53 protein-coding genes (2 of these 53 only partly in view) are annotated in these 57,671 nt (G+C 46.5%); 28 read left to right on the top strand and 25 right to left on the bottom strand.

The genetic code is table 11. The annotated features are described in order from the left end of the window. From carB to GO493_RS03425, 3 genes are all read right to left on the bottom strand, one after another. On the bottom strand, window positions 1-1,932 hold the 5' portion of the coding sequence (gene carB, locus GO493_RS03435) for a carbamoyl-phosphate synthase large subunit (RefSeq protein WP_157304703.1). The gene continues 888 nt to the left of window position 1, outside the view; the window shows 1,932 of its 2,820 coding nt (coding positions 1-1,932); it begins with the start codon at window positions 1,930-1,932; its stop codon lies off the left edge, out of view. Window positions 1,933-2,170: 238 nt separating this feature from the next. Further along, window positions 2,171-3,334, bottom strand: a complete 1,164-nt coding sequence (locus GO493_RS03430) for an MFS transporter (protein WP_157304702.1) — start codon at window positions 3,332-3,334, stop codon at window positions 2,171-2,173. 36 nt (window positions 3,335-3,370) lie between these two features. Next, on the bottom strand, window positions 3,371-4,117 hold the full coding sequence (locus GO493_RS03425) for a DeoR/GlpR family DNA-binding transcription regulator (protein WP_157304701.1): 747 nt from the start codon (window positions 4,115-4,117) through the stop codon (window positions 3,371-3,373). Between the two features lie 94 nt (window positions 4,118-4,211). On the opposite strand from GO493_RS03425, the gene GO493_RS03420 reads away from it, so the two are divergent. Then, the gene (locus GO493_RS03420) at window positions 4,212-4,733 is read left to right on the top strand and encodes a 5' nucleotidase, NT5C type (RefSeq protein WP_157304700.1); all 522 of its coding nucleotides are present in this window, start codon (window positions 4,212-4,214) and stop codon (window positions 4,731-4,733) included. 1 nt (window position 4,734) lies between these two features. On the opposite strand, the gene GO493_RS03415 is transcribed toward GO493_RS03420, so the two are convergent. Continuing rightward, the gene (locus GO493_RS03415) at window positions 4,735-5,166 is read right to left on the bottom strand and encodes a hypothetical protein (RefSeq protein WP_157304699.1); all 432 of its coding nucleotides are present in this window, start codon (window positions 5,164-5,166) and stop codon (window positions 4,735-4,737) included. 186 nt (window positions 5,167-5,352) lie between these two features. Further along, a complete protein-coding gene (locus GO493_RS03410) occupies window positions 5,353-5,976 on the bottom strand; it encodes a helix-turn-helix domain-containing protein (RefSeq protein WP_157304698.1) in 624 nt (207 codons plus the stop codon). A gap of 395 nt (window positions 5,977-6,371) precedes the next feature. Between GO493_RS03410 and GO493_RS03405 the strand changes: the two genes are divergently transcribed. The 4 genes from GO493_RS03405 to GO493_RS03390 all read left to right on the top strand — a co-directional run bounded on the left by GO493_RS03405 (window position 6,372) and on the right by GO493_RS03390 (window position 11,972). Continuing rightward, entirely contained in the window at window positions 6,372-6,677 is a 306-nt protein-coding gene (locus GO493_RS03405; RefSeq protein WP_157304697.1) for a hypothetical protein, read from the top strand. 165 nt (window positions 6,678-6,842) lie between these two features. Then, window positions 6,843-8,756 carry an acetate--CoA ligase gene (gene acs, locus GO493_RS03400; protein WP_157304696.1) on the top strand — a complete coding sequence of 638 codons (1,914 nt, stop codon included), beginning with the start codon at window positions 6,843-6,845 and terminating at the stop codon, window positions 8,754-8,756. Window positions 8,757-8,915: 159 nt separating this feature from the next. Next, the gene (locus GO493_RS03395) at window positions 8,916-10,925 is read left to right on the top strand and encodes a RagB/SusD family nutrient uptake outer membrane protein (protein WP_157304695.1); all 2,010 of its coding nucleotides are present in this window, start codon (window positions 8,916-8,918) and stop codon (window positions 10,923-10,925) included. Between the two features lie 108 nt (window positions 10,926-11,033). After that, window positions 11,034-11,972, top strand: coding sequence for an alpha/beta hydrolase (locus GO493_RS03390; protein WP_157304694.1), 939 nt, complete (start codon window positions 11,034-11,036; stop codon window positions 11,970-11,972). Between the two features lie 164 nt (window positions 11,973-12,136). On the opposite strand, the gene GO493_RS03385 is transcribed toward GO493_RS03390, so the two are convergent. The 6 genes from GO493_RS03385 to GO493_RS03360 all read right to left on the bottom strand — a co-directional run bounded on the left by GO493_RS03385 (window position 12,137) and on the right by GO493_RS03360 (window position 18,814). After that, entirely contained in the window at window positions 12,137-12,703 is a 567-nt protein-coding gene (locus GO493_RS03385; protein ID WP_157304693.1) for a L,D-transpeptidase family protein, read from the bottom strand. A 164-nt stretch (window positions 12,704-12,867) separates the two neighbouring features. Then, window positions 12,868-15,813 (bottom strand): M16 family metallopeptidase, encoded by a 2,946-nt coding sequence (locus GO493_RS03380; protein ID WP_157304692.1) that lies wholly within the window; start codon window positions 15,811-15,813, stop codon window positions 12,868-12,870. Window positions 15,814-15,917: 104 nt separating this feature from the next. After that, window positions 15,918-16,157, bottom strand: coding sequence for a hypothetical protein (locus GO493_RS03375; RefSeq protein ID WP_157304691.1), 240 nt, complete (start codon window positions 16,155-16,157; stop codon window positions 15,918-15,920). Between the two features lie 42 nt (window positions 16,158-16,199). Further along, window positions 16,200-17,117, bottom strand: a complete 918-nt coding sequence (locus GO493_RS03370) for an outer membrane beta-barrel protein (RefSeq protein WP_157304690.1) — start codon at window positions 17,115-17,117, stop codon at window positions 16,200-16,202. A gap of 21 nt (window positions 17,118-17,138) precedes the next feature. Further along, complete coding sequence (locus GO493_RS03365; protein WP_157304689.1) at window positions 17,139-18,272, bottom strand: anti-sigma factor family protein; 1,134 nt, start codon at window positions 18,270-18,272, stop codon at window positions 17,139-17,141. A 56-nt stretch (window positions 18,273-18,328) separates the two neighbouring features. Continuing rightward, complete coding sequence (locus GO493_RS03360) at window positions 18,329-18,814, bottom strand: RNA polymerase sigma factor (protein WP_157304688.1); 486 nt, start codon at window positions 18,812-18,814, stop codon at window positions 18,329-18,331. 265 nt (window positions 18,815-19,079) lie between these two features. On the opposite strand from GO493_RS03360, the gene kbl reads away from it, so the two are divergent. The 7 genes from kbl to GO493_RS03325 all read left to right on the top strand — a co-directional run bounded on the left by kbl (window position 19,080) and on the right by GO493_RS03325 (window position 27,223). Beyond that, entirely contained in the window at window positions 19,080-20,267 is a 1,188-nt protein-coding gene (gene kbl / locus GO493_RS03355) for a glycine C-acetyltransferase (protein WP_157304687.1), read from the top strand. Window positions 20,268-20,415: 148 nt separating this feature from the next. Next, complete coding sequence (blaOXA, locus tag GO493_RS03350) at window positions 20,416-21,219, top strand: class D beta-lactamase (RefSeq protein WP_157304686.1); 804 nt, start codon at window positions 20,416-20,418, stop codon at window positions 21,217-21,219. Window positions 21,220-21,564: 345 nt separating this feature from the next. Further along, window positions 21,565-22,599, top strand: a complete 1,035-nt coding sequence (locus GO493_RS03345; protein ID WP_157304685.1) for a VWA domain-containing protein — start codon at window positions 21,565-21,567, stop codon at window positions 22,597-22,599. Beyond that, a complete protein-coding gene (locus GO493_RS03340) occupies window positions 22,596-23,360 on the top strand; it encodes a tetratricopeptide repeat protein (protein ID WP_157304684.1) in 765 nt (254 codons plus the stop codon). Before GO493_RS03345 ends, GO493_RS03340 begins: the two co-directional genes overlap by 4 nt. Before the next feature lie 189 nt (window positions 23,361-23,549). Further along, window positions 23,550-25,496 carry a (E)-4-hydroxy-3-methylbut-2-enyl-diphosphate synthase gene (gene ispG / locus GO493_RS03335; RefSeq protein WP_157304683.1) on the top strand — a complete coding sequence of 649 codons (1,947 nt, stop codon included), beginning with the start codon at window positions 23,550-23,552 and terminating at the stop codon, window positions 25,494-25,496. Window positions 25,497-25,876: 380 nt separating this feature from the next. Further along, on the top strand, window positions 25,877-26,251 hold the full coding sequence (locus tag GO493_RS03330; protein WP_198315462.1) for a hypothetical protein: 375 nt from the start codon (window positions 25,877-25,879) through the stop codon (window positions 26,249-26,251). Between the two features lie 66 nt (window positions 26,252-26,317). Beyond that, the gene (locus GO493_RS03325; protein WP_157304682.1) at window positions 26,318-27,223 is read left to right on the top strand and encodes a LysR substrate-binding domain-containing protein; all 906 of its coding nucleotides are present in this window, start codon (window positions 26,318-26,320) and stop codon (window positions 27,221-27,223) included. Between the two features lie 50 nt (window positions 27,224-27,273). On the opposite strand, the gene GO493_RS03320 is transcribed toward GO493_RS03325, so the two are convergent. From GO493_RS03320 to GO493_RS03305, 4 genes are all read right to left on the bottom strand, one after another. Further along, window positions 27,274-27,768, bottom strand: coding sequence for a lipocalin family protein (locus GO493_RS03320; RefSeq protein WP_157304681.1), 495 nt, complete (start codon window positions 27,766-27,768; stop codon window positions 27,274-27,276). Between the two features lie 85 nt (window positions 27,769-27,853). Further along, window positions 27,854-28,330 (bottom strand): hypothetical protein, encoded by a 477-nt coding sequence (locus GO493_RS03315; protein ID WP_157304680.1) that lies wholly within the window; start codon window positions 28,328-28,330, stop codon window positions 27,854-27,856. A 204-nt stretch (window positions 28,331-28,534) separates the two neighbouring features. Continuing rightward, window positions 28,535-29,008, bottom strand: a complete 474-nt coding sequence (locus tag GO493_RS03310; RefSeq protein ID WP_157304679.1) for a hypothetical protein — start codon at window positions 29,006-29,008, stop codon at window positions 28,535-28,537. Beyond that, window positions 29,009-29,509, bottom strand: a complete 501-nt coding sequence (locus GO493_RS03305; protein ID WP_157304678.1) for an RNA polymerase sigma factor — start codon at window positions 29,507-29,509, stop codon at window positions 29,009-29,011. 190 nt (window positions 29,510-29,699) lie between these two features. Here GO493_RS03305 and GO493_RS03300 point away from each other — a divergent pair, with 190 nt between their 5' ends. The 3 genes from GO493_RS03300 to recR all read left to right on the top strand — a co-directional run bounded on the left by GO493_RS03300 (window position 29,700) and on the right by recR (window position 35,085). Further along, entirely contained in the window at window positions 29,700-32,846 is a 3,147-nt protein-coding gene (locus GO493_RS03300; protein ID WP_157304677.1) for an ATP-dependent helicase, read from the top strand. 85 nt (window positions 32,847-32,931) lie between these two features. Next, window positions 32,932-34,419, top strand: coding sequence for an Ig-like domain-containing protein (locus GO493_RS03295; RefSeq protein ID WP_157304676.1), 1,488 nt, complete (start codon window positions 32,932-32,934; stop codon window positions 34,417-34,419). A 48-nt stretch (window positions 34,420-34,467) separates the two neighbouring features. Continuing rightward, window positions 34,468-35,085, top strand: a complete 618-nt coding sequence (recR, locus tag GO493_RS03290; protein ID WP_157304675.1) for a recombination mediator RecR — start codon at window positions 34,468-34,470, stop codon at window positions 35,083-35,085. A gap of 167 nt (window positions 35,086-35,252) precedes the next feature. On the opposite strand, the gene GO493_RS03285 is transcribed toward recR, so the two are convergent. Beyond that, window positions 35,253-35,456, bottom strand: coding sequence for a hypothetical protein (locus tag GO493_RS03285; RefSeq protein ID WP_157304674.1), 204 nt, complete (start codon window positions 35,454-35,456; stop codon window positions 35,253-35,255). A gap of 259 nt (window positions 35,457-35,715) precedes the next feature. Here GO493_RS03285 and GO493_RS03280 point away from each other — a divergent pair, with 259 nt between their 5' ends. The 6 genes from GO493_RS03280 (at window position 35,716) to GO493_RS31390 (ending at window position 41,411) form a co-directional block, all read left to right on the top strand. Next, window positions 35,716-36,732, top strand: a complete 1,017-nt coding sequence (locus GO493_RS03280) for a homocysteine S-methyltransferase family protein (RefSeq protein WP_157304673.1) — start codon at window positions 35,716-35,718, stop codon at window positions 36,730-36,732. A gap of 20 nt (window positions 36,733-36,752) precedes the next feature. Then, a complete protein-coding gene (gene metH / locus GO493_RS03275; RefSeq protein WP_157304672.1) occupies window positions 36,753-39,506 on the top strand; it encodes a methionine synthase in 2,754 nt (917 codons plus the stop codon). A gap of 5 nt (window positions 39,507-39,511) precedes the next feature. After that, entirely contained in the window at window positions 39,512-40,276 is a 765-nt protein-coding gene (locus GO493_RS03270; RefSeq protein ID WP_157304671.1) for an exodeoxyribonuclease III, read from the top strand. 16 nt (window positions 40,277-40,292) lie between these two features. Beyond that, complete coding sequence (locus GO493_RS03265) at window positions 40,293-40,595, top strand: DUF4286 family protein (RefSeq protein WP_157304670.1); 303 nt, start codon at window positions 40,293-40,295, stop codon at window positions 40,593-40,595. Between the two features lie 306 nt (window positions 40,596-40,901). Next, on the top strand, window positions 40,902-41,171 hold the full coding sequence (locus GO493_RS03260; protein WP_012788562.1) for an HU family DNA-binding protein: 270 nt from the start codon (window positions 40,902-40,904) through the stop codon (window positions 41,169-41,171). A 123-nt stretch (window positions 41,172-41,294) separates the two neighbouring features. Then, the gene (locus tag GO493_RS31390) at window positions 41,295-41,411 is read left to right on the top strand and encodes a 30S ribosomal protein THX (RefSeq protein WP_089829760.1); all 117 of its coding nucleotides are present in this window, start codon (window positions 41,295-41,297) and stop codon (window positions 41,409-41,411) included. Between the two features lie 82 nt (window positions 41,412-41,493). Here GO493_RS31390 and pdxH read toward each other — a convergent pair whose 3' ends face one another. Beyond that, a complete protein-coding gene (gene pdxH / locus GO493_RS03250) occupies window positions 41,494-42,138 on the bottom strand; it encodes a pyridoxamine 5'-phosphate oxidase (protein WP_157304669.1) in 645 nt (214 codons plus the stop codon). 120 nt (window positions 42,139-42,258) lie between these two features. On the opposite strand from pdxH, the gene GO493_RS03245 reads away from it, so the two are divergent. After that, window positions 42,259-43,350 carry a DUF3298 and DUF4163 domain-containing protein gene (locus tag GO493_RS03245; RefSeq protein ID WP_157304668.1) on the top strand — a complete coding sequence of 364 codons (1,092 nt, stop codon included), beginning with the start codon at window positions 42,259-42,261 and terminating at the stop codon, window positions 43,348-43,350. Window positions 43,351-43,405: 55 nt separating this feature from the next. Here GO493_RS03245 and pyrH read toward each other — a convergent pair whose 3' ends face one another. From pyrH to GO493_RS03215, 6 genes are all read right to left on the bottom strand, one after another. Beyond that, a complete protein-coding gene (pyrH, locus tag GO493_RS03240) occupies window positions 43,406-44,119 on the bottom strand; it encodes a UMP kinase (protein ID WP_157304667.1) in 714 nt (237 codons plus the stop codon). A 190-nt stretch (window positions 44,120-44,309) separates the two neighbouring features. Beyond that, the gene (tsf, locus tag GO493_RS03235) at window positions 44,310-45,137 is read right to left on the bottom strand and encodes a translation elongation factor Ts (protein WP_157304666.1); all 828 of its coding nucleotides are present in this window, start codon (window positions 45,135-45,137) and stop codon (window positions 44,310-44,312) included. A 124-nt stretch (window positions 45,138-45,261) separates the two neighbouring features. After that, window positions 45,262-46,290 (bottom strand): 30S ribosomal protein S2, encoded by a 1,029-nt coding sequence (gene rpsB, locus GO493_RS03230; protein WP_157304665.1) that lies wholly within the window; start codon window positions 46,288-46,290, stop codon window positions 45,262-45,264. Window positions 46,291-46,364: 74 nt separating this feature from the next. After that, on the bottom strand, window positions 46,365-46,754 hold the full coding sequence (gene rpsI / locus GO493_RS03225) for a 30S ribosomal protein S9 (RefSeq protein ID WP_157304664.1): 390 nt from the start codon (window positions 46,752-46,754) through the stop codon (window positions 46,365-46,367). A gap of 14 nt (window positions 46,755-46,768) precedes the next feature. Next, window positions 46,769-47,212, bottom strand: coding sequence for a 50S ribosomal protein L13 (rplM, locus tag GO493_RS03220; RefSeq protein ID WP_157304663.1), 444 nt, complete (start codon window positions 47,210-47,212; stop codon window positions 46,769-46,771). Between the two features lie 262 nt (window positions 47,213-47,474). Then, window positions 47,475-48,164, bottom strand: coding sequence for a zinc metallopeptidase (locus tag GO493_RS03215; protein ID WP_157304662.1), 690 nt, complete (start codon window positions 48,162-48,164; stop codon window positions 47,475-47,477). A 587-nt stretch (window positions 48,165-48,751) separates the two neighbouring features. On the opposite strand from GO493_RS03215, the gene radA reads away from it, so the two are divergent. The 5 genes from radA (at window position 48,752) to GO493_RS03190 (ending at window position 54,179) form a co-directional block, all read left to right on the top strand. Next, complete coding sequence (gene radA / locus GO493_RS03210) at window positions 48,752-50,122, top strand: DNA repair protein RadA (protein WP_157304661.1); 1,371 nt, start codon at window positions 48,752-48,754, stop codon at window positions 50,120-50,122. A 39-nt stretch (window positions 50,123-50,161) separates the two neighbouring features. Beyond that, entirely contained in the window at window positions 50,162-50,851 is a 690-nt protein-coding gene (locus GO493_RS03205; RefSeq protein WP_157304660.1) for a ComF family protein, read from the top strand. Between the two features lie 84 nt (window positions 50,852-50,935). Then, window positions 50,936-51,463, top strand: coding sequence for a glutathione peroxidase (locus tag GO493_RS03200; RefSeq protein WP_157304659.1), 528 nt, complete (start codon window positions 50,936-50,938; stop codon window positions 51,461-51,463). Between the two features lie 9 nt (window positions 51,464-51,472). After that, a complete protein-coding gene (locus GO493_RS03195; RefSeq protein ID WP_157304658.1) occupies window positions 51,473-52,612 on the top strand; it encodes a DNA polymerase III subunit in 1,140 nt (379 codons plus the stop codon). 157 nt (window positions 52,613-52,769) lie between these two features. Beyond that, complete coding sequence (locus GO493_RS03190) at window positions 52,770-54,179, top strand: PSP1 domain-containing protein (protein ID WP_157304657.1); 1,410 nt, start codon at window positions 52,770-52,772, stop codon at window positions 54,177-54,179. A 230-nt stretch (window positions 54,180-54,409) separates the two neighbouring features. Here GO493_RS03190 and GO493_RS03185 read toward each other — a convergent pair whose 3' ends face one another. Together GO493_RS03185 and GO493_RS03180 are read right to left on the bottom strand one after the other, a co-directional pair. Next, window positions 54,410-55,462 carry a nucleoid-associated protein gene (locus tag GO493_RS03185; protein ID WP_157304656.1) on the bottom strand — a complete coding sequence of 351 codons (1,053 nt, stop codon included), beginning with the start codon at window positions 55,460-55,462 and terminating at the stop codon, window positions 54,410-54,412. 23 nt (window positions 55,463-55,485) lie between these two features. Further along, on the bottom strand, window positions 55,486-56,937 hold the full coding sequence (locus tag GO493_RS03180) for a hypothetical protein (protein WP_157304655.1): 1,452 nt from the start codon (window positions 56,935-56,937) through the stop codon (window positions 55,486-55,488). Between the two features lie 285 nt (window positions 56,938-57,222). Between GO493_RS03180 and GO493_RS03175 the strand changes: the two genes are divergently transcribed. After that, window positions 57,223-57,671 carry the 5' portion of an SMP-30/gluconolactonase/LRE family protein gene (locus GO493_RS03175; RefSeq protein WP_157304654.1) on the top strand. Its footprint extends 442 nt past the window's final position, so 449 of the gene's 891 nt are visible here — the first part of the coding sequence; it begins with the start codon at window positions 57,223-57,225; its stop codon lies off the right edge, out of view.

Here is a 57,671-nt window from a genome sequence, read left to right as displayed (position 1 = left end):
TGCGGTCTGTCCACCCAGCTGAACGATCACGCCTTCCGGTTTTTCCAGTTCTATGATCTCCCAGAGGTGTTCCCAGAATACAGGTTCGAAGTACAGCTTGTTGGCCATATCGAAGTCTGTAGATACCGTTTCAGGGTTACAGTTCACCATGATAGCGTCATAGCCGCAATCCTGGATGGCCTGTAAGCCGTGGGTACAGCAGTAGTCGAACTCGATACCCTGACCTATACGGTTAGGACCGGAGCCCAGTACTATCACTTTCTTCCTGTCAGAAGGTTTGCTTTCGTTCTGTGTGTCGAATGTAGAGTAGAAGTAAGGAGTAACCGCTTCAAACTCAGCACTGCAGGTATCTACCATTTTGTAGGTACGGGTAATGCCAAGCTGTTTACGTTTTTCGTATACCTCATCTTCTTCACAGTTGCCAAACAGGTATTCCAGCTGTTTATCAGAGAAGCCCATTCTCTTGGCGTCGCTCAGCAGCTGTACCGGCACTGTTTCCAGGTCATATTCCCGGAGCTGTTTTTCCATGTTCACGATATCGTTGATCTGGTTCAGGAACCATTTATCGATATAGGTGAGCTGGTGTATATGTTTTACGGAAACGCCTTCCATGAGGGCGTCTTTGATACGGAAGATACGGTCCCAGGTAGGGGTCTTCAGTCTTTCAAGCAGCTGTTCGCTCTTCATGGCTGATTTACCATAGTAACCCAGTCCCAGCGCATCGTTCTCCAGGCTCTGGCAGGCTTTCTGCAGGGCTTCGGGGAAGGTGCGGCCAATAGACATTACCTCACCTACAGATTTCATCTGCAGGCCCAGGGTCTGGTCGGCGCCTTTAAATTTATCGAAGTTCCAGCGGGGCATTTTTACGATCACGTAATCCAGCGCTGGCTCAAAGAATGCGGAAGTAGTTTTGGTGATCTGGTTTTCCAGCTCATCCAGTGTGTAACCGATAGCCAGTTTCGCAGCGATCTTGGCAATAGGATAACCGGTTGCTTTGGATGCCAGGGCAGAAGAGCGGCTTACACGTGGGTTGATCTCGATAGCTATCAGTTCTTCATTCTCAGGATTGAGAGAGAACTGTACGTTACAGCCACCGGCAAAGTTACCCAGGTCACGCATCATCATCATGGCTTTGTTACGCATTTCCTGGAAAGCGGTATCGCTCAGGGTCATAGCGGGAGCCACGGTGATAGAGTCGCCTGTGTGGATGCCCATCGGGTCAAGGTTCTCTACTGTACAGATGATAACTACGTTGTCTTTAGCGTCTCTCAGCAGTTCCAGCTCATATTCCTTCCATCCCAGTACAGCTTTTTCAACCAGTACCTCATGAATGGGAGAAGCCTGTAAACCGCGTTGCAGCGCTTCGTCCAGCTCGTCTTTGCTGTGTACGAAACCACCACCTGTACCACCCAGGGTAAAGGACGGACGGATCACGAGAGGGAAACCTATCTCCTGTGCAAATTCCTTTCCTTCCAGGAAGGAGTTGGCAGTTCTTGCAGGAGCAACGGGCACGCCCAGTTGTATCATCCACTGGCGGAACTGTTCACGGTCCTCTGCTTTGTCGATCGCTTTAATGTCCACTCCGATCAGGCGTACATTGTACTTTTCCCAGATACCCAGTTCATCCACCTCTTTACAGAGGTTCAGCGCGGTCTGTCCACCCATGGTAGGGAGTACCGCGTCTATCTGCTGCTCTTCCAGTATCTGTTCTATACTTTCTACAGTAAGCGGCAACAGGTATACCTTGTCAGCCATCATAGGGTCTGTCATGATAGTAGCCGGGTTGGAATTGATCAGTACTACCCTGATACCTTCCTCGCGCAGCGAACGGGCCGCCTGGGAACCGGAATAGTCAAATTCACAAGCCTGACCGATAATAATAGGACCAGAACCAATAATAAGAACAGATTTGATAGAAGAGTCTTTCGGCATTTGCGTATTCTATTGAAAAATTGAAAACCTTACTGATTTTAATACCATTCACCAGACAAAAAAATCGTGCAAAATTACGGGTTTCAAACTTTATTGTGGTAATAAATTTCTGTCTGTTTTTGAGGAAGGAACGCTAAAGTCAATAGAATAAGGCTATTGGGGCTACAAATAATATAAATACATATATTATTTATCTCCGGCCGGCCTGTAACCAACCGGAGATAAATAATCAAAACAATTATTCTTTTACCTTATTACTCATAATGGCAATACAGGTACCCATCAGGGCAATAACGAAAAATGATATCCGGAGGCTGGTAGCTTCTGCGATGAACCCGATAAGCGGAGGGCCGGCCAGGAAGCCCAGGTAACCGATAGTAGACACTGAGGCCAGCGCCATTCCGGGAGATAATACCTTGCTTCTTCCCGCTGCGCTATATACCAGCGGCACCACAGCAGATACCCCGGCGCCTACCAGCAGGAAACCGATGATAGCTATATTATAATAAGGCATGAGCACAGCTATTAACAGACCTCCTGCAGTGAGCAGGCCGCTCAGCTGCAGCATGCGCGTGGCGCCAAGACGGATGGTCAGTTTATCAGAAAGGAAGCGGAACAGCGCCATTGTACTCATAAATGCCGTGAGACTCTGAACAGCCTGCGCCTCATTTACCCCGATCACCTTCCTGAAGTATACGCTGCTCCATTCAAACATGGTCCCTTCACAGATCATGGAACAGAAGGCAATGATACCCAGCATAAGTAATATGCCTTTGGGAAATACGAAGAGCGGCTGGTCCTCATGTTTTTCTCCGGCCGACATATCCTGCGGGATCACATAGCGGATGCTGATCCCTACTATAATGATCATGATCACCATGATACAGAGGAAATGCTGATAAGGCACTATACCGTTTGCCGCCATCCTGGATCCTATAAAGCCGCCGGTTAAGCCGGCTGTGCTCCACAGACCATGGAAAGACGCCATGATAGGCCGGCCATACATGGCCTCCACCTGTACTGCCTGCGTATTTACCGCAATATTGGCAACGTTCCCGCAAAAGCCGAAAAGTATAAGACAGCTGAATAACTGCCAGAGTGAATCTACCAGGCCTAAGGTAGGCAGGATGCCGCCGTAAAGCAGGCCGGCTACCATCAGTACCTGCCGGCTGCCATATTTATTGACCAGGCGGCCAGCCACGAACATAGAGATCATAGAGCCGATAGGCGGAGCTATCAGCACAAATCCCAGTAATCCTTCGCTCAGGTGCAGCTTCTGCTGAATGGCAGAAACACGCGATGCCCAGCTGGCAAAACAAAAACCGGTAAGAAAGAACAATGCGCTTACCGCAATGCGAATAGTCCGTTTGTGAGAATGTCCGATACTCAATTCCTGTAACATCTTGTTTAAAAGTTGATAGGTATGACAGATAAATAATCAGATCACTTTAATGCCCAGCTGCCGGTAAGGTACGGCCAGCTCCAGTCCTGCTTCGTCCGTGATAATAGTATCCAGTTCTGTAATGTCGCAAACCTTGTACGGCTCTGCCGTTCCCATCTTATCGCTCGTAGCCAGGGCTATTATCCTGTTGGCCGATTGGACCATTACATTTTTAACCGCTGCCTCTTCCATATGCGGGCCGGTTACACCTACTTCCGTGTGCAGGCTGCATACTCCCATAAAGCAGATATCTGCCCGCAGTTTTTCCAGCATACGTATAGTGTCCATTCCGGAAGTTACCTGCGAGCTTTTGAAGATGCGCCCGCCCGTCAGCACCACATCCACACCGGGATGTTCCATCAGCTGCATGGCTATGGGAATGCTGGGCGTTACAACGGTCAGCTGCAGGGAAGGAGGGAAAAGCTTTACCAGCGCATAAGTGGAGGTACCACCATCTATTATAATGGTTTGCCCGTTATGCAGGAAAGAAAGCGCCTTGGCAGCAATGGCCTTTTTATCGTCTTCATGGATATTGATCCGTTCATTGAACGCAAACGGGTTGGGAGAATGCGGAATAGCCCCGCCTCTTACCTTGATCAGTAAACCGTTCTGCGCCAGCGCTTCCAGGTCCCTGCGCACAGTATCTTCCGATACCTGCAGATCATTACTCAGCTCTGTATGCAGCACCTTATGGTCTGCCTGCAGCTTTTTGAGTATATAATCGAAGCGCTCTTCTTTTAGCATGTTCTTGCAATTTCCTGCAATATTATGAAATTATTTGCAAACAACCGCAGTATCATGCGACAATATTTCCTAACTTTGCAAAAAACAGCAAAATATGGCAAGAATAGCAATAGACATGGACGGCGTTATGGCAGATACTACAGCACAGTATATCAGGTGGTATGCAGAACGCTATGGCGTACAGGTAGACAGGGAGACATTGAACGGCCGGCCGGAAACGGATGGTTTCCCGCATGGTAAGGAAATTATCCGCGGATTCCTGTACGAACCGGGATTCTTCAGGACCAAACCGGTTATCAGGGACAGCCAGGAAGTGATAAAGGCCCTGTATGACAAACACGAGGTGTTCATCGTTTCTGCGGCCATGGAATTCCCGGATTCCTTACCGGAAAAACTGGAGTGGCTGGGAGAACATTACCCGTTCATAGGCTGGCAGAATATAGTTTTCTGCGGATCAAAAACCATTGTGCAGGCAGACTATATGATAGACGATCACATAAAGAACCTGCAGCCCTTCAAAGGAGAAGCACTGATGTTCACTGCACCGCATAACATTCATGTAACTGACTTCAAACGCGTAAACAGCTGGGAAGAAGTAGGCGCCCTGTTACTATAAATTACAGATCGATCTTTGCCCGGTTATTAACACTATTATAGGCATAACCATTAGGATCTGAAGCCAGACCCTTCCATACAGGCAGGTACAGCATTTCAAATGCCCTGTGTTCAAAGGCAGCCGCATCAGAGATCCGTTCATACGTACAATTGCCCCAGGCAGCGCCTTCCGGCAAATGCTTCAGTATGGCATCTTTAAACGGCTCCCACCACATTTCAAGCTGCAAGGCCCCTTCACGGATGATCAGGTGGATTGCATCAGGCATAAAGGTATATTCTTCCACCTTTATCATTGCATTCCGCTGATCATCATTCAGTCTTGCCGCCAGTATGCTGGCATATCTTTTCTCTGTAAAAAGTTTTCCTTCTCCGCTTAACGGCATAAAAAGATACCATACCGGAGTATCAAACGCATTCGGAAAATGGCTGCTCATGTAGATCTGTTGATAGTTTTTTTACGTGGCGCATGGGGTTCAAACATGCGGCATAAAACTATTACAAATTCTTGATCCGGAGCTGTTCATTTTGAAATTATGTTGTGCGAGCAACAGGTCATAGGAATGGTTTGATGAGGGTGGTATAAGTTATGGTTAAATGAAAATGATAGTCGCTGGATAGGTTCAGCCTTTTTTAGATCTGGCCTGTTTGCGCAACTGAAAGATATCTTTCTTGGCCTGTTCCAGTCCTTCTTTAAGGGATGCGAAGTTTTTCAACAACAGGTTATGCTCCTCCAGAAGTTTATAATATTTTTCCCGCAACACCATCATTTCATCGTTATCCGCCAGCCTGGCCTCTTCCAGGGCGCCCGGGTTCAGGAATCCCGTTATGGTCATCTCAAGCGCCCTCACTACCCTGTCCAGCTCTTCTGCGTTAAACGCTTCTTTCTCAAACAGGTTGTACATTGTTCTGCGACTCATTCCCAGGCGTTTGGCCAACCTCGTTTTGTTCAGGCCCCGCTCTCCCACCAGTTCCATTAATCTGCCTCCATGATGTATAACAATGGGCTCTCCCGGCTTCTCGCCATTCAGTGAGGGCACATTGTTCCACTCATAAAATTCATCTGGTGTAATACTAATGATCTCACAAAATTTCTCTAACGTGCTACGTTTCATGTCACTTTTGCGCAAATGGTAGTGGGCTATCTGGTTGGTAAAACCTGCCATATCCGCAAAGTCAACGATCTTTATCTTCTTCTGTTTTAAAATTTGTTTTAGGCGCTGGCCCATGTGGATTAACCTGGACATGTATACTTTATTTAACTGACAATGACTGCTTTTGCATGCAACCTATACAATATAATAATAATTTCCATTTCATTCTTATAAATGAAGTTTTCATATAGACAACCAGGTTATTAAATAAACCCTCATTTAGTCATACACATATTAGTGGCAAATCCGTCTTTCTTCAGCGCTTCAAAAAGTTGACATTTTCATTTCCATTCTCAAATTGATATCTCATTAATCAATTTAATATCAATATCTTATGAGCAAACTTCGTGTTTAAAAAAATAGTTGTGCAAAAATTGGAGGAATAAAAAAATTAGAAATACTTTCGTTTAGTTGTCAATTTTTAATGATAATTAAATCAAAGCTTATATATCCGGATCACACATAAAAAATCTTAAACCAACAGACCGATGAAAAGAACCAAACCATCGTCGTCGACACCCATCAATGTCTTACATGACATCCATTCCCGTATGATCAATCTCCCGATCTACTTCCGTGAGAGGATCTGCGAAGAATGCGCCTGGAGTGTCCCTACATTCTACCGCAAAATGCGAAATGTGAGTAAAACCATCCCTGGCACAACAGAGAAGGAACAGATCACGCCAGTAATCAGTAATGCGGAAAAAGAAAAGATCGTTGCAGTAATGGATGAAGTCTACCAGGGCTTCCATGCTTACTGTGACAGGTATCGCAAAAAAGGTGGCGGTAAATAATCTGCCTCTCACCTGAAACCAACCTGTGCCAACTATTTTTCCCCAATGTTATAATTTCCCCGCCCCTGAAGAGTTTCCTATTGACTATTGACCAATTTTATTAAATTTAGCTGCAGATTTACATCACGTTATCACAATTGAACCAACAAAAACACTGATGCAGCCATGGCATATCCGTACCAGATCAAAAGCATAGAGGAGTACCAACAGAATTATCAGCAGAGCGTAATAGACCCGGAAGGCTTCTGGGCAAATGTAGCCGACCATTTCTACTGGCGCCGTAAATGGGATAAGGTACTGGAATGGAACTTTAAAGAACCAGACATTAAATGGTTCGTTGGAGGAAAACTCAATATTACTGAGAATTGCCTTGACCGCCACCTGGGAACCCTGGGCAATACGCCCGCTATTATCTGGGAACCAAATGACCCCGAAGAACGTCACCGCGTTATCACCTATCGCGATCTCTATAACAAAGTATGCCAGTTCGCCAATGTGCTGAAAAATAACGGCGTTAAAAAAGGAGACCGCATCTGTATATACATGGGCATGATACCCGAACTGGCCATCGCCGTACTGGCATGCGCACGTATCGGCGCCATCCATTCCGTTGTATTCGGCGGCTTCAGCGCTCAATCTATTGCAGACAGGATACAGGATGCACAATGCAGCCTCGTTATCACCTGCGACGGCGCCTTCCGCGGCAACAAAGACATTCCGCTGAAATCCGTAATTGACGATGCCCTGATAGGATGCCCATCTGTAAAGAAAGTGATCGTATGCACCCGTACCCGCACTCCCGTAAGCATGATCAAAGGACGCGACCTCTGGTGGGAAGATGAGATCAAACAGGTAGAGACCATGGGAAATCCTCCCTGCCCCGCAGAAGAAATGGATGCTGAAGACATGCTCTTCATTCTCTACACCTCCGGCTCTACCGGCAAACCCAAAGGTGTAGTGCACACCTGCGGCGGCTATATGGTATACGCCAACTATACCTTTGTCAATACATTCAACTACCAGCCCGGTGAAGTATATTTCTGCACCGCAGATATAGGCTGGATAACAGGACATAGCTATATCATCTACGGCCCTCTCAGCGCAGGCGCCACCACACTGATGTTTGAAGGCGTACCTACCTACCCCGATGCAGGCCGCCTCTGGTCTATCACAGACAAATTCCGTGTAAACATATTATATACCGCTCCCACCGCTATCCGCAGCCTGATGGGCTATGGCCTCGGACCGGTTAATCATAAAGAGCTCAGCTCCCTCAAAAAACTGGGCAGCGTAGGCGAACCCATTAACGAGGAAGCATGGCACTGGTTTAAAGACCACATCGGTAAAGGACGCTGTCCTATCGTAGATACCTGGTGGCAGACAGAAACCGGTGGTATAATGATCACGCCCATTGCCGGCGTTACCAAAGAAAAACCCGGCTATGCCACTCTCCCGCTGCCAGGCGTACAACCTATACTGGTGGACGAGAACGGCAAGGAAATTACCGGCAACGGCGTAAACGGCAACCTCTGTATCAAATTCCCATGGCCAGGTATGCTCCGCACCACCTATGGAGATCATGAACGCTGCCGTACCACCTACTTCGCCACATACGAAAACCTCTACTTCACAGGCGATGGCTGCCAGCGTGATGAAGACGGCTACTACCGCATTACCGGCCGTGTAGATGATGTACTCAACGTAAGCGGTCACCGTATCGGCACCGCAGAAGTGGAAAATGCCATCAACATGCACGCAGGAGTCGTGGAAAGCGCCGTTGTAGGTTATCCGCACGATATTAAAGGCCAGGGTATCTATGCCTACGTGATCACCGAAAGGCAAACGCACGACCCTGAGCTTACCAAGAAAGATATTCTGCAGACAGTTTCCCGTATCATAGGTCCCATCGCCAAACCGGACAAGATCCAGTTTGTAAGCGGGCTGCCAAAAACCCGCTCCGGTAAGATCATGAGGCGTATTCTCCGGAAGATCGCAGAAGGAGAACTGGACAACCTCGGAGATACTACTACCCTGCTGGACCCGGTTGTGGTAGAAGAGATCAAACGCGGCAGATTGTAAGAACTGCATTCAAAAGGCTTTAACCGGGAGGTTAAAGCCTTTTTTACACCCCATTATATTACAAATAATACTTATCTTTGCCATATAAGACCCGGTCTAACCTATATTCATTTAATTATACATAACTAGTTATCAGCATCTTAATACTCTAATACTTCCATGAAAAAACTCCTTTTACCGCTACTGGTATGTGGGCTGTTCGCATGCAAAAAAAACAACGACAATCCACAAACACCGGAAACCAATGCCGTTAAACAAGAGATACTTGATGTCCTTGCAGGCAAACCTACCCTGAGCGAATTTTCCGCCGCTATCCAGAAAGTCAGCATCACCGATGCAGAAACCGCAAACGGCCTGACCATTTTTGCTCCTTCCAATGACGCTATAGGCGCTTATGACCCGGGTGCAAAAACAATGGGTAAAGACCTTCCTGACAGCACTATTAAAGATCATCTTGTAAAAGGGTTGATCAAATTAAGTAAGGACACCATCCTGACTGCTCTCAGCGGCAAAAAGCTGGAAGTAAAAAAAGTAGGCGATACCCTGTATATCAATGGCATAGCTATTCTCAGCCTGCCTGGTGCAGAAGGTAAAATTGTTTTCTATACCGTAGCCGATATACTCAGCACTCCCCTGGGCAATACCAACGTTACTGTATGGGACGCTACGCAGTGGAGCACAGAAAAACGTAACGGCGCACTCCTTGCCGGAGCAACAGTAAGCCTGTACCTGACAAGGGAAGAGTACAAAAATAAAACGCCCCGCTACACTGCCGTTACCAACGCCAATGGTGTTGCAACTTTCACCGGCGTTGCTCCTGCAGAATACTTCATGGTAGCTGGTAAAGGAGAGCTCTCCAATACCTGGCCTGATGCAAACAATAGCACATTAGCTTCTGCAGATACCCTCTTCCAGTCAACAGCCGAAATAGCTAACTCTCCTGCTCTGGCAGGTGCAACTCCGGGCGATTTCAAAATGCTTGATCTTAACCAGGACGGAGTAGTAAATAACAGTGACAGGGCAGAAGCTCCGTATCGTAAGATCACCGTTGGCAGCGGCACTACTACATCAGAAAAAGTACTGATAGGCTACCCGGTAAATCATACTATGACGCTTCTCAAAACTACCGTAGAAGCTGATTCCATTCTGCTGAAAGCCGCTATACAGTTGGGCAATGTGCAAAAACAACTGGTTATTATGGATGCTGTTATGAGCAATGACGCAGATTGCAACGGACTGGCATCAACCTGGTGCGCTTTTGATCAGTTCACCTTCACTGCTTCAGATGCTACCATCTTCAACATCTGGGCTAACCACTATGCCGTTATCGGGCAACTGAACAGGATCCTTTTGAGCCTCCCCGCTATACAAGGCGATACTTTAAAACTGGGACCGGTAACACGCAGCCTCCGTGGCTTGGCATATATGCAACTGGCTACCTACTTTGGGGGGTTACCTATCTCCACTCAGATAACTATGCCGGCAGATATTTCCCGCAGCTCACCGGAAGCTACCTATGCTTTCATTAAGAATGACCTGCTGGCGTCTGCTAACGGCGATCTGGCGGGCACCGACAAGGAACATTATATAACCGTTTTCGGCGCTAATGCTTTGCTGGCAAGATTATCACTCAACACCGGCAAGTACGCGGATGCAGCGGCCTATAGCAAGGTTGTTATAAACAGTGGTATTTACAACCTGATAGGAGATACTTCAGCTATATATACTGAGACATTCAACACCGAAACGCTGTATAATATTCCCCGCAGCTACGGCTCTCCTTTCAGCCAGTTCTTTACAGTTACCCGTCCCGGCACAGTGAACTTCTGCCCTATCATACGCTATGCAGAAGTACTGCTGATCAATGCAGAGGCGAATGTCAACCTGGGCGATCTGGAAAATGCTACCAATATGATCAACCAGGTACGCATGAGGCGTAATATCCAGACAACCGGCCTGCTGACTGCCGATCAGGCGCGTGAAGCAATCAGAGTTCTCCGTAACAGGGAATCCTACAGGGAAGGCCAGACATTCAGCACCCTGGTACGTCAGAACCTTGCTGCCCAGGAACTGTCTAACAACGGTTATAAGGAGTATAACAAACTGCTGCCAATACCGCTGACATATCTTAACAGCTATCCTAACCTGACCCAGAATCCAGGTTACTAAATATATTTATTCTACAAAGGCGGCATTCAAAACTGCCCCTTAAAAAAGAACGCTTTTGCCTTGGGCAAAAGCGTTCTTTTTTAAGGGGCATATAATTACTTTTATGCTATGAAACGTTTGCTGCGCATATTCTTAGCCCTGTTCCTGCTGCTCAATATCATCGCAGCATTTCATGCCTGGAAATTCACCCACTTCTATCCTTCCGGACAGTTCAGCAAAAGATTGCCGGAACAAATGAGCGCACTGGAAAAAACCAAAACAATACTGTTCGGGGTCAGAATATCCAGGTCAACACTCAATCACACTCCCGATACAAAATATAATACCATTACCCTTCATACTGCTAACGGATTAGCCCTGGAAGGCTGGTGGATTCCCGTACCTTCCGCCAAAGGCACCGTTATCCTCTTCCATGGTTATAACGGCGCCAAAGATGGCCCCCTGCCGGAAGCCGCCTATTTCCGCTCTCTGGGTTACAATACCCTGCTGATGGACTTCCGCGCACATGGCAACAGTGAAGGCAATACCTGCACTGTCGGGTATAAAGAAGCAGAGGATGTACAACTGGCCTATAACTATGTAAAAGGTAAAACAAAAGGGCCCATTATTCTATGGGGTATAAGTATGGGCGCCGCTGCCATTTTAAAGGCCGTTCCGCAGTATGATCTGCAACCTGCAGGAGTTATACTGGAATGTTCTTTTGGTCGTCTTACAGACGCTGTAAAGGGCAGAATGAGGGCTGTTAACATGCCGGGTTCTCCCCTTGCTGAACTGCTTACTTTCTGGGGAGGTCTGGAACATGGTTTCTGGGGATTTGGTTTCAGCCCTGCCGCTTACGCAAAGGAAATAAAGATGCCCGCCCTGGTAGGCTGGGGAGAGCATGATACACGGGTAATGCGCTATGAAACGGAGGCCATTTACCGTAACCTGCGCACAAAGAAAAAGAAGCTGGTTATTTATACGCATTCCGGGCATCAGTCTTTCTGCAGGAATGAAGGAGATAAATGGAAGAGCGCTGTGCGGGAATTTCTCATATCCCTTAAATAGAAAAAGCACGCTCCACCCGAATGAAGCGTGCCTTCACAAGACCAATACCCGCCTTATGATAATCATGACTCAGGCAGCAGTATGTTGCCCAACGTCACTACTATGCTACCATGATCAGCAACATAGTAAAGGTAAGAACGGGCACTGCAATATCAATAGCATCCTCAACGCCTGATCACTACAGGTGTTCCAACCTTAATGATCTCATACAGTTCGCTTACATCTGCATTCTTCATGCTCACGCATCCCAGTGTCCAGTTAATACGTCCTTCCACGTAGTTGTCGCGTATGCCTGAGGCATATTCCACACCGTGAATGCCTATACCACCGCCAATGGTTGCGGATGCCGGCAACGCGCCTGCATCCTGCAGTTCATGAAATCTTGCCCATGATGTTTCGTTGGGATAATCCAGCAGCATGAACCGGTTCCACCGGTTATCAAACCGCTTGCTGAGAATATGAAAAGTTCCTTCGGGTGTAAGACGGTCTCCTTCCTGTCGTTTGTCAGACTGGTCCCGGTTACCAAATACTACTTTGTATATTTTTCGCAAAGTAACATCTTCATAAAGGTACAACCGGTAGTCACTCTTGTCTATCAGCAGAAATACTTTGTCAGGATCAATGTTGCCGGGATGTACCTTCACTGAATACAGATCTCCTTCTCTCTTAAACGTAAATCCGGATACCGATGTACATAGTACCAGCAATAGCAACAAGCAATAGCGATTCATTTTCACAGGGTATTTTGCAATCTTTTAACGTTGGCCGTCAATTGATTATTGCAAATGGTTAAAAATTTTGACCGCAAAAATAAAGAACCATCCGGAATTTCCGTTTGCAGAAATGCAGACGGGCCCGGATGGTTCTTTATTTAAAGCTATGTTCTGTTACAGGATCAGTAGCCGAAAATCTCTTCCAGCGTCAGTTTCCTCACGTCGCCATATTTCTTCAGATCTTCAGGATTTACCCTTTTCTCGGAAGCCATGATACAATATGTGTATGGCTTTTGAGACATGTTCTGATCATGGAACTCTTTCACGTTATCGAAAGTGATCTTATCTATCTTATCGTAAACAATTTTACGGTAGTCGGTATCAAGCCCCAGCTTTTTAGCGGCCAGGTAAGTGAAGATGATACCGTCCTGTGTGATACGCTCTGTTGCCATATCCTGTTTCAGGCTCTGCCTGGAAGTTTCAAACAGTTTGTCTGAACGGGGAATATCATTCAGCAGTTCATTCATACCACCAATTGCATCCGCCATCTTATCTGCCTGGCTGCCTACATAGGCCAGTGTAGTGTAACGGCTGGTCTTCTTATCAGGAGATGCCAGATAAGCATAAGTAGAATAAGCCAGCGCTTTGGATTCGCGGATGGTCTGGAATACAATAGATCCCATACCGCCGCCAAAATAAGAATTGAACAGGTCTATCAGGGCAGTGTTTTCCGGGTTATACACGCCATTGTTGCGTACCCAGTTCACTTCTGTCTGTACCATGTCGTAATCGGTAAATAACACCTCGTTCTTTGCCTGGTCGGTTTTTTCAAACTTCAGGGCTGCAGGTGTTTCCTTAAATGTTGCAGGAATAACATGCTCTTTCTTTACGGCAGCAATAGCAGCATTCAGCGGCTGCGGGCCGTAATAGATAACAGTATGTTTATAATCCGGTAAAGAGTGCAGGATATCTGTCAGCTGCGCGGCTGTCACGCCATTCAGTTCTGCCTGGCTCAGCTGGTTGTTGAAAGGATTTTTTGCGCCGTAGATAGCGTAGTTGGTCAACCCTTTCATGATATTGCCCTTATTCAGCTTACTGTCTGCGCGGCCTTTTTCCATACGGCCTTTCATAGCAGCCCAGGCATCGCCATTAGGCTGGCAGTTCTTCAGCACATGTTCAAACAATGCCAGCGCCTTGTCAAAGTTTTCCTGCAACCCGGAAATAGAAATGGTTGTCACATCTGTACCGGGGTTTACACTGAAGTTGCAGGCAATGTTATAAAATTCTTTACTGATCTGCTCGGAAGTGTATTTATCTGTACCCAGGAACTGCAGGTACTGAGCGGCCAGCGGCAACAGCTTATTGTTCCAGCTGCCCATATCAAAACGGTAGTAGAGGCGGAACAGGCTATTGTCTTTGTTCTGTACATACAGCACATCTGCATCGCCTATTTTACCTTTCTGGATATCTTTGTCGAAATCCAGCCACAGCGGACTTACCGGCGTAGCAGGTATTTCATTCACTTTCTGCAGGAAGGCTGACTGGGCTTCGCGGTTCACTTCCACAGGAGTGATAGCCGGCTTTTCCACTTTCTCTATGTTCTTGTCTTCACCTTTACGTTTGTAAAGCAGCACATAGTTATTACCCAGGTATTTGTTGGCAAAATCAACGATCTGTTTTTTGGTAACCTTGCCCATATCATCCACAAAAGACACGTCTGTATTCCAGTTCTGTCCGCGGTGTTTGATAAAGCCGTCCATAATGGCGTTGGCGCGGTTGTCATTTTTCTCCAGGCCCATCAGCTCAGCCAGTTTGGCGTTGTTCACAATGGCTTTTACCAGTGTTTCGTCAAACTCTCCTTTCTTCAGGATCTCCAGCTGCCCGAGCAGCAGGTCTTTTACCTGTTCCAGTGTCTGTCCCTGTTTAGCTTTACCGCTCAGGGAGAATACGGTATAGTCTTTCCAGGTCATGGTGCTTGCTCCGGCATTCAGTACCTTCTGCTGTTTGTTCAGGTTCAGGTCTATCAGGCCGGCTTTACCGTTGCTGAGTATTTCTGTCAGTACGTTGAGCAGTATGGTGGATTTTACATCCAGTGCACCCGGCATACGGAAAGCGATCATTACGTTCTCAGCGTCCGGACCGTATACTTCTTTTACGATCGGTGCGGTGACAGGCGCTTCTACGGGCGACTTATATTCTTTTACCGGTTTGGATTTCATGTAGGCAAAGCGCTGGTCTATCTGTTTGATCACGTAGTCGGGATCAAAGTCGCCCGCCATCACTATCGCCATATTATCAGGCACATAATAAGTATCATAAAACTCACGGATAGCCTTCAGGGAAGGGTTTTTCAGGTGTTCTACGGTACCGATGGTGCTCTGCTGCCCGTAATTATGGGTAGGGAACAGGGAGGAGAGCATCAGCTCATAAGACTTACGGCTGTCATTATCCAGTCCGCGGTTCTTTTCTTCATACACAGCTTCCAGTTCGGTATGGAAGAGTCGGAATACGGGATCTTTGAAACGTTCTGCCTGTACGGTCAGGAACTTGTCTACAGCGTTGGAAGGGATGTCTTCCTCGTAGATGGTTTCTTCCACCCAGGTATGTGCGTTGGTACCCTGGGCGCCCATTCCGGTCATCATTTTATCATACTCGTTGGCGATGGCGTACCTGGCGGCCAGTCCTGAAACGCTGTCTATCTGGTGATAAACGGCTTTACGGGCAACAGCATCTGTTGTATGATTGTAAGTATCATACAGGTTCTCGATCTGGTCCAGGTAAGGTTTTTCCTTTGCCCAGTCCAGCGAGCCGAATTGCCGGGTGCCTTTAAACAGGAGATGTTCCAGGTAGTGGGCCAGGCCTGTATGATCTGCCGGGTCATTGTTACTGCCTGCCCGTGTACCGATCAGTGTCTGGATACGCGGGTCTTTCTTGTTCACGCTGAGAATTACTGTTAATCCGTTTTTCAATGTGTAGAAACGTGCCTTCATCGGGTCATTGCTGACATACTTATAGGTATATCCACCTGAAGCAGCCTCTTTCCATTCATAGTGTTGCTGTGCTCCTGCGGTGTTGATAATGGCACATACGAACAGCAATAAACAGATTGCTTTTTTAATGAGGTTCATGTATTGGTTTTTGAAAATAAAAAAAACATTACCAAATATAATGGTAATGTCCGGATGTGCTGCGACAGGAAAATGTTAAAAGGAGTAATACAATGAGCAATGGATTAACGCCTGAACTCAAGCCGTCCGGGATCGCTGACAGAAAGAGCATCCACCTTTACAGGTTTGGGCTGATGTGCAAACAAAACCTGGCGTTGCTGAAAATCAGGAGCTTTTTGCGAAAATCCTTCAGGTACGGGTACAGGATGGTGAGCATATGCCCTCACGCCTACAATTCTCTTCTCACATGAATGAGCCCAGACAATAAAGCTTGTACAGGCAATAAAAGCAATTAAGGAACGCATAACTATCTTAGATTTTGATCTGATTTCCCCCGGGAAACCCTTTTAAAAGCTATTAAAACGTAACCCTACTGAAAATGGATATTGTTCCAATCCGTAGTCATGTAAGGGAGTTAAAGCAAAGTTTCCGTATAACTTTACCGGTCCATATCCCACATCGCCGGTCAGGCTGAGTTTCCATTTGTTAAGGTTAAAGTCGTCCACTTTCTTGACCTTTCCTCTTTCTGCGCTGATCTGTTTGGTACGGGCCTTTACCAGGTAGCCGCCCATAACCCCCATACTCAACTTGAAGGCCCTGGACGGGCGCGCCGGGTTGCTGTTGTAGTTCAGCATCAGCGGTACACTGAGGTATTCTGCGAATAGTTTATTTTTAGAGAATTCTACTGAGTCCCTGATAATCTGGGTAGGATACCCGGGTACATAGGAAATATTCCTCGCATAACGATAGTTGTTCATTTCCACCCCGAGGGAGTAAATGAGGTTTATCTTATGCCTGTAAACATTCAGCCTTTGCTGGAAGAGCCATATATTAATATTGATGGACTTCCCGGTAATGAGTTTAAATTCGTCAGGAGTAAGCGGTGCACTGCCTGTTCTGGGCGCCAGGGTATTGAGGCCTGCGCCGGAATAGGTGTATGATTTACTTATTTCTGCGGATGTGGTAGGGGCGAAATAGGAATAGGCAACGGCGCCGGAATAATCACTGCGGTCAATATAGTTATTGAATCCTACGTCTATTACAAACCATCTTGTGTGCAGGTTCTTTTTAAGTTTCTCGCGGGCATAAGCAGTATCGTTATACATTCTGAAGATACGCTTGCCGTTGGCATTTTTACCCTGTACAATGATCAGTCCTTTCACCTGGATGGTATCCGTAGTCTGTACGGTCTGCGTAGTCTGGGCCTGTGCGCCCACACTTACAATAAGTAGCAATAACAACCAGCGTAAAACTTTACACTTCATATCAAATACTTTCTTCAGATATTATTTTTTCTTCCTGGAAAAGAACCTGGCAACATTTGCCACACCATTCAGCAGCTTACTATCACCGTTCATAGTTACAGACACTACCAGTTCTCCTTTCACATCTGACTGAGCGGCGGGAGCTGCGGCGGCGGCAGGGGTGTTGACCATCTTTTCAGAATTGGCCATCACCGGTGGCTTCACCTCCAGGTTATTACCGGCTATCGCCACATCTTCCTGTATCCTTCTTTCTTCCAGTTGCCTGACCACTTCCCGGGAAGTATTTTCCGGCTGAGGGATCCTGGCAATTACAGGGGCGGTATTATCCGGTATCCTGTGTTTCTCACTTTCTGCAGGCACATTTCCTGCGGTATTTACACCGGCTGTTGTGACAGTTGTTCTTTGGGCCGGTTTATTCTTTTCGGTTGCAGGTGTTCTGTTTGCAGGAGCTTTGGTAGTTCCAACACTGGCAATCAGGTCAGCGGAAGATTGGTCGTTACCGGTAATGTTCCCGTTGAGAGGCGCTTCACCGGCCGGGGCTCTATTCCCTTCTGACACGCTATGGCCTTGATTTTCATGGGCCAGGCTGCCTTCTGTGCCTTTACCTGTCCCGGATGCAGGTTGCTGAACGGCCATCTGGCCTCCTTTCTGCTGCACTGCGCCCGGTAAAAGCCATACTCCCAGTCCAACTACTACCGCTGCTGCGGCACTCCACCACCACAATGGCCTTACTTTCCTGCTTTCACGTTTATATAGCGATGATTTATCTCCAAATGTTACACTCAGATCAGGAGTTAACCTGGCTTTTTGTAAAAGTGCCAGTTCCTGCTTTATCTGCGGATGGCGGGCAGCCAGTTGTTCCAGGTGTTCCTTTTCAGGACCATGCAGCTCATTATCAACATATTGCAGCATTAACAGTTCATAGTTCACCGGGGTAATGCCTTCGTCAGACCTGTATAACTGCCCTTTACCTTCAAATTTCAGGTCTTCATCAGGAGCCAGGCGGGTAGCTTCAAGTAGTGAAAGCTCCTGCCGGATATGCGGATGTTGCTGCAGAAATGCCTCCAGTGCAGCCTGCTCTTCCGCATTCAGCTCTCCGTCCACTGCGCTGAGGAGATACTCCTCATAGTTTGATATGGTAATATTTATCGCCAAAATTAGATAAATAATTAATGTATAATATTATCTGCCTGTTATTTATTAAAATTGAATCAGATCACGTTTTCCATTTTCACCAGGAACTGCTTGAGGTGCAACCGGGCCCTGTGCAGGTATACTTTCACCTGGGACGGGTTGAGCTGCATGATCTCTCCGATCTCTTCATAGCTGTATCCCTCGTAATCTTTCAGTAATATCAATGATCTCTGTACATCCGTGAGCCGGTCCAGCGCCTTCTCCAGTATTTTCTTCGCGTCGTGTACCCGCTGCTCGGATATTTTCGTCTCTTCCTTAAAATCTTCCACCAGGGTGATCCGTTTCACTTTCCGGACATGGTCTATCATATTGTGGTAGGCTACAGTAAATAGATACGACTTAGCCTTTTCAAAAGGCACGTCTCTACAGTGCTTCCACAATATTTCAAACGCATTCTGTACTACATCTCTGGCGTCCTCAGTATGGTCTAAATTTTTAACAATAAACCGGAAGAGATTATCCGCGTACAGATCCACGCATTTGTTGTACTCCTTTTCCGTCATCCGGTGTTGCGGGATTTTAGTGCTAATGTCCGACAATTACTTCATATCGTCTCATCTCTTCCTCTTGCCCCCCTTCCAGCTACCAGTACGATATCGTTTTTTGCCCGCATCTATTCCGGGCAGACATTACTATGACGGAGACCGGTCAGCAAATGTTACAGCCCCGTCAAACTTTTTCCTGCTTTGTGACAAAACCCGCTACGGTTAGGGGAATCGTAATACATTTATTACCATAATTTTGAACCAGGCTACAAAATCTCCTATTATGAACGAAAAATTCATTGACCGCCTCAAACAGGAACTGGATGAGATCCGCAGCGCCGGCCTCTTTAAAAATGAAAGGGTGATCACTTCCGAGCAGGGAGCTGAAATACAGGTAGGTGGCAACACCGTTATTAACTTCTGCGCCAATAACTACCTGGGCCTTTCCAGCCATCCTGATGTGATCAAGGCGGCCAAAAATGCCATTGATACCCATGGATATGGAATGAGCAGTGTGCGCTTCATCTGCGGCACCCAGGACATACACCGGGAACTGGAGCAGAAAATAGCCTCCTTCCTGGGCACCGAAGATACCATCCTCTATGCTGCCGCCTTCGATGCCAACGGCGGGGTGTTCGAGCCCCTGTTCAGCGAACAGGACGCTATCATTTCCGATGCCCTCAACCACGCATCCATCATTGACGGGGTACGCCTGTGCAAAGCCCAGCGTTACCGTTATGAACATAATAATATGGCAGACCTGGAAGCCAAACTGCAGGAATCTGCCCACCTCCGCAGCCGCATCATCGTAACAGACGGCTCTTTCAGCATGGACGGCACCATCGCCCAGCTGGACAGGATCTGTGACCTGGCAGATAAATACGACGCCATTGTAATGATAGATGAAAGCCACTCCTCCGGCTTTCTGGGCAAGACAGGCCGCGGTACCCATGAATACAGGGGAGTAATGGGACGCATAGATATTATTACCGGCACCCTGGGCAAGGCCCTTGGCGGTGCATCAGGTGGTTTTACCAGCGGCAGGAAAGAAGTAATAGATATGCTGCGCCAGCGCAGCCGCCCCTATCTCTTTTCCAACTCCGTGGCCCCCAGCATAGTAGGCGCTTCCATCTCCGTACTGGACATGCTTAGCTCAACTACCGTACTTCGTGACAAACTGGAATATAATACCCGCTATTTCCGTACTAAGATGACAGAAGCCGGTTTCGATATCAAACCGGGCGATCATCCCATTGTACCGGTTATGCTCTATGATGCCGTTCTGAGCCAGCAGTTTGCAGATAAACTGCTTAAAGAAGGGATCTATGTAATAGGGTTCTTCTTCCCGGTAGTTCCAAAGGGGCAGGCCCGTATAAGGGTACAGCTGAGCGCCGCCCACGAACAGGAACACCTGGATAAGGCTATCAATGCCTTTACCAAAGTAGGGAAAGAACTGGGCGTTATTAAATAACTATATATAATCATACACCAGACAATGCTGGCCGGTTGGCCGGCCAGCATCTCCCTCTAAAAAAACGGGTTTCGCCAAAGGCGAAACCCGTTTTTTTAGCTCTGTGCTTCTATATTATATACTTTTGCAGCACAAAAAACGATCTACAATGAAACAACCGGGCTGGATACTACTACTGGTAGCCATTTTGGCAAATGCCTGTGCACCGAACAACGTTAAGACAGAACCAGGATGGGAAAAGTATTTTACAGAATACAAGGTAGAAGGCACCTTTATGCTGTTCAACAACAGCCAGGGCAGCTTTAAAGTATATAATATTGACCGCGCCAAGGAACGTTTCCTGCCCGCCTCCACTTTCAAGATCTTTAACTCCCTGGTAGGCTTCGAAACCGGCGTGATCAAAGACACCGCCATGGTTATTCCGTGGGATAGCGTAGTACGCTCCAGGCCCGAAATAAACCAGTCCCTCTCCATGCAGCAGGCCTTCCGCCTCTCTTCCGTTCCCTATTTCCAGGAAGTAGCCCGCCGTATTACCAAACCAGTCATGCAGAAATGGCTGGACACCGTTAAATACGGTAACATGAAGATCAGCAAAATAGATACCTTCTGGCTGGATAACAGCCTGCAGATATCGCCCGACGAAGAACTTGGCTTTGTCAAGAAATTATATTTTGACCAGCTGCCTTTCCATAAACTGAGCATGCAATGGGTACGTAACGTGATGCTGATGGAAAAAACACCCAAATACAGCCTTTCCTATAAAACCGGATGGGGCATGGAAGGCCGTAAGCAGATAGGATGGGTAACCGGATGGGTGGAAGAAAACGGGCACCCTGCCTTCTTTGTCCTCAACATCGAATCTGAAGATCCGAAAATTGACATGGTCAACATCAGGATGAACATCCTTAAAAATATTCTCAGGGATGCCGGCTACCTCGAGGGAATGAAATAATACTCCATAGATACTATATGGATACGCCTACTCAAAGCCTACTATAAAGTATGGATAGTGTATGAACTGCGGTACCTAAACTGCGACACAGTACTTCCCAAAAGAAAGTGATCTTTTTAACGCTTTAATCTCCGGATTAAAGCGTTTTTTATTTATTTGCCCCTGTCAACCAATGTCATTGACGCCGGCAACTATAATCTGTCAGACCTGCTACCAGTCACATCTCTCTGCCATTATCGTTAAAAAACTCCTAAATCAGTGACTTTACGTAGTGTAAAACGTACTAAAAAAATTATATTTGATCTTCGTGCCTGTCTGGGCATAAAAGAAACCTGAATCTGAAATATGTTACGTTTTCAGCATAGTGAATATTTATGGGCACTGGCGCTCCTCCTGGTACTGCAGCTTGCATTTTTCAGTATCTCCTGGTGGAAACGCCGCTCTGTACGTAAGCTGGGCGATCCTGTACTGGTAGAAAAACTTTTCACCGGGTACTCCCGCCGCCGTTTTACCCTGCGCTTCCTGCTGATATTCCTGGCCTTCTTTTTCGGAGTGCTGGGACTGGCCAATATGCAGAAAGGCAGCAGAATGGAAAAGATCACCCGTAAAGGGGTAGATGTGGTGATAGCGCTGGATGTCAGCAAAAGTATGCTGGCGGGCGATATCAGGCCTGACCGTCTCACCCGCGCCAAACAGCTGATATCCAAACTGCTGGACAAGCTGGATAACGATCGTGTGGGGATGGTCGTATTTGCCGGTAATGCCTACCTGCAAATGCCGCTTACAATAGATTACTCTGCCGCCAAAATGTACCTGACCACTGTTGGCCCGGAAATGATCCCTACCCAGGGTACCGCCATTGGTCAGGCAATACAGGTAAGCAACGATGCCTTCAATAAAAAGGAACGCAAACATAAAGCACTGATAATCATATCTGACGGGGAAGATCATGATGAGGCGGCTATCACTAACGCCAAACAGGCGTTTGATGATGGCGTGGTGATCAGCACTATAGGAATAGGATCTCCCGCTGGCGCTCCCCTCCCCGATCCTGAAACCGGCACCTATAAGAAAGATAAAGAAGGCAATACCGTTGTCTCAAAGCTGAATGAAGAAGAGCTGAAATCTATCGCTTCTGCAGGCAGGGGTATCTATGAACACCTGGATAATAATACCGAAGAGGTAGTAAGTTCCCTAGTGAACCGGATAGATAGTATGGAACAGAAAGAATTCGGGGAGAACGTATTTACTGACTATAACAGCTATTTCCAGTATTTCCTGGCAGTAGCCCTGTTACTGCTGGTGGCTGAGTTCTTCATTCCTGAAGTAAAACGCAGCGCCCGCACCAATGTTGTTGTTACCGCTACAGAAAAACCATGAGAAAGCTATATCTGACATATCAAATACTCCTTGCCGGCGCATTATTATGCCTCTGCCAGGAATCTTTCGCCCAGGAAGGGAATAAATACATCCGTAAAGGGAATGAACTATATAAAGAGAAGAAGTTCACCGACGCAGAGGCCAACTATAAAAAGGCGCTGGAAGTAAACCAGCAGTCAGTAGAAGGCCGTTATAACCTGGGGAACTCCCTTTATGAACAGAAAAGGTATGACGATGCCCGTACCCAGTACGCCAATACTTTTAAAGCTGCCAATAACCGGGACACCAAAGCCGATGCCAGCTACAACATTGGTAATACCTTCATGGAAGGGAAGAAATGGGAGGAAAGCATCAAGGCGTATAAAGAGGCCCTGAAACTGAACCCTTCTGATGAACAGGCCCGTTATAACCTGGCTTATGCGCAGGCCATGCTGAAGAAACAGCAGCAGGGCGGCGGCGGAAAGGATAATAAGGACCAGAAGGATAAGGATAAGAAAGATCAGAAAGACCAGCAGAAGAAAGACCAGGATAAAAATAAACAGGACCAGAAGAATAAGGATCAGCAAAACAAAGATCAGCAGAATAAGGACCAGCAGAATAAAGATAAAGAGCAGCAGGATAAACCGGAGCCTCAGCCCAGCAAGATGAATAAGCAGGAAGCTGAACGGTTGCTGCAGGCGCTGGGCCAGGAAGAGAATAAACTGCAGGATAAGATGAAGAAGGCCAAAGGGCAGGCAGTTCCTGTAGAAAAAGACTGGTGATCCATAAATAATTTTAGCCGGATCCTTTCTCAAAAAACATTTCAGCCGGCCGCAGGCCAGTTCTATCTTCAAAAAAATGCTTTCGCCTTTGGCGAAAGCATTTTTTTGAGCAGTTCCCCGGACTTTACCTGCTGAAAATTTAAATAACCCAAATGTTTACCTTTGCTTCATATATATCAGGATTCTTTTATGCAGCTATATTGTAATTCACTGACAGAGTACAAAAGATTAGCCACTCTGGAAGTAAAGGTTGGAGACCTGCTCATTGGCAACTATCACCCCGTACGTATTCAAACCATGACTACGACGGATACTATGAACACCCAGGCTACTGTAGAGCAGGCTATCCGCTGCATCGAAGCCGGCGCAGAACTGGTACGCATCACCGCTCCCAGTAAAAAAGAGGCCGAAAACCTCCTGCCCATCCGCAATGAACTGCGTAAAAGAGGTTATACCACTCCCCTTGTGGCAGACATTCACTTTACTCCTAATGCCGCAGAAATAGCCGCCCGCATTGTTGAGAAAGTACGTATCAACCCGGGTAACTACGTAGATAAAAAGAAGTTTGAGACCATCAACTATACTGACAGTGAATACCAGGAAGAGATTGACCGCATCCGCAAACAATTCACTCCGCTGGTAGGCATCTGTAAAGAATATGGCACCGCCATGCGTATCGGTACCAATCACGGCTCCCTGAGCGACCGTATCATGAGCCGCTATGGCGATACCCCCATGGGCATGGTGGAAAGTGCTATGGAATTTCTCCGTATTGCGGAAGACCTCAACTACCGCAATATTGTGCTCAGCATGAAAGCCAGCAATCCACAGGTAATGGTGCAGGCCTACCGTATGCTGATCCAGAGCATGCAGGAAGAACTGGGGCATTGCTATCCCCTTCACCTGGGTGTAACAGAAGCCGGCGACGGAGAAGACGGCCGCATCAAATCTGCCATAGGTATTGGCACTTTGCTGGAAGATGGTATCGGAGATACTATCCGCGTATCCCTCACGGAAGATCCTGAATTTGAGCTGCCCGTATGCCGTGACCTGGTGAAACGCTATACTGTCAGGGAAGGACATGACCCTATCCCCTCTATAGCACAGCCCACCTATTCTCCTTTTACTTACAAACGCAGGGACTCCCTTGCAGTAAACAATATTGGCGGCAAGCAGGTACCGGTAGTTATCGCCGATCTCAGTGATATAACCGGTATCACTCCTGTACACCTGAAAGCCATCGGCTACAGCTACGATGAAGCCTCTGATAAATGGAATATTGCAGATGCAGCGGCCGACTATCTCTTCACACATGAAGTATTACCTTTCTCCCTGCCCGGTACACTGAAGGTGATCGTACCTCATACCACCTGGCAGACAGCGGAAGACAAGGAGAAATACATGCCCCTTTTCTCTGCCGAAGAATATCTTCAGCTGCCGCTCTCCGAAAGATCAGCTACTATCAATTTCATTGACCATAATACCGGCGTAACACTCACGGAACCACTGTTGCAGCAGCTTGCAAATGATACTACTATCGTTTTCTGCCTGCACTCTTCCAACAAGCACGCCATGCCGGAAATAAGGCGTACAATGATGCACCTGATGGAGCATAACGCCCCGCAGCCCTGTATCCTGAAATGCTTTGCTACAGATTCTACTACAGATGAACACCTGGTACATTACGCCACTGAAACAGGCGCCCTCCTGCTGGACGGGTTCGGGGACGGCCTGTGGCTGGCGGATGCAAGGCCGGAAAAACAGGTGCCCGACCATGCCCTGCTCAATAATATAGCCTTTGGCATACTCCAGGCTACCCGTACCCGTATCTCCAAAACTGAATATATTTCCTGCCCTTCCTGCGGCCGTACCTTATTTGACCTCCAGGAAACCACAGCTAAGATCAGGGCAGTGACCAACCACCTGAAAGGCGTGAAGATCGCTATCATGGGATGTATTGTAAATGGTCCCGGCGAAATGGCCGATGCCGACTTCGGATATGTAGGCAGCGGCGTTGGAAAGATCACCCTCTACAGAGGAAAAGAAGTAGTAAAACGTGGTCTGAACAGCGAAGTAGCCGTAGATGAACTGATCTCCCTGATCAAGGATAACGGCATGTGGGTGGAAGCTAACTAAAGAATTCCTTTAAATAAGAAAAGGCCTCGCAGAAGCGAGACCTATGAGGCTAACGGGATGACTCATAACTCAATAAAGGGGGTCAAAATGTATATATGTCAGACAATCGAAAAAATATCGTACCCTAAGTCCCTACAAATAAAAAGGTAGGGGTTATCAAACATTGTGTTGTTCCGGGGTTAACTGTTCTTGTCAGGTGATACAAAGGTACATTCAATGCAAAGGCATTGTCAAGCGTATTACTACGCAAAATCCTTGCGGGAAGTACGGTTTGAAAATATTGCTAATCAACCCATTAAAACACAGCAATAAATATTATAAGTACATTGCGTTACTGATTAAAAAAATTCCTAATTTTTCACTCAAATATTGACTACATCATGAAAAAGATTCTCACAGGAGTGCTGGCGCTTTTTATGGGTGCTACAATTGCTATGGCCCAGGAACCAGCTAAGCCAACCCAGGAAAAACAGAAAGCTGAGCACAGGAATGACAGGAAAGATGGTAAACCGGAACTGGATAAGGACGGTAAGCCAGTAAAAAAGGACAAAGACGGTAAGCTTGCAAAGAAAGACGGCAAACCTGCAGAAGGTCCTAAAGGAGAAGGTCCTAAAAAGAAAGACGGTACTCCTGACAAACGTTTCAAGGAGAATAAAGAACCTAAAGCAGGAGAAGGTCCTAAGAAAAAGGATGGTACTCCTGACAAGCGTTTCAAAGAGAACAAAGAACCTAAGAAAGAAGAAACTAAATCTTAATCAGTCTTATGTTTAAGTGAAAAGCTCCCGCAACAACGGGAGCTTTTTTTATTGTACATTTAGCCAATGTTGGATTTCAGGTTAAAAGTATTCTATACAGTGGCCAGGCGTCTCAGCTTCACCAAAGCTGCGGAAGAGCTGTTCATATCCCAGCCCGCTGTAACAAAACATATCCATGAGCTGGAACAACAGCTGGGAATGGCCCTTTTTGAAAGAAGCGGTAATAAGATCAAGATCACCCGTGCAGGACAGGTAATGCTGAAACATGCGGACGATATCTTTACCAGTTACCGCAACATGGAATACGAGATCAACCAGCTTAAACATGCGCAGGGCGGCTTATTACCCCTGGGCGCCAGCACCACTATTGCACAGTATTTCATTCCTCCCCTGCTGGCAAAATTCAACCAGCGGTACCCCGAAGTAACTTCTTCACTCATCAGCGGTAACACAGAACAAATTGAACAGGCACTGTTCGATAAATCCATACAGCTGGGCCTTATAGAAGGACGATCCAAAAACCCTGTCCTGAAATATGTGGAGTTCGCAAAAGATGAAATTGCCCTGATAGGCAATGTGAATTATGACTATGGCGATAATAACGGCCCGCTCTCTGCTACAGACCTGAAATCTATTCCCCTGCTCATGAGGGAACATGGTTCCGGTACACTGGAAGTGATCACTGATGAACTGAAACGGCTTAAACTTAAACTGACAGATCTCCAGATAGCCATGTACATGGGCAGTACGGAAAGTATTAAATCTTACCTGCATCACGCCCCATGTGCCGCCTTCCTTTCCCTGCAGGCTGTAAAGCGGGAACTGGAAGCAGGAGAGTTTAAAATATTACCGGTAAAGAACTTCCGGCTGGTGCGCAAATTTCATTTTATACATCTGCAGGGGCAGCAGGATAAGCTGGCCCAATTGTTCATGCGCTTTGCAAAACAGCACACTGGTATGGAAACAGCATAAAAAAGCCAGTCTGCTTCAGGCAGACCGGCTTTTTCTTTTTAGTAGTATTCTCAGGACCTCTGTAATGTATAAACGATGTAAGCATTTTTACCTTCAAAGTTTACAGGCGCTCTCCAAACCATTGTAGTATTGTTTACAGAGCTGATCTCCACACGGTAACCTTCAGTTACATTTTTGGCTTTCAGACCGGTACCTACTTTCTTGAACTGGAACTGGTCATAACCATTCTGTTTGTAGATAGACCATACAATTGGCTGTGTGGCAGTATTGCAGCCATCTTCTGTAGATGACAGGGTATATGATCCGTTTGCATTGGAAGGCAATACCCACTGGCTGCCTTTGAAGCAGTTAAACGATGCTTCATCAAAAACAGTCACTTTAGAACCTTTAGGTATCCCTTCAAAAGAAATATCAGTAATCACCCAGTTACCTTTTACGGCGTTCTTATTAACCGTCTGCGTGGTTGCAGCTCCTGACTGACTCTTACAGGAGATAACGAAAATAGAAGCCATCAGACATAATGCTGCAAGTGTAAGGTGTTTCATGCTAAAATTATTTTAATGTTAAAATGTCAGTAACGCAATCAGTTACCGGCGCAAGGTGGGAAAAAACAATAAACGTACCAAATCGCTATTGTTGTACCGGCTTTGAGGGCTGAGCTGCCGGGGTATACAGATGCATCATCCGTTCTTCCATCCGGCGGAACTGGCCATAAAAATATATTGTGCTTGCCAGCAGGGCCATCACTATCACGCATAAAGCAATAAATGCACAGCGCCACCACACACTCACTACCATGGTCCTGCTCTGCGGACGCAGAACATACGTCATGTCCTCCTTCTGACCCTGGCTACTGTAAGCCTGCTGCTGCCGATTGGCGTCCTCCCAGTTCAGACGGCGGGACAGCCGGTTCCAGACAACAGACGGCGGCGTTACCCCCTCCTCCACCACTACCCGTTGCAGCTTCTTTTCAATAGCAGCAATCTCTGTATTCAGTTGTGGATACAGGGAACGCATCTGCTCCAGCAAAGCCGTCTCCTCCTCAGAGGCAAGCCCGAGCAAATAGCTTTCAATAACTCCGCTTTCTATGTAATTCTGCAGGTCCAATATGATAATAACGAAATAAAATGGTTACCTAATGGTCACAAGGTCAACTTTCGCAACAACAACATTCAAATGTCAAAATAACTTAATTCATTTCCAAATAATACTGTTATTCTTATGACATAAACGACGCAACGCATTGATAATAAGAAAATTATCAGAATAAACAGTAAGTAATCTTACCTATGTTGTCACAAATATCAGGTATTATTTTGTGGGAATTACCTGTTGTTTATCAACATTTTGCATCCCCCTTTTTTGCTCTTCCAATTGCTGGTATTTGAGGAAATAATAAATAGCGAAGAAGAGACATACTTTGGAGAGTATAAACACCAGGATGAAAAACAGCTTCCACCATTTATGTACCGTAATGTGCTGCCCGTCTTTAGAGTGGATATTGATGAAGGTATAGTTGGAGGCGCCGTTATCATGTCCCGGGGGAATAGTTTCTTCAGTGGTCCAGCTGAGACGCTGAAAGATCCGTTCCCTTACTTCCGGAGGGGGAAGTACCGCTTCGGTCAGGGCAGTCCTCTCCAGCCTGCGTTCAACCAACATTATTTCATTGTTCAACGAAGGGTAAAGGCGCCTCATGTGCTGCAGTTCTTCCATCTCATTGACAGAAGCTAAACCCAGTACATAGCTCTCGATAATTCCACTTTTTATATAATGATCGAGTTCCAATTAGTCTTCAAGGAATTTTCTGAATGCAATCATTGTTTCTCTTAGCTGTGCGCTGACTTCTTCCGGCTGCAGGCCCAGTATCCTGGCTACAGCCTCCTTGGGGAGTCCCTTATAATAACACAGTTGAAAAATGTCCCTTTTACCCTCAGGCAGATTATTTGCAAAACGCTGTAACAGGTTTTTATCGTGAAACACCATTCCATCGGAAGCGCCCATTATTCCTGTAGCTTCCTGCAGTGCCATTTCCCGGGTCAGCCTCATCAGCCATCCAAAGAAAGTAGCATCGCCGGAGCGCCTGAATGCGTGCATATCCTGGAAGACCTTTACAAAGACCTTCAGGAGTATTTCCCCTGCTTTTTCATTATCAGGCACAACCTGTAAAATGAGGCTGAAGAGGGCAGGACCAAAGTGATCATATGCCAGTTCCCTTGCGCGGGGGTCTCCTTCCAGCAAGCGTTCGGTAAGCAGATGTTCATCAATATTTACAGCCGTTTGCGGCACTGTTATAGGTTTAAAGTATAACTAAGATAAACTAATAATTGAATTTTTGTGTGTTACCTGCTGCGGGGAATTGCTCAGAAACCAATTTGAACCAGCGCCCGGCCGGAAACTCAAACTGACGCAATACCGGATTTTGGCCTAACTTCATATACGTTTTTGTACAGGCCAATATACCATTGTCAATTTAGTCATGTTTCGGGATCACCAGCTTCATTTCAGGGAAATGTACGCACAGCTGAACGCGCGTCAGCGGCAGGCCGTAGACCTTACGGAAGGGCCTGTTATGGTCATTGCCGGACCTGGTACGGGAAAAACACAGATCCTCGCTTCCCGCATCGGGAAGATCCTCATGGACACAGACTATCTCCCGCAGAACATTCTCTGCCTGACATATACAGACGCCGGTACCGTAGCCATGCGTAAGCGACTGACAGAGTTCATAGGACCGGACGCCTACCGCGTAAATATCCATACCTTCCATTCCTTCTGTAATGAAGTGATCCGGGATAATCCTTCTTTCTTTGATAAAAATGCTCTTGACCCCATCTCAGAGCTGGAAAGGATCCAGCTGCTGAAAAAGCTGATCAATGGCTTTACCAGGGAAAACCCGCTCAAACGTTACCGGGGAGACGTATATTATGATATGAAGCCACTGGCCAGCCTGTTTTCTACCATGAAAAAGGAAGGCTGGACAACAGAATATATTACAAATGCTATCACAGAATACATAGACAGCCTGCCGCAACGGCCGGAGTTCATTGCAAAAAGAGCTTCCGGGCATTTCAGCAAAGGTGATGTACGTACAGATAAGATAGCTGCTGAGAAAGAAAAGATGTCACGCCTGCAGGCTGCGGCAGAGCAGTTTCCTGTATACACTGCCTTTATGCACAATGCCGGCAGGTATGACTTTGACGATATGATCAACTGGGTGCTCAGCGCCTTTGAAGAACATCCTGCGTTGCTGGCAGACTACCAGGAACGTTTTCAGTATATACTGGTGGATGAATTCCAGGATACCAGCGGTACCCAGAACAAACTCATCAACCTCCTGATACAGGGAGATGATAACCCCAATATTTTCGTGGTAGGCGATGATGATCAATCCATCTACCGCTTCCAGGGGGCCAGCATTGAGAACATGGCACGGTTTGCCGGACAGTTTCCCGATACCCTGCGCACCATTGTGCTGACAGATAACTATCGTTCTGTCCAGGACATCCTGGACGTATCCATGTCCCTCATTGAAAATAACGGCAACTCCCGGCTGGTGAACCGGCTGCCGGACCTCTCCAAAAAACTCCGGGCCGCAGCAAAGCTACAGCGTATACCGCCGGAAATACAACGGTACAGCACTCCCCGGGAAGAAATGATGGGCATCACCCAACAGGTAGCACAGCTGATAGATAATGGCCTGGCGCCCGGGCGTATAGCTGTGATATACCGGGAAAACAGGTATGGGGAGGAACTGGCCGCTTATCTCCGTTTTAAAGGGATCCCTTTCTATTCCAAACGCAGCATTAACCTTTTTGAGGTGCCCTTTGCCCGCAAAGTGCTTACACTGCTGCGTTACCTGGCTTGTGAAACAGATACCCCCTACAGTGGTGACGATCTGCTCTTTTCCATCCTGCACTACGACTTTTACGATATACCACCTGTAGAAGTGGCTAAAATAAGCATCCGGGTAGCCGAGAAAGGATACAAGGACAAAACCTCCATCCGGCAATACCTGCAGGAATGGCAAAATACCCGCAATCCTACCCTCTTCTCTGCCGCCCCGGAAGATGCCATGATCAGCCTGGGACGCACCCTAGAAAAGCTGATCCGGCAGGCGCATAACCTTCCCCTTCAGCAGCTGTTCTCTGCCGTTATCAATGAGGCAGGCGTACTTGCCTACGTCATGGCATCTGCAGAGAAAGCCTGGCTGATGAAGGTGCTGGACGCCCTGTTCAACTTCATCAAAGAAGAGACCCACCGCAACCCTGACCTTACACTGGCGCCCTTCATGGATATGCTGGACCTGATGGCCGGGAACAGGATCTCCATTCCCCTGGTACAGGTATCAGGACATGAGAAAGGTATTAACCTGCTTACCGCCCATGGCTCCAAAGGACTGGAATTTGAATATGTGTTCCTGGCCGGCGCCAATGCAACATTGTGGGAAAAGAAGACGATCAGCAGCAGTGGTTTCTCTTTCCCCGATACCCTTTTCTTCAGTCATTCCGCCAGCACTGACGAACAGGAGCTGCGCCGCCTCTTTTATGTGGCTATAACAAGAGCTGAAAAACACCTGTTCATCACTTACCCGGAATACCGGATGGATGGCAGACCGCTGGAACCCAGCCTGTTCATTACCGAAATCCAGCAACATCATTCCCTTCCTGAAAGGAAAGTGAGTATACCGGAACAAAGTATGTTTGAGTTCGGAACGCTTCAGTATACCCACGGACAGGCGCCTGAAATAGCCCGTACAGACGAGCCTTTCATAGATAACCTCCTGGCAGATTTTGTCATGAACGTTACAGCGCTGAACAATTACCTGGATTGTCCGCTGGGCTTTTATTACAAAAACCTGGTGCGGGTACCTGCCGGCAGGTCTGAAAATACCGAGTTTGGCTCTGCCGTGCATTATGCCCTGGAAAAGCTGTTCCAGAAAATGCAGGACCATCCCCAGCACCTGTTCCCCTCCAGGGAAGAATTTGTGCAGGACTTTACCCGGAGCATGATACGTAACAGGGAAAGCTTTACAAGAGAATCGCTGGAAAGAAGGCTGGAATATGGGAAAGACATACTCGCCGCCTATTATGATACCTACCTGCCCCGATGGAATAAAGTGGTGAGCGTGGAACGTAATATCCGCAACGTAGTGGTACAGGGCGTTCCACTGAAAGGGAAAATAGATAAGCTGGAATTTGATGGCTTACAGGTGAATGTGGTGGATTATAAAACCGGCGATTATGAAAGAGCCATCAAAGAACATCAGAAATTTGCCCGGCCGGATGAGAAACACCCCAACGGAGGGGATTACTGGCGTCAGGCAGTGTTCTATAAGATACTGCTGGACAATTACCGGCAGAAGAACTGGCGGGTAGTCAGCTCTGAGTTCGATTTTATTGAACCGGATAAACAGAAAGGGTACCATAAGGAGAAAGTGTTGATCACACCGGAAGATGTGACCACCGTTACGCAGCAGATCATTAATACCTGGAACAGGATCAGGCATAAGGATTTTTATACGGGATGCGGGAAGAAGGATTGTGCCTGGTGCAATTTTGTAAAGGATAATAAGCTGCATGTGGCTTTGCACGATATTGAGGAGGAGAACGAGGTGCGTTTATAACTGGCCCGCTACTTTAAACGGGGATTTGGATATTACTGTTTGGAATTTGATCTTTGGAACCGGTTTTTGGCCTAATACGAAAAAAATGAATCAGAACTTCCGTGGCTGGGCAATCTGGCTGATAGTGATAAACGCTTGTATCCTTTTATTTTCCCGCTGTGCCAACATCGTTCCTCCCAGCGGCGGACCCAAAGATACTTTGCCTCCACGGCTTACCGGGGCTTCCATCCCCGATTCTACCCTGCACTTCAACAGTCACAAAGTAGTGTTCACCTTTAATGAATATGTGCAGATAGATAACATCTTCGAGAAACTGATCGTATCTCCTACCCTCAAACGTACGCCTACGGTCACTTCCAAGCTCAAAACCGTGACAATGGTTATCAAGGATACCCTTGAAGCCAATACCACCTATACTTTCAATTTCTCTGACGCCATCCGGGACAACAATGAAAGCAACCCTATCCAGGACTTCCAGTATGTTGTATCTACCGGCGACTATCTCGATTCCCTGCAGGTAAGAGGCTATATTATCGATGCGGAATCCGGTAAGCCGGATAGTAACGTGTCTGTCATGATCTACCGTAAAGACATCGATTCTGTGGTATCTAAAGAAAAGCCGGTTTACTTTGCCCGTTCCCGGGGAGATGGAAGCTTCTGGTTCAGGAATATGGCTCCCGGCAACTATAAGATCTTTGCCCTGAAGGAAGAAGACCGGGACCTGCAGTACACTCAGCCTAAAGAGCTGATAGCCTTCAACGACAGTCTTATACACCTGCGTGATCAGAACCTCCATGACCTGACCATGCTGCTTTTCATGGAAACTGACAGTACCATCAAAAAGCCGGATGAGCTTGCACAGGAACCTCCTCCACAGCAGGAACCGCAGGAAGATACCAAGACCAAAAAAGAAAAAGAGGAGGATGAGAAAAAGAAGAAACGCCATCCCATTGTAGCCGTTAATATGCCTGACAACCGCCAGGAGCTTGGACAGCCTCTGTTGCTGAGCTTTAGCAAGCCCATCAGGACAATGGATAGCACCGCTTTCCTGCTTACAGAAGATACCCTCTATAAAAAAATACCTTTCACAGCATCTTTTGACTCTACACGCACTAAATTATCTATCTCGTATGACTGGAAGGAAGGCAAGCCCTACCGCCTGATCCTGCCTATGACATCCGTCACAGATACCAACGGCGTACAGCTGGCTAAAGCCGATACTGTGAGCTTCTCTGCCAAGAAGGAATCTGACTATGGCAGGGTAATGCTGACCTTACAGCTGAGCGACAGTACCAAGGCCGCCGTAAGCGATACTATGCACTATGTTGCTGAACTGGTGAAAGACAAGGAGATCAAGTATCATGGCAAAGTAGTGAACGGTACCTGGATCCAGAAGCGGATCACCCCGGGAGAATATGAGGTCTGGATACTGATGGACAGGAATAACAATGGTAAATGGGACCGGGGCGTATATTATGGTTCGCCTAAAAAGCAGCCGGAGAGAGTGGTGAGCTTTCCGAAAAAGCAGAATATCAAAGCCAACTGGGGTGTAAAGATCCCGCTTACGTTATAGTGTGCAGGCAAGAGTACTGTGCTGCCCTTCTTTTAGTAATTTTGTATTATGATTTTTTCTTCCGCCCTGATAGAAAATGCTGTTAATGAATTTGCGAGGCTGCCGGGCATTGGCAAAAAAACAGCGCTACGCCTGGTCCTCCATCTGCTAAAACAAGACCCCGCCCAGGTAAAGCTGTTTGGTGACGTGGTGACCCGCATGCGGGACCAGATCAAATTCTGTAAGGTATGTCATAATGTATCTGACCAGGAGGTTTGCAGCATATGCAGCAGCCTATCCCGGAATAAGGCGCTGGTATGTGTGGTAGAGAATATCCGGGATGTAATGGCTATTGAAAATACCCAGCAGTTTAACGGAGTTTATCATGTTCTGGGAGGCATCATCTCTCCTATTGACGGCGTAGGCCCGGATCAGTTAAATATTCATACCCTGGTGGAAAGGGTGCAGCAGACAGGGATAGAAGAGATCATTATGGCGCTGAGCCCTACTATTGAAGGAGATACCACTATCTATTACCTCTCTAAAAAGCTTAAAGATTTTCCTGTGAAGATCACTACTATAGCCAGGGGCATTGCTTTTGGCGGAGAGCTGGAATATGCGGATGAGATGACGCTGGCAAGATCTATCTCAAACAGGCTGCCACTGGAAAGCTACGTACAGAAATAATATAAGTTGATATAAATAAAGAAAGCGGTGTTGCCTGAGGCAGCACCGCTTTCTTTTTGAGAGGGTTATTTAAACTGATGATGTAAAAAAAATACGGGTGCTGAATAACACCCGTGTGTGTTTAACCTGTAATTCCACGTTATGAAAATATGTATATGGTTGGTCTCTTATTTTTTTACTGTATCAGCCTCCTGCTTCTCCTGCTGTTCCTCACTCTCCCTCAGTTCCCGCCACCGTTCCATCTCGTACTTGTTCAGGAAGCAGATCTTAAATACTTCTGAAGCGTCATCGCCGGCGGCTGCCGGTACCTGGTATAATCCATACTGCGCAAGGTGTTGCTGCAAGCTTCTCACATGCCTTGAAATACTCATAATTATCTGAAGTTTTAAGCAGGTTAAGTAAACTAACAGGTTAATGGTGGTAGTGGCCGGTTAGTGATGATTTTGCATGGCAATTACTTAATTAATGGTGCCTTTTTGTTACTACCCTACAAATATAGTAGACTTTTATAAGCAAACAAAATTTTTTGCACAATTATTAAGTACCTTTGTACGTCATGTCGGAGGTGGATTTGTTTATTGTTCGGCCTCCGGTAATTTTTAAACGTAACTAATAAACGCATCAACTATTATGAAATCATTATCCCAGTGCGCTAAAGAGCGCATTCTGATCATTGATGGAGCTATGGGTACCATGATCCAGCGCTATAAGCTGGAGGAAGCGGACTACAGGGGTGACCGCTTTAAGGATTATCACATGGATGTTAAAGGAAATAATGACCTGCTCTGTCTTACGCAACCCCAGATCATCGAAGCCATACATAGAGAATACCTGGAGGCGGGCGCCGATATTATCGAGACCAATACCTTCAGCAGTACTGTTATTGCTATGGCGGACTATGATATGCAGTCACTGGCATTTGAAATGAATGTAGCTGCTGCCCGTATTGCAAAGAAAGCTGCACAGGATTATACACAGAAGAACCCGGACAAGCCAAGATTTGTAGCCGGCGCTATCGGCCCGCTCAACAAAACGCTGTCCCTTTCTCCTGATGTGAACAATCCGGGCTTCCGTTCTGTTAGTTTCGACGAAGTAGTAGATGCTTACTATGAGCAGATCAAAGGGCTGCATGAAGGCGGGGTAGACATCCTGCTGGTAGAAACCATCTTTGATACGCTGAACTGTAAGGCAGCCATCTTTGCTATCAGGAAATACTTCCAGGACATTAACCAGCCTGAGCTGCCGGTCATGATATCCGGAACTATTACAGACGCCTCCGGCAGGACCCTCAGCGGGCAGACACTGGAAGCCTTCTATATTTCCGTGATGCACGTAAAACCGTTCTCTGTTGGCCTGAACTGTGCGCTTGGCGGCAACCAGATGCGTCCTTATATAGAGGAGCTGTCACAGATAGCAGCCTGCAATGTAAGCTGCTACCCCAATGCCGGTCTTCCGAACGCTTTTGGCGAATACGATGAAACTCCGGACGAAACGGCGCATATCATCGAAGACTTTGCCAAAGAGGGCTTTGTTAATATAGTAGGCGGATGCTGCGGCACCACGCCTGACCATATCCGCCATATTGCCGAACATGTGAGCAAGCTCTCTCCGAGACATGTACCCGAACTGGTAAATGAACTTGCGTAATAATTCCTACAGCAACACAAATGAGCGATACATTCACTTCCGAAGAAGTTATACAGGGAAAGGACAATAAAAAAGTGATCAGGCCATTTCTGCGCCTCAGTGGTCTGGAACCACTGGTGGTAAGGCCTGAGACCAATTTTATTAACATCGGTGAACGTACCAACGTTACCGGTTCAAAGAAATTTGCCCGCCTGATCCGTGAAGGACAATATGAAGAGGCCCTGTCTGTAGCCCGCCAGCAGGTGGAGAGCGGCGCACAGGTGCTTGACGTGAATATGGACGATGCCCTGCTGGACGGGGAAAAAGCAATGACCACTTTCCTGAACCTCCTGGCAGCAGAGCCGGATATCTCCAAGATACCGGTAATGATAGATTCCAGTAAGTTCAGCATTATAGAGGCCGGCCTCAAATGCCTGCAGGGTAAATGTATTGTCAACTCCATCAGCTTAAAGGAAGGAGAAGCCAAATTCATTGAACAGGCCAGGATCTGCAAGAACTTCGGCGCAGCCGTGGTTGTAATGGCCTTCGATGAATATGGCCAGGCAGATACGGAAGAAAAGAAGGTGAGCTTCTGTCACCGGTCCTACAGGATACTCACAGAAGTAGTAGGCTTTGACCCGCAGGATATCATCTTTGACCCCAACATCTTTGCCATTGCCACAGGTATTGAAGAGCATAATAACTATGCTGTGGACTTCATCAACGCCACCCGCCGTATCAAGGAACTGATGCCGCTTACCAGCGTGAGCGGGGGTGTAAGTAATATCTCCTTCTCTTTCCGCGGTAACGATGTTGTGCGTGAAGCCATGCACTCCGTGTTCCTGTACTATGCCATCAAAGCCGGTATGAACATGGGTATCGTAAATGCCGGTATGCTGCAGATCTATGATGAAATAGAGCCACAGCTCCGCGAGCTCTGTGACGATGCTATCCTGAACCGCAGGGAAGACGCCACAGAACGCCTCATTGCCTTTGCAGAAACAGTGAAGGCCAAAGGCAAAGTGATAGAAAAAGACGAAACCTGGCGCCTGGGCTCAGTGGAAGAAAGGCTCAGCCATGCCCTGGTGAACGGTATCACAGACTATATTGATGCAGATACGGAAGAAGCCCGCCAGAAATATCCCCGTCCGCTGGACGTGATAGAAGGGCCTCTGATGGACGGTATGAACATCGTGGGCGACCTGTTTGGCAGCGGTAAGATGTTCTTGCCACAGGTGGTGAAAAGCGCCCGTGTAATGAAGAAATCAGTAGCAGTACTTACTCCATATATAGAGGAAGAGAAAAAACAGCTGGTGGCACTGAACGGCGGCGTGGTAAAATCTGCCGGAAAGATACTGCTGGCCACTGTAAAAGGGGACGTGCACGACATCGGCAAGAACATAGTAGGCGTAGTATTGGGCTGTAATGGTTATGATATTATAGATATGGGCGTGATGGTGCCGGCAGAAAAGATACTGCAGACAGCCCGCCAGGAACAGGTAGATATTATAGGCCTCAGCGGCCTGATCACTCCCAGCCTGGATGAAATGGTGCATGTGGCCCGTGAAATGAAACGCCAGAACTTTGACGTTCCGCTTATGATTGGCGGCGCTACTACCTCACGTACCCATACAGCGGTGAAGATAGCGCCGGAATATGAACATGGCGTTATTCACGTGCTGGACGCCTCCCGCAGTGTAACGGTAACCGGCAGCCTGCTGAACAAGGCGCTCAGAAAGAATTTCCTGCAGGAAGTAACGCAGGAATACCAGAAACTGAATGAGAACTTCCGGAATAAAAAACCGGTAAAACAATACCTGCCTATTGCAGAAGCCCGGAAGAACAAGGCTATTACAGAGTGGAGCAACTTCACACCTGTAAAGCCGCGGATGCTTGGTACCAAAGTATTCCAGAACTATGACCTTGCGGAAATAGCTGAATATATAGACTGGCAGCCATTCTTCATTTCGTGGGAGCTGCATGGCAAATTCCCTCAGATACTGACAGACGAAGTAGTAGGTGTGGAAGCCACCCGGTTGTATGAAGACGCAAAAGTAATGCTGAAGCGTATTGTAGCCGAGAAATGGCTTACCGCCAATGCCGTAATAGGCCTGTTCCCTGCTAACAGGACTGCTGACGATACTATCACTGTTATGTCTCCTCAACCCGGCACAGGCCCTGTAAACCTGGAATGCCTGCGTCAGCAGCTGAAAAAAGCTCCCGGGCAGCCTAACTTCTCCCTGGCAGATTTCATTGCCCCGGCAGAATCAGGCCTGCAGGACTATATGGGCGCCTTTGCCGTAACTACCGGCGGCGACATAGAGGTGTGGCTGGAGAAATTTAAGACAGATCATGACGACTATAGCAGCATTATGCTGAAAGCCCTTGCAGACAGGCTGGTGGAGGCTTTTGCCGAACTGATGCACAAGCGTGTCCGGACCGAGTTCTGGGGATATGCTGCCGACGAGCACCTTGGTAATGAGGAACTGATAAAAGAGGAATATTCGGGTATACGCCCCGCCCCGGGATATCCTGCATGTCCTGAACATACAGAGAAATACAAGCTGTTCGATATGCTGGACGCTACCAATGCCACCGGGATCATCCTGACGGAGTCTCTGGCTATGTTCCCTGCCTCCAGCGTAAGCGGCTGGTATTTTGCCCATCCTGAGGCCAAATACTTTGGCCTGGGAAAGATCGAGAAAGACCAGGTGGAAGACTATGCCACCCGTAAGGGATGGACTGTGGAAGAAGCCGAAAAATGGCTCCGTCCTGTACTGGAATATGACATGTAATTACCATGAGAATAGTTTCCTATAATGTAAACGGTCTGCGTTCCGCAATGACCAAAGGTTTTACCGAATGGCTGCAGTCTGACCCTGCCGATATTATCTGCCTGCAGGAGATCAAAGCCCATAAAGACAATGTAGACTACCAGCAGTTTGAAGCCCTGGGGTTTGAGCATTACTGGTACCCCGCCCAGAAAAAAGGCTACAGCGGTGTTGCCGTGCTTACCAAAATAAAGCCGGACAATGTACAGTATGGCAACGGTCATATGCAAAGCGATGCCGAAGGACGCGTTATACGCCTTGATTTTGGCGATATCACCCTGATCAATGTATACATCCCTTCCGGCACCAGCGGAGACGACAGGCAGACCTATAAATACCAGTGGCTGGATGAGTTCTTCAATTACCTGGAGCAGCTGAAAGTTACCCGCCCTAATATTATTGTATGCGGAGATTACAATATCTGCCATAAGGCTATAGATATTCATGATCCTGTAGGCAATAAAAACTCCACTGGTTTCCTGCCTGAAGAAAGGGCCTGGATGGACAAGCTCTTCAGCAACGGCTTTGTGGATACTTTCCGGCATTATCATCCGGAACCGCATCAGTACAGCTGGTGGAGCTTCCGCGCCAATGCCCGGAACAATAATAAAGGATGGCGGATAGACTACATAAACGTTACCTCTCCCCTGCAGGAAAGGCTGAAAGATGCCCAGATCTGGCAGCAGGTAAAGCATTCAGACCATTGCCCTGTATTCCTTCACCTGGGCTCCTAAAGCATATTTCAGCCTTATGATCATCTATAATGTAACTACCAAGGTGGCCCACCATATCAATGAAAGGTGGCTCCGGTGGATGAAAGAAGAGCATATACCGGCTATTATGGGCACGGGGCTTTTCCATGATTTCCGCATCTGCAGGCTGCTTGAACAGGAGGAAACAGAGGGTCCTACCTATACGATACAGTACTTTACTGACACGCTGGAGAACTATCAGACCTACCTGGAAGAGCATGCAGCGGGCTTCCGGCAGGCTTCTTATAACCTCTTTGGAGACCAGTTTGTGTCTTTCCGGACAGTCATGCAGGTGGTATAAGCGCTAAACTTATCCACATGAAATCCACTGTTTACAGGGCATTCAGACTTTGGTACAATACTTGAAACATACCTCCGTTTATATCAATGAGTGCAGCAAACAGGCTATAGCAGGGCATTTCAACGCATACAGGGTTTACCCCCTATATTCATGTATCAAATGTCAATCTGCTGTAACCGTTACCTGTAGGCGTTTTCAGCCGATAGTTTTTTGTTGAAAAAAGATTCAAAAAATTTGGTAATCTGATAAAACGCGCTATATTTGCTCACATCAAACATTTTATTCACTAGTTAAATCTTACTAGCTATGAACAAAGCCGAATTAATCGACAAGCTGGCAAAAGATGCCGGTATCACTAAAACCCAAGCTAACGAAGCACTGGATTCTTTCACTAAAGCTGTTGCTGATACCCTGAAAAAAGGTGGTAAAGTAACCTTAGTAGGTTTCGGTACTTTCTCTGTTTCTAAACGTGCTGCTCGTAACGGTAGAAACCCACAGACTGGCCAGATCATCAAGATCAAAGCTAAGAAAGTTGCTAAATTCAAAGCTGGTAAGGCTCTGTCCGACAAGCTTTAATCTGTTAGCTTAACTTATTCAAGCAAGGAACACTTCTGTTTCTTGCTTTTTTTTTGCATTTAACCCCCGCTATTCCGTAATTTGCGGGCAAATATTAAATAATAAACATCAAACTGTTCAACAATGGGTAGAGGTGATATCAAAACCAAAAAAGGCAAGATTTCCAATGGTTCTTTCGGCAAGTCAAGACCTGCCAAACCTAAGAAAGCTGCTGCTGCTAAGGCTGAAAAAAAAGCTTAAATTATTTACCAGGAACCCGGAATTAAGAAGGGGGCCAGATATGGCCTGTTCTTAATCCCGGTTCCTGCTTATTAAAAGGCCATCAGGGCGCCAGGCGCTCTATCTTCCAGCTCTCTTCTTCCTTCCGGTACAATATACGGTCATGCAGGCGGTTACTTCTGCCCTGCCAGAATTCCACTCTCTCAGGCTTTACCACATATCCACCCCAGTAATCAGGACGTTTAGGCGCTTCCAGCACATATTTTTCAGCCAGTATCCTTACCTGTTCTTCCAGGAAAGTACGATGGGGCACTACCCGGCTTTGCGGGGAAACAATAGCGCTGATACGGCTTCCCAGCGGGCGGCTGTTATAATATTCATCGCTGATATCTGCAGCTGTTTTACTAACTATTCCGTCTATACGTACCTGCCTTTCCAGCTCACGCCAGAAGAACAGTAACGATACTTTGGGGTTAGCGGCCATCTCAACAGCCTTGCGGCTTTCATAATTCGTGAAAAAGATAAAACCGTCCGTGCTGAATGTTTTCAGCAGCACAATACGGGCAGATGGATACCCGTCAGGGGTACTGGTGGCCAGTGTCATTGCATTGGGTTCATCCAGTTCACTTGTAGTGGCATCTTTCCACCAGTGTTCAAATTGCGCGAAGGGATCTTGTGCAACCTCCTGCTCGTCCAGTGAGGCCAGACGATAGTCTTTACGGAGGTCTGCAACTTGTTTATTCAACATGGGCCTATATTTTACTAGCCGCAAAGATACAGAAATACGGTACTGCGGAAGGACAGCCAGGTACACAAATAAGGATGACAGTGGTCAGGATAACAGATCAATATTCATTATTTTTACCGCATGAGACGCATTCTACTCCTTGCTGTTACCTGTTGTGTACTGGCATCCTGCGGCAGCAAACGCGGCAATAAGCCTTCAGCTACTACACATGTAACAGACCTGAAAACCACTCCCTATTACTATCTTCAGCTAAAGGGCACTATCGGTAATGAACATATTACCATGCAGCTGATCAAATCCGGTCCGCTGTTATTCAAAGGTTATTATGTGTATGACAACGTGGGTGAGCCTATTATGGTATGGGGCAATCCTGACGATGATGAGATCGTGCTGTATGAAAATACTGATCCCACTGAAGAAAGGACATTTAAGGGCCGTCTGGACAGTGCAGGTGTCTTTAAAGGTAAATGGAGGGGCAAGGGTACTACTTATGAATTTACCCTGCAACCTGACTTTGCAGAGGCCACTCCGCTTGATGTGTATTACAGTGTAGATTCTGTTAACCTGCTGCCTGGCAATCCGAATACTCCTATAGGAGAGGCCAGCAACTGTATTGTATGGCCTGCGGCAGCTACAGAGCCCTCTGTTGCAGACTTTATTAAGAAAAGCATTTCCGGTGGCAGACAGGTAGCTGATGTAGCTGGTTTTGTAAAGCGTGATATTGATTCTTTCCTGGTTACCTATAAAACAACGGCAAGAGACCTGGACACTACGGAAGGCATCCCGGCAACAGCCAGCTGGTCTGCCGATGCAGATATGAAAGTAGTATGGAACCGTTACCCTTTGCTGGTGTTTGAATATTTCAGCTATGAATATACCGGTGGCGCACATGGTAATTATGGCGCGCAATACCAGGTGCTGGACCTGGAAAAGAAGAAGATCCTGACGCTGGACGATGTATTCAGGGCAGATTATAAAAAAGTGCTGGTACCTGAACTGGAGAAAGCGTTCCGCAGGATCTATAAGCTGGAGCCGGAAAGGCCGTTATCGTCCATACTGCTTGAAAAGGAAATATCTCCCAATAATAATTTCCTGATCACAGACAAGGGTGTGGCGTTCAGTTATACTCCTTATGAGATAGGGCCGTATGCAATGGGGCAGGTTACTTTGTTTATTCCGTTTAAGGATATTGAGTCAGTCCTGAAGAAATAACAGTGTTTCTATAAAAATAAAACCCGGCTGCTGGCCGGGTTTTATTTTTATAATCTTATCCTTTTACGAGGGTACCTACATTCTTACCCATGATAACCTGCAGGAGGTTACCGGATCTGTTCATGTCAAACACGATGATAGGCAGCTTATTCTCCTGGCAGAGGGTGAATGCTGTCATATCCATTACGTTGAGAGACTTCTGGTATACTTCGGAGAAGGTGATAGTTTCGAAGCGGGTGGCGGTAGGATCTTTTTCAGGGTCTGCTGTATAGATACCATCTACACGGGTACCTTTCAGGATCACATCTGCCTGAATTTCGATAGCGCGCAGGGAAGCGGCGGTATCTGTGGTAAAGTAAGGGTTACCTGTACCGGCGCCGAAGATCACCACACGGCCTTTTTCCAGGTGTCTGATAGCACGGCGGCGAATATACGGTTCTGCGATCTGTTCCATTTTAATAGCAGATTGCAGGCGTGTATAGAGGCCTACTTTTTCCAGACCGCTCTGCATAGCCATTCCGTTTATCACTGTTGCCAGCATCCCCATGTAATCACCCTGCGCTCTTTCAATACCGGTTTCAACTTCGTTCATACCACGGTAGATATTACCTCCGCCAATCACAACAGCTACCTGTACGCCCAGGTCTGTTACGGCTTTGATATCATATGCATACTGTGTTATTACCCGGTGGTCAATACCATAATTACCTTCGCCCATCAGGGATTCTCCGCTCAGTTTGAGTAAAATACGCTTATACTTTGGCAACATGACTATAGAAAAATGATGTGAAATTGTAGTTAGAGAATAGTTTACAGTGCCCCGAAGATACAAAAAATGCGGAACGCGGTATGATTATCCCGCTGAGAGTCTTTTTTGCTCAATTAGCTTGCATGCATTCCCGATAAGACACAAAAAAAGGAGAGAATTTTCGTTCTCTCCTTTTAAGCAGGTAATTGAATTACCCTAATGCGATTCTGCTGAATCCTGTTACTTTAAGATCAGCGCTTACTGATTTCAGGTAATCTCCAACAGACTTGTTAGCGTCTTTTACAAATGCCTGTTGTAACAGGGTGTTGTCTTTATAGAATTTATTGATCTTACCTGCGGCAATTTTCTCAGCCATGTCAGCTGGTTTACCTTCAGCTTTGATCTGTTCGATAGCGATTTCTTTTTCACGGGCTACCACCTCAGCAGGTACGCCGTCAGCGTCAACTGCGATCGGGTTCATAGCTGCGATCTGCATAGCGATATCTTTACCTACTTCTTCAGATGCGGGGGCAGAGAAACCAACCAGTACGCCCATGCGGTAGTTACCGTGGATGTAAGCGGTTACTGAACCGGCGGAGATCTTCTCGAATTTAGCGAGGGTGATCTTCTCACCTATTTTAGCTACCTGATCATTCACTTTATCATTTACGGTTGCGCCGTCCAGGGCAGCTGCGCCGAGTTCTTCCAGGGTGTTAACGCCGGTGCTCAGGGCCAGGTCTACGATAGACTGTGCAAATTTGATAAAGTCTTCGTTTTTGGCAACGAAGTCGGTTTCGCAACCTAAAGCCAGTACTACGCCTGATTTACCATCAGCTGCAGTTTTAGCGATGATCACACCTTCTTTTGTTTCGCGGTCAGAACGCAGGGCTGCTACTTTCTGTCCTTTTTTACGCAGGTAATCAACTGCTTTTTCGAAATCGCCATCACTTTCCACCAGCGCCTTTCTGCAATCCATCATACCTGCTCCAGTTTGCTGACGCAGTTTATTCACATCAGCTGCTGTAATTGTTGCTGCCATAACTTATAATGAGTTTAATATAGATTAAGATTTGTGTTTATCAACTATCTAAGCTCAATTGCGAATCATAGATCATAGATGTCCACGATTCGCAATTGATATTATTGGATGTCAATGTCGGGAATTATCTTCCGCCGCCACCTGGACGGTTGCCACCGCCGGAACCGGCAGGACGACGTTGTCCGCCACCAGGACCACCTGGACGGTTGCCACCGCCACCTGGACGGTTACCACCGCCACCCGGACGGTTTCCACCGCCGCCGCCAGGACGGTTGCCACCACCGCCACCAGGACGGTTGCCACCACCAGGACCACGACCGGCACCACCGCCTGGACCGCCACGGCCAGGACCACCTGGTCTGCGACCTCTTTCACCACGGTCATCACCACCTTCCAGTTCAAATTTCATTGACTGGTTTTCAGCTTCTTCCTCTTCTACTACGTCGTCAGTTTTTTCGTTTGCTCTTTCAGCCAGACCTTCAGCAATTGCAGCAGCAATGTAGTTGGTCACGATAGCGATAGATTTAGTAGCATCGTCGTTTGCAGGTACTGCAAAGTCTACTTTGGTAGGATCGGAGTTGGTATCAACCATACCGAAGGTAGAGATACCCAGACGGCGAGCCTCTGCCAGAGCAATGTGCTCGTGGCTGATGTCTACCAGGAACAGCGCTGCGGGAACACGGGCCAGCTGAGCGATACCGCCCAGAACTTTCTCCATTTTCTCTTTATCGCGGGTCAGGGTCAGACGCTCTTTCTTGGTGATGCTGTCAAAAGTACCGTCAGTCAGCATTTTCTCAATGCTCTGCATTTTCTTAACGCTCTTACGGATAGTTGCGAAGTTGGTCAGCATACCACCTAACCACCTTTCGGTAACGTAAGGCATGTTTACGCGTTTTGCAGCTTCTGCTACTATTTCTTTAGCCTGTTTTTTAGTGGCTACGAACATGATCTTTTTACCGCTCTTAGCGATAGATTTCAGGGCAGCAGCTGCGTCCTGTAATCCTTCAACGGTTTTGTTCAGATCTATGATGTGAATACCTTTCTTTTCTGCGAAGATGTAAGGCAGCATCTTCGGATTCCATTTTTTCTTCAGGTGGCCGAAGTGTACACCTGCCTCCAGTAACTGCTGCTGTAATGAGGTATTATTTTCCATGTTATTATGCTCTGTTATAAAAGGTCAATGTTAATAATCTGCATACCGCCAATAACGGCATACATTCATCACGATTAGCGTTTAGAGAACTGGAAGCTCCTTCTTGCTTTACGTTTACCTGGTTTCTTACGTTCAACACTTCTGGGATCACGTTTCAGCAGACCAGCTGCTTTCAGTGCAGGACGGAACTCAATGTTCACCTCGCACAGCGCACGTGCAATACCCAGCTTTATAGCTTCAGCCTGGCCTTTGATACCACCACCAGCAGCATTTACCTTTATATCAAATTTATCCTGTGCGTCGATAGTTTTCAGCGGCAGTTCTACCTGGTTCTGCAGGTATACCAGCGCGAAATATTCTTTATAGTCCTTGTCGTTCACAGTCACGTTACCAGTGCCCTTGCTGATATAAACACGGGCTACCGCTTCTTTACGACGACCAATTGTATTTTTTTGCTTTTCCATGTATCAGAAGAAAATTAGAAAGTTAAGGATTTTGGTTTCTGCGCAGCATGAGGATGCTCAGCGCCCGCATATACAAACAGTTTCTTGTACATGGCACGACCCAGACGGTTCTTAGGCAACATCCCTTTTACAGCCCTTTCTATGATCACCTCAGGCCTGCGGCGAACCAGGTCTTTGGCAACTTCTGCTTTCTGACCACCAGGATAACCGGAGTAAGTCAGGTATTCCTTATCATTCCATTTGTTGCCGGTAAACTGAACCTTCTCAGCATTGATCACGATGATAAAATCACCACAATCAGTATGAGGAGTGTAGTAAGGCTTATTCTTGCCCCTTAAAATGGCAGCAATCTTAGCGCTCATCCTTCCCAGTGTCAGGTTGGTAGCGTCTACAATATGCCATTCGCGCGTTACGGTAGCGTCATTGGCAGATTTAGTCTTGAAGCTTAAAGTATTCATTATAGTATACAATAAAATTTTACGTCTTGATACAACATCCCAAAACAAGATTGGGAGTGCAAAGCTACATTACTTCTTTTGAAAAAAAGTCATTCCGAGATACTTTTTTACAAGACACCCTCATAACTGGCTGATTTTCAATAAAAATTTTGACAATTTCTTATTAACATGCTTTTTAACACTGATAATCAATGACAAAGAACGGCGCAAAAAAAGCTGGCCGGCTTGCGGCCGGCCAGCTGATAAGTTATACTGACTTCAATTAATCTCTTCTTGAGCCGGAAAGATAGATCATAATATACTGGATCAGCGTTGCCACAGAAGCAATAGCTGCCACTACATATGTCATAGCCGCCCACCAGAGAGCGTCCTTTGCCTTGGAATGTTCTTCCGGGCGCATCAGGGAGGTATTGTTTAACCAGGCCAACGCCCTGTTGGAAGCGTCAAATTCTACCGGCAGCGTGATCAGGGCAAACAGGGTGGTAACGGCAAACAGGATGATCCCTCCCAGCAACAGGGCCGGGAAGACATTTATCATCAATATACCGATCAGCAGCACCCATTGTACAATGCCGGAGCTGAACTGAACGGCCGGCACCAGCCTGGACCTCAGGTTCAGCCAGGCATATGCCCTGGCATGCTGCACAGCATGCCCGCATTCATGCGCCGCTACTGCCGCGGCCGCCACATTGGCCCCGCTATATACTTCAGGGCTCAGGTTGACAGTTTTATTGGCAGGATTATAGTGGTCAGACAGAAAACCGTCTACAGAAATGACCTGTACATCATAAATACCATTGTCTTTCAGCATCTTTTCCGCAATCTGCTTACCGGTCAGGCCGGAAGAGGTTGGTACTCCACTATATTCCCTGAATTTACTTTTCAACCTATAACTTATCAACATGCTGATAGCCATAAAGATCAGCGATGTTATCAGAATTCCAGGAGTCATATTGTCCGAATAGGTTTTATTTAATACAAAAATACTCCTAACCTGATCAAATTACTGTCCAACCGGCCCTTCGCCGAGGGATTTATGATTTCCTTAAGAATTCTCCCTTCCCCGTCTGCCAAATCTAAATTTAACACTGCCAATATGTCCTTTTTGAAAATTCTTAACCGCATTTCCGGCCGTTCTGTCAGATATAAATAATGATTTTATGAGCCGGAATTCATATATAATTTAGGACGTTATCATTCCTATTTATCAATCTTTTATGCTCTTTTATTGAAAGTATAATTGGATGCTTTAATGGCCTGAAACGTGCTATGGTGGCAGATCTGTCACATTATAAAAACTCCTCAAAAGTTATTCACATCAATTAAATAAACTTTTTTATTCTGAAGCCATTTAGTAATTTAGACGTGAATTTAATGGGTTAGTAAGTAGAAAGAGTCAGCAGAAATTTCTGTTGGCTCTTTTCTTTTTTGACAACTTTCAGATCTCCCCTTTTCTTCTTTTTTTGTTGTTTTTCTCGCATAATATTTCGCACTATCATTTACATGTTTACACGAAATCTAAAAACTTAAATTTGCCGGATGAAAATTAAAACTGCTTTCTTCTGTCAGAATTGTGGATATGAATCTGCTAAATGGGCCGGTAAATGTCCGAGTTGCGAACAATGGAACACCTTTGTTGAAGAAAAGGTACAGAAAGATATCCCTTTACGTAATACAAGCTGGCAACCCGAAAAAGAAAACGGTAAATCAAACAACATAGTTCATCTTTCGGCAGTAAGTGCAGTGGAGGAAGACCGCCTGCTTACACCGGATGCTGAACTGAACCGCGTACTGGGCGGCGGTATAGTACCCGGCTCACTCGTACTTGTTGGCGGAGAACCCGGCATTGGCAAAAGCACGCTGTTCCTGCAGAATGCCCTGCAGCTGAAAGATATCACCACCTTATATATCAGTGGTGAAGAAAGTGCACAACAGGTGAAGATGCGGGCAGACAGATTACAGGTGAAGAACGATCATTTTTTCCTGCTTACAGAAACATCTACCCAGACTATTTTCCAGGAAATAAAAAAACTACGCCCGCAGCTTGTCATCGTAGATTCCATACAAACACTACAATCTCCCTTTATTGAATCTGCTCCCGGCAGTGTATCCCAGATAAGGGAAACCACGGCAGAAATGCAACGCTTTGCCAAAGAAAGCCATACTCCCGTGTTCCTTATCGGTCATATTACCAAGGATGGTTCCATAGCAGGACCAAAAATCCTGGAACATATGGTGGATACTGTATTACAGTTTGAAGGAGATCAGCACTATGCTTACCGTATTCTCCGCACTATCAAGAACCGCTTCGGCTCCACAGCAGAACTGGGTATTTATGAGATGACGGGACAGGGCCTCAGACAGGTAACCAATCCTTCAGAGATACTTATCTCACAACGGGAAGACCAGCTGAGCGGTGTGGCTATCGCAGCTACTATTGAAGGAATGCGGCCTATGCTGGTAGAAGTGCAGGCGCTGGTAACACAATCTGTATATGGTACTCCGCAACGTACAGCTACAGGCTTTGATCTCAGACGTCTTCAATTGCTGCTGGCAGTGCTTGAAAAAAGAGGCGGCTTTCATTTCGGTGTAAAAGATGTGTTCCTGAATATTGCCGGCGGTATCCGTGTTGAAGATCCGTCTATAGATCTTGCCGTGTTATGTGCATTGCTTTCCTCTTATGAAGACATTCCTGTCAGCAGCAAGATCTGCTTTGCAGGAGAAGTAGGTCTTAGCGGAGAGATCAGGGCAGTGAACCGTATTGAACAGCGTATTGCCGAGGCTGAAAAACTGGGCTTTGAAAAGATATTCATCAGCCGCTATAATAAGAAAGGTGCAGACTTCGGCAAGTTTAATATTGAAATTGTACCTGTTGGCCGCGTAGAAGAAGTATACAGGGGATTGTTCTGATTTTTCATTACTTTCAGCAGGTTAACCATCCATTGTACAATGATAAACCTGCTTTCATCCCTTCTTCATTTATTCTATCCCCACACCTGTGAAGGTTGTGGAACAGATCTCAGCAACACAGAAGAAATACTGTGTCTGTCCTGTATGCGGCAGCTGCCTGTTACCGGTTTTCAGCATCATACAAACAATCCTGTAGCCCGGATCTTTTACGGAAGGGCTAAAGTGCTGCAAGCCATGGCGGCTTATTACTATGTAAGGTCTACCCTGCTGCAACGCCTTATCTACCAGTTTAAATATCACCGCAGAGAGGATATTGCTTTATTCCTGGGCAGGCAGGCCGGGCATCTGCTGTTACAAAGCCAGTGGATACACGAAATTACAGGTATTGTTCCCGTACCCATGACAGCAGCCAGGGAAAGACAGCGTGGTTATAACCAGGCTGCTGTACTGGCTAACGGCATTGCCGCGGTTACCGGCAAACCTGTTATAAACAATATACTGGCCCGGACAGATCAGCGCACGTCGCAGACAACAAAGAACAGGCTGCTGCGATGGCAGAATGTAACAGCATCATTTATGCTGAAAGCCTCCACTCTCCCCTCAGGGCAGCATGTGTTGCTGGTGGATGATGTGATCACTACCGGCGCCACAACGGAAACCTGCTGCCGGCTGCTTTATGATGCCGGCGCCAGCGTAAGCGTGTGCAGCCTTGCCTACGCACATCATTAACACCTTATATACAATTATTTACTTAATTTTAGCTGTCCTGCATATGCAGGTTGAATAATTTACTCTACACTTAAATTGGATTATATGTTAAAAACATTGCTGATTTCAATGCTCTTATTCATGAAGGCAGGTGCTATATATGACTTCAAAGTAGATGCAGTGGATGGCGGAAAGATCAACTTTGCCGACTATAAAGGCAAGAAGATCCTTATTGTCAATACAGCTTCTATGTGTGGTAATACCCCACAATATGCAGATCTTGAAAAGCTGTATAAGAAATATGAGAAGAACCTGGTGATCATCGGTTTCCCGGCTAATAACTTCGGTTCACAGGAACCCGGTTCCAACTCAGAGATCAAAGAATTCTGCACCAAAAAATATGCAGTGACCTTCCCGATGGCTGCCAAGATCTCCGTAAAAGGCAGCGATATACATCCTGTTTATAAATGGCTGCTGGAACAAAGCAAAGCCAAACATTTTGAACCGGCTGAAGTAACCTGGAACTTCCAGAAATACCTGCTGGATGAAAAAGGCAACCTTGTTGCTGTATTCTCACCTAAAACACAACCACTGTCTGCAGAGGTAACGGCCGCGATAGAAAAGAAATACTAATTTGCGCCTATGCTTTTTTCGAACGTCATAGGTCAGGAAGACATACAACAACAATTAATAAAGGCTGTAGAACAGAACCGTATCAGTCATGCCATGATCATCCTGGCGCCTGAGGGTTCCGGCGGACTTCCGCTGGGCCTTGCTTTTGCCCAGTACCTGGTATGTGAGGACAAGCAGCCCAATGGCGCCTGTGGCCAATGCCCTGCCTGTATAAAAGCAGGTAGGTATATCCATCCTGATATTCATTTCTCTTACCCGGTCATCCCGCGTAAAGCAGGCGATAAACCTGTAAGCTCGGACTATGCAGGTGAGTGGAGGGAGTTCATTTCCACCAACCCGTACGGCAATGCGTATGACTGGCTGCAGTTTATAGGAGCGGAAAACAAACAGGGCAATATCACGGCGGCAGAATGCCAGGAAATTATCCGCAAGCTGAGCCTGAAGAGTTTTGAAAGCACTTACAAGATACTCCTGATGTGGATGCCTGAATACCTGGGTAATGAAGGCAACCGGCTGTTAAAGCTGATAGAGGAACCACCTGATAATACCATTTTCCTGCTGGTGGCAGAAAACCAGGAACAGATCCTGGCCACTATCCTGTCCCGCACACAGCTGGTAAAGGTAAACCCGCTGCCCAGGGAAGTAATGGTAGAAGCATTGGTGAACCGGGCGCAGATCCCGGCAGCCAAGGCCCGGCAGGCCGCTACCATTGCCTCCGGCAATTACAGGGAGGCTTTGTATATGCTGCAGCACTCTGACGACGACTATCATGAACTGCTCCGTAACTGGCTCAACTATATCTTTACCGGCAACCGTGTAGCATTGCAGGAATGGATAGAGAATATTGCCAGCGCCAAAACAGGAAGAGAGAACCAGAAACAGTTTCTCCGCTATTTTATCAACCTGCTGGAACATACCCTCAGGCTCAGGTATATAGATAAGAGCCAGCTGGCCTTTTCAGAAGAAGAAACTGATTTTGCCGGCAAATTGCAGAAACTGGCAGACCTGGGACAAATGGAACAGATCATGCAGGAACTGGACAATGCCTGTTATTATATTGAGCGGAATGCAAACGCCAAATTGTTGTTTCATGCGCTTTCCGTCAAACTACAGTATATCTTTAAGCGTAAACCGATCCCGGTAATGTGAGGGTATCCAAACGATATACCACTAATATGGCGGCTGTACCGTCATTTTCCGTTACCTTTGTTGTTCGCTCTTTTTGTAGTAAAAGGCGAATTGTGTATTTTAAAGCGCCCGGGGCATACCCGGAGCGGCATTCATTTAATAATTTAAACTGATTAATATGGCTTGTGCCGGATGTGGTACAGGTGCAGAGGGGAAGCCGTCAGGATGCAAAAGCAATGGAGGTTGCAGCAGTGGTGGATGTAACAGGCTGAATGTATTTGACTGGCTGGCCAATATTCCCTTGAGTGACAGCTTAGCACCATTTGATATTATAGAAGTAAGCTTCAATAACGGTAGCAGAAAAGATTTCTTCCGGAATACAACCAAACAGTTCCTTGATAAAGGAGAAATGGTAACTGTAGAAGGAGTAAGCGGGTTTGACATAGGTCAGATCAGCCTGACAGGAGAGCTGGTAAAGCTGCAGATGAAAAAGCGCCGTATTGAAGATACCCCTGAAGTAAAGAAAGTTCTTCGCCGCGCCACTACTGAAGACCTTAACCGGATGAACGATAACAAGGCCCGGGAAAAGGATGCTCTCATTAAAGCCAGGGCCATTGCCCGCAGCATAGGTCTTGAAATGAAGCTGGCAGAAGTGGAAATACAGGCGGATGGCCGTAAAGCTACCTTCTTCTACACCGCAGATGACAGGGTTGACTTCCGTGAGCTGATCAAACTTTATGCAGGAGAATTCCGTGTAAAAGTTGAAATGCGACAGATAGGCGCCCGCCAGGAAGCAGGGAAAGTAGGAGGAATTGGCAGCTGCGGCAGGGAGCTTTGCTGTTCTACATGGCTGACTGACTTCAAGAGCGTAAATACTACCGCTGCACGTTACCAGAACCTTTCTATTAACCAGGCCAAACTGTCCGGACAATGCGGACGTTTGAAGTGCTGCCTGAACTATGAGCTGGATACTTACCTCGATGCACTGAAAGAATTCCCTGAAGATGCAGATAGCATTGAAACCGCTAATGGTGTAGCTACCCTGCAGAAACGTGATATCTTCAAAAACCTGATGTGGTATTCTTATGGAGACAGTAATAAGCAATACCCGCTTACTATTGCCCGCGTAAAAGAAATACGTCAGCTCAATAAACAGAATATCAGACCTGAAGATCTGAAACCTGTGGAAGTGGTTGCTGCCAAACCTAAAGAAACAGATCTTGGTTTTGCGGATGTGGTTGGACAGATCAGTCTCCGGTCACTTGAAAAAGCTTCTCAGAAGAGAAAGCATAAAGACAAGGAGAAACAGAAGCATAAGCAGAAACAGGAAGCACAGACACAGGTGCAAGGACAACCACAGGGTAAAAAACCTGAGGCTAAGCAGCAGAAACCACAGCAACAACAGCAGCAGCAAAAGCCTAAGCAGGAGCAAAGGCCACAGCAGCAGCAGGGCGGTGGGCAGAATAAGCCGAAGCCGAATCAGCCTCCTAAGCAGCAGGATAAAGGAAATAATCCTGGTGGTGGGAAGCAGCAAGGTGGTGGTGGGCATAACAGGCCGCCGAAGCAACCTCGGGAGAAACAGAAATAATATTCAACACCTTTTTACCGGGGCTGGCCAGTGGCCAGCCCCATTTTTTTAGAGGTATTTTTATGGCCTGCGGCCGGCTGAAAGATCTATTGTAAGATGGTAGTCAACAGCAAAAACCGGTGAAATCCTTTGTTTTACGGGAACGTTTCCGGCTGAGGCTAATTAAAAGGCCGCGCAAAAGAGCAGCCTTTGTTTAACAATTGGTTTTTGCTTATGAAAAAAAGTTAGTGTCAGGCTTCGTTTTCAAACATCAGCTTGTAATAGTACATATTGGTAGCCTCGTCAAATCCTCTCTCAATCAGCTCCCTGTTACCATGTATGTATACCGAGAAGTTTCTATCCAGTTTAAGGATACTCTTGAAAACCTTTTGTTGTTTTTTTAATGCAGGAGCAGAAATGTCAAACTCATCCGGTATCTCTTGCTGATACTCCTGCTGGAATTGTTCCCTGTATTCCTTAAATGAAGCTATAGCATCAGGATGGCCTAATACTTCCTGCGCAAAATCATCGAGCTGGAACTGTTCCTTCTCTTTAAAATATGCCGCAGATTTGTTTAACAGATCAACCTGATCTACCCGGCTGATTTCATATTCACCAGGTAGTTTATCATGGATAAACTGCTTACACATGTTCACTGCCAGTTCTGTCTGATGGTAGCTATCCTCTCTGCGTTGTACCTGCAGGAAGGCATCCTTCCAGTAAACGGCTTCATTTTGTTTACTAATGCTGTCTATTATGCTGACTTTGTACCCGTTCTCGTCTTCTGTATTAAATACCAGGCATCCTTTATCAAGCTTATTGATATTAATGCCATCTTCATAATTCACCTGATAACTTTCATTTGCAAGGAATACTTTCAGGTAGGTGTCCCTGTTCTCTGATTTGAATATCCCCAAAGCTTCAACTTCTTCTCCGTCTACCTGGCATTTGCTAAAGTAGGCTATATAAAGTTCTCCTCCTTTTATCTTAGGATGAGTGGAATGCTTATACAGATGTTTGGCAATATTGATGGATTGCTCGTGAAAATTGTCCCTATCCTCAAATATACGACGGCAATATTGAAATATCTCATTTAATTGCAGATCAGCTTCATGATAAAAGCGAAAATACTCTGCACTGTTTGTAAAAGGCTGAATAAAATAACTCAGCAATAACTGGCTGATAGTTTCGTCCTGCAACTCCAGCGGAGCCTGTGAACAGATCAGCGGTTCTTCCTGTGAGGCATTCCCTACCTTATGAATAGACAGGTACTCAAGATCTTTAAATTCAGAAACATGTATCATGGCGGGGCGAAAATAGTTAAAAACTATTTCACAAACTTGCCCTCCGGCGTGATATGCAGGTCTCTGCCCGGAAGCCTGATAATTGCATCACAGGTAAGCTTACCTCTCCTGTCATTATAATCATCTTCCACATTCTTCATTTCCTTTGCCTTTACATCTGCATACTTCTGTTTCTTAAGATGGTTGTACACTGTATACCTGTCAATGATCTTATTATCTGCATTAGCGGTGATAAACTCCATGAAATTCTCTGCTCCTTTATTATATGCATGCAGTCCTACCAGGATACCTTTCTTTGCGCGTATATGGAACAATGTCTTGTAATGATGATTGCTATGTCCTGCTTTAAAATATTTAATGCAATCCTTCTCATTGTACAAACGGGAAGTGTGTACAATTGAAGTTGCCTGCCGTCCTACGATCTTTCCACCCGGCAGTATCTCATACTGCATATTGTAAACAGTATTGAACTTATAGAGACTGTCTGCATACCTGTTATCTTCTTCCCGGAGGTTGATGCTGCCATCAGTATCCAGGTTACACTTTTTATATACTGTTTCGTAATTCTCTCCTACTCTTCCGCCATAGATCACTATCCTGTCTTTCTCTTTTCCTTCATGGTATGTGACCAGTTTTACTTCCGGGTAGTTGAATCCATCATCCAGGTAAATAGTATCTCTGGCATACAGCAGGATGGTTGCCCTGCCTTTCAGGTTCAACTTTCCAAGTGCATAAAGCGGGTCCTGTCTTTCGTCTACAAAATCATAAAAAGACGTAAGCCGGGAAACGGGATTCAGTCCGTTAATAATAACTGTATCCAGCGTAGCCGGAAGCTCATGTTTAGGAAAGCGTGCGGCGTAGGTGTCAAAAGATTCTTTGATACGAGGCACTTCCTTAATCAGGCCTTTCCTTGTGATATGGTAGAAGTGAAGCGCTGTGTTCACTTTCTGTGTTCCGTTCACATAAAAAGAATGCCTGTCTCTTACCTCTATCAGGGAATCTTCACTCATATAGAACCACTGGCTGGTAAATTCTGTAGAATCGTTTAACTGCTGGTCCTGTGTTGCAGTACCTCTCTTTTGCTTATCTGCCGCTATCTGCAGCCGGGCCCTCTCTGCTCCGTCTTCTGTATACACTACCAGGTAAGTTACTTTCTCATGTTCATTTACATCGCAGGAGAAAATGACCGGTGTATATCCGTTCAGGGCAGCAAACCGGCCTGCCTTTACCTTGTCGTAATGCCCGGCGCCGAGGTACTCAGCATAGTTCTTTATCTCTTTCAATTCATAGGCATTCGGATACGGCAATTTCAGCATGGCCATTTCATTGAGAAAATTGGAAAACTCCATTGCCTTGTCCGGAAGGATCTGAGGGATGTCAATACTCTTACTGGTAGCTGGTGGCGGCGTAGTGTTTGTACACGATGAGTGAATAGCCAGCCATAAAAGGCAAACAACAGGTATAGTTCTAAACATAATAGGACTTTTATCACAGGACTAGTACAATGCAAATATATAAGTACTTCTTAAATATGTTTAATTATTTGATTACCAAATATTTTGAATGGTAAAATTTTAACTATTCTTTCTTACTACGTCCTTATAGAAGGTAAACTACTGCAACTTTACTGATTTTTTGAGGGCCGGGACCTGGCCTGCGGCCTGCTAAGAATTCAGACTTGTATACTACCTTCTGTCCTATACGCTTTTGCAGGACTGCCGGGTTTTATTAACTTAATGCTTCAACGTCAATTTTGCATCATGAAACAGCATATCTTGTCAGTACTGGCCCTTACAGCCAGCTGTGCAGCCACGGCACAGGAAAAAGTACCTGCACTTTACCAGGCGCAGGACCTCACAAAGGAAAAGATGTTCTCTGTAAATATTGAAGGCCCCAACTTTGATAAGGCAGGCAACTTATATGTGGTGAACTTTGAGAGGGATGGCACCATTGGTAAGATCAATACCAAAGACGGCAGCGGGGAATTATTTGTCAGTCTTCCGGACAGCAGTATTGGCAACAGCATCCAGTTTAACAGTAAAGGGCATATGTACCTGCCGGACTTCAAAGGGCACAATGTACTGGAGGTAGATCCGAAGACGAAAAAAGTGAGTGTATATGTACACTCTGACAAGTTCAATCAGCCTAATGATCTTTGTATTAACAGGAATGATCAGCTATATGCGTCAGATCCGAACTGGAAAGACCA

Source organism: Chitinophaga tropicalis (genome assembly GCF_009758205.1).
Taxonomy (GTDB): Bacteria; Bacteroidota; Bacteroidia; order Chitinophagales; family Chitinophagaceae; genus Chitinophaga; species Chitinophaga tropicalis.
The sequence above is the reverse complement of the archived record's forward strand: the minus strand, read 5'-3'. Positions and strand labels throughout refer to the sequence as shown.

Excerpts from the sequence above, each read along its gene's own strand:
- GO493_RS03285 (WP_157304674.1), bottom strand. The coding sequence starts at position 35,456 with ATGAGTATTTCAAGGCATGTGAGAAGCTTGCAGCAACACCTTGCGCAG.
- acs (WP_157304696.1), top strand. The coding sequence starts at position 6,843 with ATGGCATATCCGTACCAGATCAAAAGCATAGAGGAGTACCAACAGAAT.
- GO493_RS03195 (WP_157304658.1), top strand. The coding sequence starts at position 51,473 with ATGCTTTTTTCGAACGTCATAGGTCAGGAAGACATACAACAACAATTA.
- GO493_RS03215 (WP_157304662.1), bottom strand. The coding sequence starts at position 48,164 with ATGACTCCTGGAATTCTGATAACATCGCTGATCTTTATGGCTATCAGC.
- GO493_RS03380 (WP_157304692.1), bottom strand. The coding sequence starts at position 15,813 with ATGAACCTCATTAAAAAAGCAATCTGTTTATTGCTGTTCGTATGTGCC.
- GO493_RS03385 (WP_157304693.1), bottom strand. The coding sequence starts at position 12,703 with ATGAATCGCTATTGCTTGTTGCTATTGCTGGTACTATGTACATCGGTA.
- GO493_RS03325 (WP_157304682.1), top strand. The coding sequence starts at position 26,318 with ATGTTGGATTTCAGGTTAAAAGTATTCTATACAGTGGCCAGGCGTCTC.
- GO493_RS03375 (WP_157304691.1), bottom strand. The coding sequence starts at position 16,157 with ATGCGTTCCTTAATTGCTTTTATTGCCTGTACAAGCTTTATTGTCTGG.
- blaOXA (WP_157304686.1), top strand. The coding sequence starts at position 20,416 with ATGAAACAACCGGGCTGGATACTACTACTGGTAGCCATTTTGGCAAAT.
- GO493_RS03360 (WP_157304688.1), bottom strand. The coding sequence starts at position 18,814 with ATGACGGAAAAGGAGTACAACAAATGCGTGGATCTGTACGCGGATAAT.
- GO493_RS03430 (WP_157304702.1), bottom strand. The coding sequence starts at position 3,334 with ATGTTACAGGAATTGAGTATCGGACATTCTCACAAACGGACTATTCGC.
- GO493_RS03265 (WP_157304670.1), top strand. The coding sequence starts at position 40,293 with ATGATCATCTATAATGTAACTACCAAGGTGGCCCACCATATCAATGAA.
- rpsB (WP_157304665.1), bottom strand. The coding sequence starts at position 46,290 with ATGGAAAATAATACCTCATTACAGCAGCAGTTACTGGAGGCAGGTGTA.
- GO493_RS03425 (WP_157304701.1), bottom strand. The coding sequence starts at position 4,117 with ATGCTAAAAGAAGAGCGCTTCGATTATATACTCAAAAAGCTGCAGGCA.
- rplM (WP_157304663.1), bottom strand. The coding sequence starts at position 47,212 with ATGAATACTTTAAGCTTCAAGACTAAATCTGCCAATGACGCTACCGTA.
- GO493_RS03340 (WP_157304684.1), top strand. The coding sequence starts at position 22,596 with ATGAGAAAGCTATATCTGACATATCAAATACTCCTTGCCGGCGCATTA.
- GO493_RS03300 (WP_157304677.1), top strand. The coding sequence starts at position 29,700 with ATGTTTCGGGATCACCAGCTTCATTTCAGGGAAATGTACGCACAGCTG.
- GO493_RS03420 (WP_157304700.1), top strand. The coding sequence starts at position 4,212 with ATGGCAAGAATAGCAATAGACATGGACGGCGTTATGGCAGATACTACA.
- GO493_RS03270 (WP_157304671.1), top strand. The coding sequence starts at position 39,512 with ATGAGAATAGTTTCCTATAATGTAAACGGTCTGCGTTCCGCAATGACC.
- GO493_RS03415 (WP_157304699.1), bottom strand. The coding sequence starts at position 5,166 with ATGAGCAGCCATTTTCCGAATGCGTTTGATACTCCGGTATGGTATCTT.
- pyrH (WP_157304667.1), bottom strand. The coding sequence starts at position 44,119 with ATGTTGCCAAAGTATAAGCGTATTTTACTCAAACTGAGCGGAGAATCC.
- ispG (WP_157304683.1), top strand. The coding sequence starts at position 23,550 with ATGCAGCTATATTGTAATTCACTGACAGAGTACAAAAGATTAGCCACT.
- GO493_RS03280 (WP_157304673.1), top strand. The coding sequence starts at position 35,716 with ATGAAATCATTATCCCAGTGCGCTAAAGAGCGCATTCTGATCATTGAT.
- tsf (WP_157304666.1), bottom strand. The coding sequence starts at position 45,137 with ATGGCAGCAACAATTACAGCAGCTGATGTGAATAAACTGCGTCAGCAA.
- GO493_RS03295 (WP_157304676.1), top strand. The coding sequence starts at position 32,932 with ATGAATCAGAACTTCCGTGGCTGGGCAATCTGGCTGATAGTGATAAAC.
- GO493_RS03345 (WP_157304685.1), top strand. The coding sequence starts at position 21,565 with ATGTTACGTTTTCAGCATAGTGAATATTTATGGGCACTGGCGCTCCTC.
- radA (WP_157304661.1), top strand. The coding sequence starts at position 48,752 with ATGAAAATTAAAACTGCTTTCTTCTGTCAGAATTGTGGATATGAATCT.
- GO493_RS03260 (WP_012788562.1), top strand. The coding sequence starts at position 40,902 with ATGAACAAAGCCGAATTAATCGACAAGCTGGCAAAAGATGCCGGTATC.
- GO493_RS03200 (WP_157304659.1), top strand. The coding sequence starts at position 50,936 with ATGTTAAAAACATTGCTGATTTCAATGCTCTTATTCATGAAGGCAGGT.
- GO493_RS03370 (WP_157304690.1), bottom strand. The coding sequence starts at position 17,117 with ATGAAGTGTAAAGTTTTACGCTGGTTGTTATTGCTACTTATTGTAAGT.
- GO493_RS03410 (WP_157304698.1), bottom strand. The coding sequence starts at position 5,976 with ATGTCCAGGTTAATCCACATGGGCCAGCGCCTAAAACAAATTTTAAAA.
- GO493_RS03190 (WP_157304657.1), top strand. The coding sequence starts at position 52,770 with ATGGCTTGTGCCGGATGTGGTACAGGTGCAGAGGGGAAGCCGTCAGGA.
- GO493_RS03185 (WP_157304656.1), bottom strand. The coding sequence starts at position 55,462 with ATGATACATGTTTCTGAATTTAAAGATCTTGAGTACCTGTCTATTCAT.
- GO493_RS03395 (WP_157304695.1), top strand. The coding sequence starts at position 8,916 with ATGAAAAAACTCCTTTTACCGCTACTGGTATGTGGGCTGTTCGCATGC.
- GO493_RS03180 (WP_157304655.1), bottom strand. The coding sequence starts at position 56,937 with ATGTTTAGAACTATACCTGTTGTTTGCCTTTTATGGCTGGCTATTCAC.
- kbl (WP_157304687.1), top strand. The coding sequence starts at position 19,080 with ATGAACGAAAAATTCATTGACCGCCTCAAACAGGAACTGGATGAGATC.
- GO493_RS31390 (WP_089829760.1), top strand. The coding sequence starts at position 41,295 with ATGGGTAGAGGTGATATCAAAACCAAAAAAGGCAAGATTTCCAATGGT.
- GO493_RS03405 (WP_157304697.1), top strand. The coding sequence starts at position 6,372 with ATGAAAAGAACCAAACCATCGTCGTCGACACCCATCAATGTCTTACAT.
- GO493_RS03320 (WP_157304681.1), bottom strand. The coding sequence starts at position 27,768 with ATGAAACACCTTACACTTGCAGCATTATGTCTGATGGCTTCTATTTTC.
- pdxH (WP_157304669.1), bottom strand. The coding sequence starts at position 42,138 with ATGTTGAATAAACAAGTTGCAGACCTCCGTAAAGACTATCGTCTGGCC.
- GO493_RS03205 (WP_157304660.1), top strand. The coding sequence starts at position 50,162 with ATGATAAACCTGCTTTCATCCCTTCTTCATTTATTCTATCCCCACACC.
- rpsI (WP_157304664.1), bottom strand. The coding sequence starts at position 46,754 with ATGGAAAAGCAAAAAAATACAATTGGTCGTCGTAAAGAAGCGGTAGCC.
- GO493_RS03330 (WP_198315462.1), top strand. The coding sequence starts at position 25,877 with ATGAAAAAGATTCTCACAGGAGTGCTGGCGCTTTTTATGGGTGCTACA.
- metH (WP_157304672.1), top strand. The coding sequence starts at position 36,753 with ATGAGCGATACATTCACTTCCGAAGAAGTTATACAGGGAAAGGACAAT.
- GO493_RS03390 (WP_157304694.1), top strand. The coding sequence starts at position 11,034 with ATGAAACGTTTGCTGCGCATATTCTTAGCCCTGTTCCTGCTGCTCAAT.
- GO493_RS03245 (WP_157304668.1), top strand. The coding sequence starts at position 42,259 with ATGAGACGCATTCTACTCCTTGCTGTTACCTGTTGTGTACTGGCATCC.
- recR (WP_157304675.1), top strand. The coding sequence starts at position 34,468 with ATGATTTTTTCTTCCGCCCTGATAGAAAATGCTGTTAATGAATTTGCG.